Source organism: Bacillus sp. JZ105, from assembly GCF_053903125.1.
On record NZ_CP096387.1, the window covers coordinates 3,107,638 to 3,165,152 of the forward strand.

60 protein-coding genes, 1 tRNA gene and 1 other RNA gene (1 of these 62 running past the window's edge) are annotated in these 57,515 nt (G+C 43.0%); 12 read left to right on the forward strand and 50 right to left on the reverse strand.

Annotated features, from left to right (window positions below):
• Positions 1-86: 86 nt before the first annotated feature.
• From ssrA to M1D81_RS16100, 7 genes are all read right to left on the reverse strand, one after another.
• Positions 87-449: a transfer-messenger RNA gene (gene ssrA, locus M1D81_RS16070) on the reverse strand.
• Between the two features lie 174 nt (positions 450-623).
• A complete protein-coding gene (gene smpB / locus M1D81_RS16075; RefSeq protein WP_012011279.1) occupies positions 624-1,094 on the reverse strand; it encodes an SsrA-binding protein SmpB in 471 nt (156 codons plus the stop codon).
• A 139-nt stretch (positions 1,095-1,233) separates the two neighbouring features.
• The gene (rnr, locus tag M1D81_RS16080) at positions 1,234-3,576 is read right to left on the reverse strand and encodes a ribonuclease R (RefSeq protein WP_456266371.1); all 2,343 of its coding nucleotides are present in this window, start codon (positions 3,574-3,576) and stop codon (positions 1,234-1,236) included.
• Between the two features lie 19 nt (positions 3,577-3,595).
• Positions 3,596-4,342: an alpha/beta hydrolase gene (locus M1D81_RS16085; protein ID WP_024423480.1), complete on the reverse strand. Its 747-nt coding sequence runs from the start codon at positions 4,340-4,342 to the stop codon at positions 3,596-3,598.
• Between the two features lie 124 nt (positions 4,343-4,466).
• Entirely contained in the window at positions 4,467-4,700 is a 234-nt protein-coding gene (gene secG, locus M1D81_RS16090) for a preprotein translocase subunit SecG (RefSeq protein ID WP_456266370.1), read from the reverse strand.
• Between the two features lie 185 nt (positions 4,701-4,885).
• Entirely contained in the window at positions 4,886-5,176 is a 291-nt protein-coding gene (locus M1D81_RS16095) for an AbrB/MazE/SpoVT family DNA-binding domain-containing protein (protein WP_456266369.1), read from the reverse strand.
• Between the two features lie 29 nt (positions 5,177-5,205).
• Complete coding sequence (locus tag M1D81_RS16100) at positions 5,206-5,439, reverse strand: helix-turn-helix domain-containing protein (protein WP_024426059.1); 234 nt, start codon at positions 5,437-5,439, stop codon at positions 5,206-5,208.
• 154 nt (positions 5,440-5,593) lie between these two features.
• On the opposite strand from M1D81_RS16100, the gene M1D81_RS16105 reads away from it, so the two are divergent.
• The 3 genes from M1D81_RS16105 to M1D81_RS16115 all read left to right on the forward strand — a co-directional run bounded on the left by M1D81_RS16105 (position 5,594) and on the right by M1D81_RS16115 (position 6,932).
• Positions 5,594-5,998, forward strand: a complete 405-nt coding sequence (locus M1D81_RS16105; RefSeq protein ID WP_456266368.1) for a helix-turn-helix domain-containing protein — start codon at positions 5,594-5,596, stop codon at positions 5,996-5,998.
• A 130-nt stretch (positions 5,999-6,128) separates the two neighbouring features.
• A complete protein-coding gene (locus tag M1D81_RS16110; RefSeq protein ID WP_456267099.1) occupies positions 6,129-6,530 on the forward strand; it encodes a helix-turn-helix domain-containing protein in 402 nt (133 codons plus the stop codon).
• Between the two features lie 81 nt (positions 6,531-6,611).
• Positions 6,612-6,932 carry a winged helix-turn-helix transcriptional regulator gene (locus M1D81_RS16115; RefSeq protein WP_024423485.1) on the forward strand — a complete coding sequence of 107 codons (321 nt, stop codon included), beginning with the start codon at positions 6,612-6,614 and terminating at the stop codon, positions 6,930-6,932.
• An 83-nt stretch (positions 6,933-7,015) separates the two neighbouring features.
• Here M1D81_RS16115 and M1D81_RS16120 read toward each other — a convergent pair whose 3' ends face one another.
• Genes M1D81_RS16120 through M1D81_RS16135 form a run of 4 tightly spaced genes read right to left on the reverse strand, consistent with a single transcriptional unit; the run spans position 7,016 to position 10,473 of the window.
• Positions 7,016-7,705, reverse strand: a complete 690-nt coding sequence (locus tag M1D81_RS16120) for an ABC transporter permease (protein WP_024423486.1) — start codon at positions 7,703-7,705, stop codon at positions 7,016-7,018.
• A gap of 21 nt (positions 7,706-7,726) precedes the next feature.
• Entirely contained in the window at positions 7,727-8,644 is a 918-nt protein-coding gene (locus M1D81_RS16125) for an osmoprotectant ABC transporter substrate-binding protein (RefSeq protein WP_034621488.1), read from the reverse strand.
• A 13-nt stretch (positions 8,645-8,657) separates the two neighbouring features.
• Positions 8,658-9,311, reverse strand: coding sequence for an ABC transporter permease (locus M1D81_RS16130; protein WP_025094045.1), 654 nt, complete (start codon positions 9,309-9,311; stop codon positions 8,658-8,660).
• 13 nt (positions 9,312-9,324) lie between these two features.
• Positions 9,325-10,473, reverse strand: a complete 1,149-nt coding sequence (locus M1D81_RS16135; RefSeq protein ID WP_076840049.1) for a betaine/proline/choline family ABC transporter ATP-binding protein — start codon at positions 10,471-10,473, stop codon at positions 9,325-9,327.
• A 268-nt stretch (positions 10,474-10,741) separates the two neighbouring features.
• Here M1D81_RS16135 and M1D81_RS16140 point away from each other — a divergent pair, with 268 nt between their 5' ends.
• Entirely contained in the window at positions 10,742-11,278 is a 537-nt protein-coding gene (locus M1D81_RS16140) for a GbsR/MarR family transcriptional regulator (protein ID WP_024423490.1), read from the forward strand.
• A gap of 54 nt (positions 11,279-11,332) precedes the next feature.
• Here the strand turns inward: M1D81_RS16140 and M1D81_RS16145 are convergent, their stop codons facing one another.
• On the reverse strand, positions 11,333-11,965 hold the full coding sequence (locus M1D81_RS16145; protein WP_024426066.1) for a MarC family protein: 633 nt from the start codon (positions 11,963-11,965) through the stop codon (positions 11,333-11,335).
• A gap of 118 nt (positions 11,966-12,083) precedes the next feature.
• Between M1D81_RS16145 and M1D81_RS16150 the strand changes: the two genes are divergently transcribed.
• Together M1D81_RS16150 and M1D81_RS16155 are read left to right on the forward strand one after the other, a co-directional pair.
• Positions 12,084-12,548 (forward strand): hypothetical protein, encoded by a 465-nt coding sequence (locus M1D81_RS16150; RefSeq protein ID WP_456266367.1) that lies wholly within the window; start codon positions 12,084-12,086, stop codon positions 12,546-12,548.
• 15 nt (positions 12,549-12,563) lie between these two features.
• Positions 12,564-13,028, forward strand: coding sequence for a GNAT family N-acetyltransferase (locus M1D81_RS16155; protein ID WP_456266366.1), 465 nt, complete (start codon positions 12,564-12,566; stop codon positions 13,026-13,028).
• A 25-nt stretch (positions 13,029-13,053) separates the two neighbouring features.
• Here M1D81_RS16155 and M1D81_RS16160 read toward each other — a convergent pair whose 3' ends face one another.
• The 13 genes from M1D81_RS16160 to M1D81_RS16220 all read right to left on the reverse strand — a co-directional run bounded on the left by M1D81_RS16160 (position 13,054) and on the right by M1D81_RS16220 (position 26,552).
• Positions 13,054-13,335, reverse strand: coding sequence for a hypothetical protein (locus tag M1D81_RS16160; protein WP_456266365.1), 282 nt, complete (start codon positions 13,333-13,335; stop codon positions 13,054-13,056).
• A complete protein-coding gene (locus tag M1D81_RS16165; protein WP_456266363.1) occupies positions 13,335-13,700 on the reverse strand; it encodes a hypothetical protein in 366 nt (121 codons plus the stop codon). Before M1D81_RS16165 ends, M1D81_RS16160 begins: the two co-directional genes overlap by 1 nt.
• Complete coding sequence (locus tag M1D81_RS16170; RefSeq protein ID WP_456266362.1) at positions 13,697-15,094, reverse strand: hypothetical protein; 1,398 nt, start codon at positions 15,092-15,094, stop codon at positions 13,697-13,699. The genes M1D81_RS16165 and M1D81_RS16170 overlap by 4 nt, the downstream gene beginning before the upstream one ends.
• Entirely contained in the window at positions 15,066-15,833 is a 768-nt protein-coding gene (locus tag M1D81_RS16175; protein WP_456266361.1) for an ATP-binding cassette domain-containing protein, read from the reverse strand. The genes M1D81_RS16170 and M1D81_RS16175 overlap by 29 nt, the downstream gene beginning before the upstream one ends.
• Positions 15,834-15,891: 58 nt before the next feature.
• Positions 15,892-16,161 carry a hypothetical protein gene (locus M1D81_RS16180; RefSeq protein WP_024423498.1) on the reverse strand — a complete coding sequence of 90 codons (270 nt, stop codon included), beginning with the start codon at positions 16,159-16,161 and terminating at the stop codon, positions 15,892-15,894.
• Between the two features lie 257 nt (positions 16,162-16,418).
• Positions 16,419-17,711, reverse strand: a complete 1,293-nt coding sequence (eno, locus tag M1D81_RS16185; protein WP_003212752.1) for a phosphopyruvate hydratase — start codon at positions 17,709-17,711, stop codon at positions 16,419-16,421.
• 30 nt (positions 17,712-17,741) lie between these two features.
• On the reverse strand, positions 17,742-19,277 hold the full coding sequence (gene gpmI / locus M1D81_RS16190) for a 2,3-bisphosphoglycerate-independent phosphoglycerate mutase (RefSeq protein WP_456266360.1): 1,536 nt from the start codon (positions 19,275-19,277) through the stop codon (positions 17,742-17,744).
• Entirely contained in the window at positions 19,270-20,031 is a 762-nt protein-coding gene (gene tpiA, locus M1D81_RS16195; protein ID WP_017359213.1) for a triose-phosphate isomerase, read from the reverse strand. Before tpiA ends, gpmI begins: the two co-directional genes overlap by 8 nt.
• Before the next feature lie 30 nt (positions 20,032-20,061).
• Positions 20,062-21,246, reverse strand: a complete 1,185-nt coding sequence (locus M1D81_RS16200; protein ID WP_024426073.1) for a phosphoglycerate kinase — start codon at positions 21,244-21,246, stop codon at positions 20,062-20,064.
• Between the two features lie 213 nt (positions 21,247-21,459).
• Positions 21,460-22,467: a type I glyceraldehyde-3-phosphate dehydrogenase gene (gap, locus tag M1D81_RS16205; RefSeq protein ID WP_007500174.1), complete on the reverse strand. Its 1,008-nt coding sequence runs from the start codon at positions 22,465-22,467 to the stop codon at positions 21,460-21,462.
• 31 nt (positions 22,468-22,498) lie between these two features.
• Positions 22,499-23,536, reverse strand: a complete 1,038-nt coding sequence (locus M1D81_RS16210; RefSeq protein WP_456266359.1) for a sugar-binding transcriptional regulator — start codon at positions 23,534-23,536, stop codon at positions 22,499-22,501.
• A 309-nt stretch (positions 23,537-23,845) separates the two neighbouring features.
• A complete protein-coding gene (locus M1D81_RS16215; protein ID WP_456267098.1) occupies positions 23,846-25,219 on the reverse strand; it encodes an amino acid permease in 1,374 nt (457 codons plus the stop codon).
• A 139-nt stretch (positions 25,220-25,358) separates the two neighbouring features.
• Positions 25,359-26,552: an ornithine--oxo-acid transaminase gene (locus tag M1D81_RS16220; protein ID WP_456266358.1), complete on the reverse strand. Its 1,194-nt coding sequence runs from the start codon at positions 26,550-26,552 to the stop codon at positions 25,359-25,361.
• A gap of 198 nt (positions 26,553-26,750) precedes the next feature.
• Between M1D81_RS16220 and M1D81_RS16225 the strand changes: the two genes are divergently transcribed.
• Complete coding sequence (locus tag M1D81_RS16225; protein WP_456266357.1) at positions 26,751-28,193, forward strand: sigma-54 interaction domain-containing protein; 1,443 nt, start codon at positions 26,751-26,753, stop codon at positions 28,191-28,193.
• A 27-nt stretch (positions 28,194-28,220) separates the two neighbouring features.
• Here M1D81_RS16225 and M1D81_RS16230 read toward each other — a convergent pair whose 3' ends face one another.
• The gene (locus tag M1D81_RS16230) at positions 28,221-28,958 is read right to left on the reverse strand and encodes a FadR/GntR family transcriptional regulator (protein ID WP_456266356.1); all 738 of its coding nucleotides are present in this window, start codon (positions 28,956-28,958) and stop codon (positions 28,221-28,223) included.
• 171 nt (positions 28,959-29,129) lie between these two features.
• Positions 29,130-30,428, reverse strand: a complete 1,299-nt coding sequence (rpoN, locus tag M1D81_RS16235) for an RNA polymerase factor sigma-54 (RefSeq protein WP_456266355.1) — start codon at positions 30,426-30,428, stop codon at positions 29,130-29,132.
• 70 nt (positions 30,429-30,498) lie between these two features.
• On the opposite strand from rpoN, the gene yvfG reads away from it, so the two are divergent.
• A complete protein-coding gene (gene yvfG / locus M1D81_RS16240) occupies positions 30,499-30,714 on the forward strand; it encodes a protein YvfG (protein WP_024423509.1) in 216 nt (71 codons plus the stop codon).
• A gap of 164 nt (positions 30,715-30,878) precedes the next feature.
• Here yvfG and M1D81_RS16245 read toward each other — a convergent pair whose 3' ends face one another.
• The 13 genes from M1D81_RS16245 to M1D81_RS16305 form a co-directional block, all read right to left on the reverse strand.
• Positions 30,879-32,057 carry a DegT/DnrJ/EryC1/StrS family aminotransferase gene (locus tag M1D81_RS16245; RefSeq protein WP_456266354.1) on the reverse strand — a complete coding sequence of 393 codons (1,179 nt, stop codon included), beginning with the start codon at positions 32,055-32,057 and terminating at the stop codon, positions 30,879-30,881.
• Complete coding sequence (locus M1D81_RS16250; protein ID WP_456266353.1) at positions 32,057-32,743, reverse strand: acetyltransferase; 687 nt, start codon at positions 32,741-32,743, stop codon at positions 32,057-32,059. Before M1D81_RS16250 ends, M1D81_RS16245 begins: the two co-directional genes overlap by 1 nt.
• Positions 32,706-33,299, reverse strand: a complete 594-nt coding sequence (locus tag M1D81_RS16255; RefSeq protein WP_456266352.1) for a sugar transferase — start codon at positions 33,297-33,299, stop codon at positions 32,706-32,708. The genes M1D81_RS16250 and M1D81_RS16255 overlap by 38 nt, the downstream gene beginning before the upstream one ends.
• Positions 33,300-33,319: 20 nt before the next feature.
• Positions 33,320-34,834: an MATE family efflux transporter gene (locus M1D81_RS16260; protein ID WP_456266351.1), complete on the reverse strand. Its 1,515-nt coding sequence runs from the start codon at positions 34,832-34,834 to the stop codon at positions 33,320-33,322.
• 28 nt (positions 34,835-34,862) lie between these two features.
• Complete coding sequence (locus M1D81_RS16265; protein WP_456266350.1) at positions 34,863-35,891, reverse strand: polysaccharide pyruvyl transferase family protein; 1,029 nt, start codon at positions 35,889-35,891, stop codon at positions 34,863-34,865.
• A gap of 5 nt (positions 35,892-35,896) precedes the next feature.
• Positions 35,897-36,919, reverse strand: coding sequence for a glycosyltransferase family 2 protein (locus tag M1D81_RS16270; RefSeq protein WP_197202598.1), 1,023 nt, complete (start codon positions 36,917-36,919; stop codon positions 35,897-35,899).
• Between the two features lie 27 nt (positions 36,920-36,946).
• A complete protein-coding gene (locus tag M1D81_RS16275; RefSeq protein WP_456266349.1) occupies positions 36,947-38,050 on the reverse strand; it encodes an EpsG family protein in 1,104 nt (367 codons plus the stop codon).
• A gap of 14 nt (positions 38,051-38,064) precedes the next feature.
• On the reverse strand, positions 38,065-39,195 hold the full coding sequence (locus M1D81_RS16280; RefSeq protein WP_456266348.1) for a glycosyltransferase family 1 protein: 1,131 nt from the start codon (positions 39,193-39,195) through the stop codon (positions 38,065-38,067).
• Positions 39,188-40,027 carry a glycosyltransferase family 2 protein gene (locus M1D81_RS16285; RefSeq protein WP_456266347.1) on the reverse strand — a complete coding sequence of 280 codons (840 nt, stop codon included), beginning with the start codon at positions 40,025-40,027 and terminating at the stop codon, positions 39,188-39,190. Before M1D81_RS16285 ends, M1D81_RS16280 begins: the two co-directional genes overlap by 8 nt.
• Entirely contained in the window at positions 40,020-41,165 is a 1,146-nt protein-coding gene (locus tag M1D81_RS16290) for a glycosyltransferase family 4 protein (RefSeq protein ID WP_456266346.1), read from the reverse strand. Before M1D81_RS16290 ends, M1D81_RS16285 begins: the two co-directional genes overlap by 8 nt.
• On the reverse strand, positions 41,131-43,005 hold the full coding sequence (locus M1D81_RS16295) for a polysaccharide biosynthesis protein (protein ID WP_456266345.1): 1,875 nt from the start codon (positions 43,003-43,005) through the stop codon (positions 41,131-41,133). The genes M1D81_RS16290 and M1D81_RS16295 overlap by 35 nt, the downstream gene beginning before the upstream one ends.
• A 165-nt stretch (positions 43,006-43,170) precedes the next feature.
• On the reverse strand, positions 43,171-43,854 hold the full coding sequence (locus M1D81_RS16300) for a CpsD/CapB family tyrosine-protein kinase (protein WP_456266344.1): 684 nt from the start codon (positions 43,852-43,854) through the stop codon (positions 43,171-43,173).
• Positions 43,844-44,575: a YveK family protein gene (locus M1D81_RS16305; protein WP_024423528.1), complete on the reverse strand. Its 732-nt coding sequence runs from the start codon at positions 44,573-44,575 to the stop codon at positions 43,844-43,846. The genes M1D81_RS16300 and M1D81_RS16305 overlap by 11 nt, the downstream gene beginning before the upstream one ends.
• Before the next feature lie 257 nt (positions 44,576-44,832).
• On the opposite strand from M1D81_RS16305, the gene slrR reads away from it, so the two are divergent.
• Positions 44,833-45,303 carry an HTH-type transcriptional regulator SlrR gene (slrR, locus tag M1D81_RS16310; protein WP_024426096.1) on the forward strand — a complete coding sequence of 157 codons (471 nt, stop codon included), beginning with the start codon at positions 44,833-44,835 and terminating at the stop codon, positions 45,301-45,303.
• A 292-nt stretch (positions 45,304-45,595) separates the two neighbouring features.
• Here slrR and M1D81_RS16315 read toward each other — a convergent pair whose 3' ends face one another.
• The 4 genes from M1D81_RS16315 to M1D81_RS16330 all read right to left on the reverse strand — a co-directional run bounded on the left by M1D81_RS16315 (position 45,596) and on the right by M1D81_RS16330 (position 48,932).
• Positions 45,596-45,820, reverse strand: a complete 225-nt coding sequence (locus M1D81_RS16315; RefSeq protein WP_024423530.1) for a phage holin — start codon at positions 45,818-45,820, stop codon at positions 45,596-45,598.
• Between the two features lie 144 nt (positions 45,821-45,964).
• Positions 45,965-46,864, reverse strand: coding sequence for an iron-hydroxamate ABC transporter substrate-binding protein (locus M1D81_RS16320; protein ID WP_372713610.1), 900 nt, complete (start codon positions 46,862-46,864; stop codon positions 45,965-45,967).
• A gap of 17 nt (positions 46,865-46,881) precedes the next feature.
• Complete coding sequence (locus tag M1D81_RS16325) at positions 46,882-47,883, reverse strand: FecCD family ABC transporter permease (RefSeq protein WP_456266343.1); 1,002 nt, start codon at positions 47,881-47,883, stop codon at positions 46,882-46,884.
• Positions 47,880-48,932 (reverse strand): FecCD family ABC transporter permease, encoded by a 1,053-nt coding sequence (locus tag M1D81_RS16330; RefSeq protein WP_456266342.1) that lies wholly within the window; start codon positions 48,930-48,932, stop codon positions 47,880-47,882. The genes M1D81_RS16325 and M1D81_RS16330 overlap by 4 nt, the downstream gene beginning before the upstream one ends.
• Positions 48,933-49,229: 297 nt before the next feature.
• Between M1D81_RS16330 and M1D81_RS16335 the strand changes: the two genes are divergently transcribed.
• Positions 49,230-50,639 (forward strand): polysaccharide deacetylase family protein, encoded by a 1,410-nt coding sequence (locus M1D81_RS16335; protein WP_456266341.1) that lies wholly within the window; start codon positions 49,230-49,232, stop codon positions 50,637-50,639.
• 216 nt (positions 50,640-50,855) lie between these two features.
• Here M1D81_RS16335 and abc-f read toward each other — a convergent pair whose 3' ends face one another.
• The 4 genes from abc-f to M1D81_RS16355 all read right to left on the reverse strand — a co-directional run bounded on the left by abc-f (position 50,856) and on the right by M1D81_RS16355 (position 55,341).
• Complete coding sequence (abc-f, locus tag M1D81_RS16340) at positions 50,856-52,415, reverse strand: ribosomal protection-like ABC-F family protein (RefSeq protein ID WP_456267097.1); 1,560 nt, start codon at positions 52,413-52,415, stop codon at positions 50,856-50,858.
• A gap of 390 nt (positions 52,416-52,805) precedes the next feature.
• Positions 52,806-53,972, reverse strand: coding sequence for a macrolide family glycosyltransferase (locus M1D81_RS16345; RefSeq protein WP_456266340.1), 1,167 nt, complete (start codon positions 53,970-53,972; stop codon positions 52,806-52,808).
• 242 nt (positions 53,973-54,214) lie between these two features.
• On the reverse strand, positions 54,215-54,766 hold the full coding sequence (locus M1D81_RS16350; protein ID WP_456266339.1) for a hypothetical protein: 552 nt from the start codon (positions 54,764-54,766) through the stop codon (positions 54,215-54,217).
• Positions 54,767-55,265: 499 nt separating this feature from the next.
• A tRNA-Arg gene (locus M1D81_RS16355) sits at positions 55,266-55,341 on the reverse strand.
• 253 nt (positions 55,342-55,594) lie between these two features.
• Between M1D81_RS16355 and clpP the strand changes: the two genes are divergently transcribed.
• Positions 55,595-56,191 carry an ATP-dependent Clp endopeptidase proteolytic subunit ClpP gene (gene clpP, locus M1D81_RS16360; RefSeq protein WP_024427684.1) on the forward strand — a complete coding sequence of 199 codons (597 nt, stop codon included), beginning with the start codon at positions 55,595-55,597 and terminating at the stop codon, positions 56,189-56,191.
• 60 nt (positions 56,192-56,251) lie between these two features.
• On the opposite strand, the gene M1D81_RS16365 is transcribed toward clpP, so the two are convergent.
• On the reverse strand, positions 56,252-56,830 hold the full coding sequence (locus M1D81_RS16365) for an LOG family protein (protein ID WP_024427683.1): 579 nt from the start codon (positions 56,828-56,830) through the stop codon (positions 56,252-56,254).
• A gap of 137 nt (positions 56,831-56,967) precedes the next feature.
• Between M1D81_RS16365 and M1D81_RS16370 the strand changes: the two genes are divergently transcribed.
• Positions 56,968-57,309 carry a MazG nucleotide pyrophosphohydrolase domain-containing protein gene (locus M1D81_RS16370; RefSeq protein WP_024427682.1) on the forward strand — a complete coding sequence of 114 codons (342 nt, stop codon included), beginning with the start codon at positions 56,968-56,970 and terminating at the stop codon, positions 57,307-57,309.
• 26 nt (positions 57,310-57,335) lie between these two features.
• On the opposite strand, the gene M1D81_RS16375 is transcribed toward M1D81_RS16370, so the two are convergent.
• Positions 57,336-57,515 carry the final stretch of a SulP family inorganic anion transporter gene (locus M1D81_RS16375; protein WP_103131650.1) on the reverse strand. The gene runs 1,443 nt beyond the window's last position, so only the last 180 of its 1,623 coding nucleotides appear in the window; its start codon lies off the right edge, out of view; it ends in the stop codon at positions 57,336-57,338.

Genomic DNA, 57,515 nt, shown 5'->3' on the forward strand with positions numbered 1-57,515 from the left:
TTCTTTTATTTAATCTAAATATTTCATGTTGCCAGACCCGCATCAAGGGCTTTAAAACCCTTGATGCGACTGCATTCTAAAAGTTTTGATGGAGACGGTGGGAGTCGAACCCACGTCCAGAGACATCGATTACTTAAGCGTCTACGAGCGTAGTCAACATATTTCGTGTTCACTCATCCGCATGCCTGCTGACGGGCGCTTGGAGAGCTAGTCTGATGGATCTCTTCTTACGTCCTCAGACGGAAACGTAAGCGTAGCCTACTTCATTGGGCTCCTCACAGACACATAGGCGATGTCAGGAAGAGCTCGCTGCGCTTATTAGGCAGCTAGTGCTAAGTTTTGGTTAAAACTTTTAGTTTTGCCAGTTACATTTAAGTGCGTGTTAACGAGATCGCCTCTCGGCTCGCAGCCTAAGCTCGAACCATCCCTGTCGAATCCGTAACGTCCCCTTGTAAAAGGGATATACGGGATGGAAGTTCAGCTTCACTGCTTCCGTATATAACTATTATAACAATCTCACTGCTCGAAACAACTGGTGGTTTCTGTCAAAACAGCGTTGATTGTTTACTGCATAACATATTGTAGCATAATGCTTCCGCTCTCAGCAAGCTATCAGCATCAGGCTAGAATTGCTTTTGACGATCGCGGAAGGCACGTTCGATTTCACGTTTTGCATCTTTTTTCTTCAAATCTTCACGCTTATCGTATTTCTTCTTCCCTTTTCCGATTCCAATCAGCACTTTGGCAAAGCCATTTTTCAAATAGAGTTTCAGAGGCACAAGTGAATAGCCTTCTTCCTTCGTCGCACCAATCAATTTGCTGATTTGCTTGCGATGAAGAAGCAGCTTTCTCGTTCTCAGCGGATCATGGTTATAACGGTTCCCCTGCTCGTATGGGCTCACATGCATGTTATGAAGGAACACTTCTCCTCGCTCGATTTTGGCAAAGGAATCTTTTAAATTCACTTTTCCAGCACGAATCGATTTGATTTCAGTTCCTTGCAACACAAGACCAGCTTCATACGTTTCTTCTATAAAGTAATCATGATTTGCTTTTTTGTTTTGGGAAACAACCTTTCCCTCTCCCTTTGGCATTGGCGTACACCCTCCTTTTGACACAAACACGGTCCAAATCGTACGGATTATTTTATCAAACAATCCAGCATTAGACAATGCTGACGCCATGTGGTCAAAAAGCAAATAGAGCGTGATGCCCTATTTGCTTTTTGGCACGTTACTTTTTCTTTTTGCGTTTTTGTTTCGGTGCGTTTTCAAATACGCGTTTTTTCTTTTTCTTCTTTTTACGGCTTGTGAACCAGTCACTTCCGCTTTTATCCTCTTTGCCTTTTTCCCCAGAGGCTTTTTGACCTCCACGCCCTCTTTTCGCTGGTGGATCTGTCCGTTTTTTGAACTTGAAATCTTTTGGTGATTTACGGCGAGTACCCTTCATCCCGACGATTTCAAAATCAATTGAGTGCTCATCTTTATTGACATTCACGACTTTGACAGTGATTTCATCACCGATATGGTAGACATTTCCTGTACGTTCACCGATCATAGCAAAGTGCTGTTCATCAAAACGATAGTAGTCGTCAGTCATGTAGCTGACATGGACAAGACCTTCTATTGTATTCGGCAGTTCAACGAATAGTCCGAAGTTCGTCACAGAACTAATCATGCCATCAAACTCTTCACCGATTTTATCAAGCATAAACTCGGCCTTTTTCAGGTCATCTGTTTCACGCTCTGCATCGACTGAGCGGCGCTCCATTGTAGATGCATGATCTGCGATTTCAGGCAGCAGCTGGCCCCATTTTTCTAGGGTCGCTTCATCTGTCTTTTTCTGAATTAAATAGGTTCTAATTAGTCTATGCACGATTAAATCCGGGTAACGGCGGATCGGAGATGTGAAGTGTGTATAGAATTCCGTTGATAATCCAAAATGGCCAATGCTTTCTGGATCATACTTCGCCTGCTTCATAGAGCGAAGCATCACAGTTTGAATGACGACTTCTTCTGGTTGATCCCTGACAGCATCGAGGACACTTTGAAGTGCGCGCGGGTGAATGTTCGTTGACGTCCCTTTCACAATGTAACCAAACGTCGTCACGAACTCTAAAAAGCGCTGAAGTTTCTCAGGATTTGGTTCTTCGTGAATTCGGTAAATGAACGGAACATTCATCCAGTGGAAATGCTCTGCAACCGTTTCGTTTGCAACAAGCATGAATTCTTCAATTAATTTCTCTGCAACGGAACGCTCACGAATGACAACGTCTTTCGCAGCGCCTTCATCATCTACAAGTACTTTTGCTTCCTTGAAGTCAAAGTCTACAGCTCCGCGCTCCATTCGTTTGTCACGAAGAATCTCTGCAAGCTTCTCCATCTCTTGGAACATCGGCACGAGCGGCTCATATTTGTTTAGAAGCTCTTCATCTTGGTCGACTAAAATCTTATTCACATCGGAATAGGTCATTCTCTCTGTCGTTTTGATCACACTTTGGAAAATCTCATGTTTGACGACTTTCCCGTTACGATCAATAACCATTTCACAAGACAGGGTGAGACGATCGACCTTTGGATTTAATGAACAAATACCGTTTGACAAACGATGCGGAATCATCGGAATGACGCGGTCGACGAGATACACACTCGTTCCACGTTCATAAGCTTCCTGATCAATCGGAGAATTCTCTGTGACATAATGAGAAACGTCTGCAATGTGCACGCCAAGCTTATATTTGCCATCATCCAGCTTTTGCACGGTTACGGCATCATCTAAGTCCTTTGCATCTGCACCGTCAATCGTCACAATCGTTTCATTGCGCAAGTCGCGTCTGCCTTCAAGGTCTTTTTCATCAATCGTTTCAGGTGTGTCTGCTGCCTGCTGAAGTGCTTCTTCTGGGAACTCACCTGGCAGACCGTGTTTATGAATGATCGACAATATATCAATGCCAGGGTCATTTTTATGACCGAGGATTTCAGTCACTTCACCCTCTGCACTCATTCTTCCTTCAGGGTAGCTTGTCAGCGTCACAACGACTTTATGACCTTCGACCGCGCCGTTTTTAGCGGATTTCGGAATGAAGATATCGTTTGTGATTTTTTTATCATCAGGAATGACAAAGCCAAAACTTTTCGTTTCTGTATAGGTACCGACAACCGTCTGAGTATTACGCTCGAGAATGCGGATAACCGTTCCTTCTTTTTTCGTGCCGTTTGATTTGTGGCTGACACGCACCATGACGGTATCACCATTCATCGCTGTGCCTAACTCGTTTGGCGGAATGAAAATATCATCCTGTCCAAACTCTTCTGGCGTTACAAATGCAAATCCTTTTGCATGAGCAGACAGCTTTCCTTTTACCAAATTCATTTTTTCTGGTACACCGTAACGGTCGCTGCGCGTGCGAACGATGAGCCCTTGATCCTCCAGCGTCACAAGTGCTTTGACGAGTTCTTTATAATCATCAGGATTGGTAATCTCCATCATGACTTCCAGCTCTTGAACGGTTAACGGTTTATACGCCTCTTCTTTCATAAAAGCGAGTAATTCATCCATAAATTCTTCTTTTTGCACACTCTAACCCCCTATATATTTAAATTGACCAATCAAGTGATTCTAAGAATGCATAGACATCCTGGTGAACCTTCTCCCGCTCTTTATCAAGCGTGATGACATGGCCTGATTCTTCATACCATTTCAAATGCTTATCATCTGTCTCTACTTCGTTATAAATGATATTCGCACTGTCTGTATTAATCATATGATCGTGACGTGCCTGCACAACAAAAGTAGGTGAATAGATCATGTCGACATTGTTTCTAACATCTGCAATCAGTTCTTGCAGGCTCCTCAGTGTATCCATTGGTGTTTTCTTGAACGCTTCCATTTCTTGTTCAATTTGATCCTCTGACTTACCCTCAAATTTCTTATAGTTACGGGCATAATCTAGTACACCCTGGTACATGACTTCTTCACTTTTTATGTACATAGGTGCACACATAGGTACAATTCCCTTTACAGGTACAGTGTAACCTAATTTCAATGAAAAAACTCCTCCGAGGGATAGTCCGCAAACCGCAATCTCTTCATAACCCTCATCTTTTAAGAATTGATAGCCTTCTTCTACATCTTTCCACCAGTCAGCCGGGCCTGTATGGACAAGCTCTTCTGGCGGCACACCGTGTCCTTTATATTGAGGTGCATGGCATGTATATCCTCTTTCGTTCAAATAACGGCCAAGCATTCGAACATCGGCTGTATTCCCAGTAAAACCGTGAAGAAGAAGCACCGCCTTTTCTCCACCTTTAAACGTAAATGGTTTTGGTGTAACAACTTTCATGATGTGACTTCCTTTCCTTCTGATATGGTTTATATTTTCCACTTGTATGTATGAAACAAACACAAAAGAGTGCTGATAATAAAAAAAGGTCTGAAAAAAGATCAGACCTTCTGTTACTCGCGCTTTACACGCCTAAATATGCCAATGCAAGTGTTAAGATGAAGAAAAGCACTGACAAAATAACCGTTAACCGGTGAAGAATCAAGTCAAGGCCTCTCGCTTTTTGCTTACCGAAAAGCTGCTCGGCTCCACCTGAAATAGCGCCTGACAGTCCAGCACTTTTACTTGATTGTAGTAATACAATGATGATAAGTGCGATACTGACAATTACGAGTAATGTGATAACAAATGCGTGCATGAAAACACCTCCAGACAAACTGGTACACATAACTTTATTTTACATGAAAACAAGGTGCATGTCACGAAACATCAAAATAAAGATTTCCTATATATTGTCGACTTGGTTCGTTATTTTGATACAATTTTGTTCCAAAGTGCTGATTGCAGCATTTTTATATGCAATTTTCGGTTAAAAACTCAATTTTAATGATTTGCTTCTTCCTTCAATAGCTGTTTTAATTCTACTAACAAACGTTCAGCTCCTTCAGGACTCAGCATCACGTTCCCATTTCCATAGCTTTTGTTGTACTTCGTCACTTGTCCCGTCAGCAGGCAGCTCTTATCTGCATCATATTTTTTCAGCATAATGGTTTGATCTTCAATGAAAATTTCTAACAGCTGCTCTTCTTTAATATTGAGTACCTTGCGCATTTCTGAGGGCAGAACAATTCTGCCGAGAGAATCAATGTGTCTGACCATCCCAGTCCTTTTCAATGACATTTCCTCCTTGATGATGATATCATTTATTGACTTTTGTCAATATCTTCATAGTAAAATAGATCTTCAAATTTTTTATCAAAGTAATGAATCATTTTGCCAATGACAAGCTGTCCCGGTTTTCGGTGACCATTTAATACCCTGCTAAGTGTGGCAGGAGAGATGCCAATTTCATCAGCGAGCTGATTTAACGACATATCGTTCTCGATCATATACTGCATGACAAAAGCCCGCCTGATCTGAATCTTTTCGACCATCATTACAACCTCCTATGGAATCATTATGTACAACATGTAAGGCTCTCACATCAAGCAGATTCATTAACTTATGTCAACACTTTTCCCCCTCTGCTATTTCCTTTGGTCAATGATCATACTAAAATAAGTCATATACTGAAATGTGAGGTTCGATGTCATGAATCACTTTGGTGAACAATTACGCATTTTAAGAGAAAATAGAAAAATGTCGGTCAATCAGCTTGCCATGTATTCAGGTGTAAGCGCTGCTGGTATTTCTCGTATTGAAAATGGAAAGCGCGGTGTGCCAAAGCCTTTAACCATAAAAAAATTAGCACACGCCTTGAAGGTGCCTTATGAGGATTTAATGCTGCTTGCCGGTCATATTGAACAGGAACAAGTTCATGAAATGAAACCAAAATATGAGTCCATGTTAAAAATCTATCAAACGGCGCTTCAAAAGGATGTAGAACATCTCCCCATTTTTGACGGGGACAAATGGGAAAAGCTCTCCGCACAAGACATCAGCCAGCTGAATGAATACTTTCTCACGCTCATCAACCAAAAAAAGGCGAACAAATAGCGGGGCATAACCCTAATGTACATCCACCATTAACTAATGTCAATATTTTCATGGTGCACTTATTGCCAATAGTCAACAAATCAAGTAAAATAGACTTATCGAATCTATAACCATGTGAGGTTTTGCGTTGATGAACTTTGGTGCATATTTAAGAGCATTACGTGAAGAAAAGAAGCTGTCAGTGAACCAATTAGCGATGTATTCTGAGGTCAGCGCTGCCGGTATTTCTCGTATTGAAAACGGGAAACGCGGCATTCCGAAACCTCCTACGATTAAAAAACTAGCTGGTGCGTTAAAGGTACCTTATGAAGACATGATGCAGGCTGCGGGCTATATTGAGGAGGCCTCTTCTGTCCATCAGCACGAGAAAGATGATCTTTCTTTATCCAAAATAAAGGAAGCCGCAGCGCAATATGAACTTGATGATCTCGAAATATTTGATGGTGACATATGGTCGACCCTTTCGAAAAAAGAAATAGAGGACCTCAACCGCTATTTGTTATTTATGTTAAACAGCCGGTCGTCCTCATAAATGTTTTCATCATTGACAAGCTTTTTGCGCCGATTTATGACAGATTTACGGTATAATGGGTTCAGATTGGAGTGAAGAAAGATGAATCAATCTGACATGTGCCCGCGGTTTGAAAAAGCAGTTGAGTTATTGAGTAAACGCTGGGTGGCACTGATTGTTTTTCAGCTTCTCTCAGGTCAGCAGCGCTTTAGCGAAATTGAGGCGGCTCTGACAAATTTAAGTGGAAGAGTTTTATCTGAGAGATTAAAAGAGCTGGAGGCAGCAGGTATTGTAAAACGGGAGGTTTTTGCTGAAACACCCGTGCGCATTGAGTATTCTTTAACAGATATGGGGCGTTCACTTGCACCCGTTTTTGAGGAAATTGCGAAGTGGTCCTCTGAATGGATCACACTTGAATCATAAAATACCAGCATGCAAACCGCCTGATCATCATAAAACAACCTCCCTTACAGATGTAAGGGAGGTTTTGTCTTTTCAACCGCTTTTTATGCAGATGTGATGTTTTTTTCAGCTAACGCTTTTCTTTCTTTTTTCTTGTTTGTCGGGCTTAAATAGCGTTCGAGCCAGCCCATGACGAGGTCAGCCATAATAGCCATAAGCGCAGTTGGAATCGCACCTGCTAAAATGATAGCTGTTCCGTTTGTGGCGTTTGATCCTCTGATGATGATATCACCAAGACCTCCCGCGCCCACAAATGTTCCAATCGCTGTAATACCGATGGCAATGACCAGTGCGGTTCTTAAACCAGCCATAATGACTGATAAAGCAAGCGGTAATTCAACCATTCTCAGCACTTGCCATTTCGTCATGCCCATCGCTTTACCTGATTCTAAATAGGCATGTTCAATGCTGACAATGCCTGTGTATGTGTTTCGGATGATCGGCAGAAGCGAATATAGAAAGAGTGATAGAATGACTGTATTTGCGCCAAGTCCTAATACAAGCATCAACACAGAAAGCATCGCTAATGCCGGTATCGTTTGAATGACGTTGGTAACGGCGAAGATCCAATTGCTCAGCTTGCGGTAATGCGCCACAAAGATGCCTACTGGAATCCCGACAATTGCCGCAAACAACACCCCATACGCCGACATGAGAAAATGGCGATAAAATTCTTCTAACACATATGACCCGTTCTGCTGATAATACGTCCATAATTGCTGCAGTGTGTCCATCAGCCGTGACACCTCCCCATCTTACTCAAAGTAATTGTGTTTTTTCAGGAAATTCTTCGCAACGGTTGCTGGTTCTTGAAGCTCCCCGTCGACTTGATAGTTCAGCTCTTGCATTTGTTCTGTATCGATTTTTCCGATCAGCCTGTTGATCACCTTATCAAGCCCTGGATTTTCTTTTAAGACTTTCTCCGGGACTACTGGTGATGCATCATACGGCGGGAAGAACCGTTTATCATCTTTTAAGATTTTGAGGTTATAGGCTTTGATGCGTCCATCTGTTGAATAGGCAAGCACAATATCCATTTTTTCATTTTTTAATGCATCATAGACTAAACCAATCTGCATCGGATATGTGCTGCCAAATTTGATTCCGTATGTTTTCACAAATCCGTCATAGCCGTCGCCTTTCTTTTTGAGCCAAATATTATCGACACCAAATCGGTAATTGTTCGCATTCTTTTTCAAATCAGAGACCGTTTCTAACTTGTTTTCCTTCGCCATCTTCTGCGTCACAGCAAAGGCATACGTATTATCAAATCCATAAGAATCAAACCATTTATAATCATAGCGTTTTTTAAATTCTTTTTGGACGATCTCCATCGCACGCTCCGGGTCTTTTTCCGCATCCATTCCAAGCGTGCTTGTTAAATCCGTGCCTGAATATCTTGTCGCAGAAATGTCGACATCTCCGTTTTCCATTGCTTTCTGCTGCACAGTGTTGGAACCTAGGTTTTTCACAATGGTCGTCTTTTTATCTGTGTAATGTTCGATCATATCGCCAACCATATAGGCCATAATTTCTGATTCGGTAAAGTTTTGTGCTCCAATTCGCAGCGTGCCCCCTGAGGAGCCGGCTAGTCCAGGAAGTGAACAGCCGCTTATCAATAGCAAACATCCGGCAAGCAGTGCACTGATCCATGTTGTTTTTCGATTCTTCACATAAGCCAACTCCTTATGAAACTTCCTTCAATCCTTTTAAGCCTTCTGGTGTTACTTTTTTCTCCAGCTTCATTAATGATAGGTCGATGATGACTGCTAAAATTGTGACTGGTATCGCACCCGCAATAATAAATTCAGGCTGATACAGCTGAAGTCCAATTAAAATGTAGTCACCTAGACCGCCTCCACCGATAAAGGCTGCAAGTGTTGTCCAGCCAATCAAATATATCGTTGACGTTCTGACACCTGCCATAATGACCGGTACAGCAAGCGGGAGTTCAACAAGACGAATTTGTTCCCATGTTGTCATCCCGATTCCTTTACCGGATTCAAGCAAGTTTTTGTTCACACCTTGGACCCCGGCATACGTATTTCTTAAAATAGGTAAAACCGAATAGAAAAAGAGAGCAACGATTGCAGGTATTTTCCCAACCCCCAAAATAGGAATAAAAAAGGCAAGAATCGCTAAACTAGGGAGTGTTTGAAAGATATTCACGATACCGATGATAAAACCTGCGCCTCGCTTCATTCGTGTGAGTACCACACCTAAAGGAACAGCAACGATAATACCAAGCACAACAGCAATTAAGGAAATATATAAATGTTCCCACATTTTTGTGAGGAGTTCCCCACCATTTTTCTCTAGAAAGTCGATGATTTGATCCATGTGTACACCTCCCTTACTTCATTTCAGTGACAGCCGCCGGCGTATCGTCTCCCCAAATGGAGTCGTACACAACATCTACAAGACTTGCACGTGTCACAATGCCTTTTAAATGCCCTTCTGCATCCACAACCGGTACATATTTAATGCCGCGTATTAAGATTTTCCGGACAGTGTCTCTTAGAAGTGCGCCTTCTTGTACGGTATAGAACTCTGTATTTAAAATATCACCAACGAAAGCTGCTTTTCTGCGGTTCGCATCGATTGTTTCAATATCGATATAGCCTTTTAGCACATGATGTTCATCTACTACAAGCAAGGAATCGACCCGCTTTTCTCTCATGATGTAGATGGCATCTGTTAATGTTTTTTCAACTGTAACGGTGACTGGTGACGTGTTCATCATTTGTTCTACACGTTCCATATTCGGATTTGATTGAAGCAGACGTTCTTTGCCGATGAATTCTTCTACGAATTCATTGGCTGGGTTCCGCAGAATATCGTCAGGCGTACCTACTTGAACAATCTCTCCATCTTTTAAAATCACAATTCGATCAGCTAGTTTAATAGCTTCGTCCATGTCATGTGTGACGAATACGATGGTTTTATTTAATGTTTTTTGCAGTTTCTTAAATTCTTCCTGCAATGAATCTCGTGTGATGGGATCAAGTGCGCCAAACGGTTCATCCATGAGGATCAGAGGGGGTTCCGCTGCTAGTGCGCGAAGAACACCGATGCGCTGCTGCTGTCCTCCGCTGAGTTCATGAGGGTAGCGCTCTAAATATTCCGGTCCCATGTCGACAAGCTTCAGCAGTTCACGTGCCCGTTCTTTTCGTTTTTCTTCCGGCCATTTTAACAGCTTCGGAACAAGTGAAATGTTTTGTGCGATGGTCATATGGGGGAACAGTCCAATTTGCTGAATCACATAGCCAATTTCTCTTCTTAATTGAACTGGGTCTTTTTTCATAATGTTTTCTCCCTCGATGAAGATGTTTCCTGAGGAAGGTTCGATGAGTCGGTTGATCATCTTCATGGTTGTTGTCTTACCACAGCCACTCGGTCCAATAAAACAAATAAATTCTCCTTTTGCTATTTCTAAATCAATATTTTTGACAGCTTTTTTTCCGCCTTTATACGTCTTAGATACATTCTCTAGTTTCAGCAAATGAGACACCTCCATTAGTCGGATCAATATTTTCAGAAAATTTACACCTTATTTATTATAGTGCAAACTTTATAAAATAAAAAGTTTATGATGTGTTTGTATTGCATAACATTTATTTAAAATTTTCAGTTAACGGCCTGATAGATAGAGATCTCTCCTTTTTCCTCCAAATTACGAGCAAATACTCAATATTTATTGTTTTCATCAACAAACAGGTATATGATATATTGTGTTACAAATTGTCAGTCGTGAAGGGATGAATCGGGGAGTGGACAAGCAAGCGTTAGGCGCCATTCAAAAAGCACAGGATCATTATATTGAAAAAGCTGCCGAGAACATGAATGCCTTTGGTCTTTCTTCTACAGTGGGTAGAGTGCTTGGTATCATTCACATGAACCGTAAACCAATGACGCTTGGAGAGCTATCAGAGGCGACAGGCATGAGCAAAACGAGAATGAGTCAAGTCGTTCGAGAAATGCTTGATTTGAATATTGCGGAAAAGGTTTATGAAAAAGGAATACGTAAAGATCTATATGACGTTGAGCAAGATCAATACCAAACGTTTATTTCCTTGTTTGCAGCCAATTGGTCCCGAGTTGTCAGCAAAAACCGCAAGGCACATAAGAAAACGTGCAAGGAATTGCTGGAGCTGCTTGAACAGGACGACCTGCCAGAAGAGACAGAGAATAAAATCAATCTGCTTCTTTCAGAAATCAAGGAAAGTCTTGATTACTATGATTGGATTAGCCGCTTAATTGAATTCTTTGAAAGTGAAGAAGTGTTTAAGCATGTGCCGAAACCTTAAAAAAAGCTGTTTTATTTTACATCTTGTAGAAAAAAACAGCTTTTTTATATACACTTATTGCATAAACATTGGAAACATCCCTTTTAAGCCTGCGCCGATCATCTCAACTGCCACTACAGCAAGAATTAATCCCATTAACCGCGTCACGACATTCATCTCTGTTTTCCCCATTTTCCGCATAATGAAACTTGAATAATGAAAGGCATAAAAGGTCATTGCCAGAACGATGACAATGCCGATTAAAATCGTAAACATGTGAAGCATCCCTTGACTTCCCGGGGTTAAACTCATCACTGTAGCGATTGTACCGGGACCAGCGATGATCGGAATCGCCAGCGGCGTAACGGAAACATCCGCCTTTTCTTTGCTTTCTGCCTTTTCTTCAGAATGAGGATTTTGGACATGTGACTCCTTTGCATTCAGCAAATTGTAAGCGATACCAAAAATAAAAATACCTCCGGCGATACGGAGTGCATGAATATCGATCCCAAACAATTTGAAAATGAGCCTCCCTGCCAATAGAAAGGCAACCAAAATAATGAAAGAGACCACAATGGCTTTTTTGGCTGTCTGAGAGCGTTCTTTCTCTGTATATCCTTCAGTTAAGGTGATGAAAAGAGGCACGTTTCCAATAGGGTTTGATACAGCAAATAATGAGACCACGACATGAATCATAAAGGAAATCAACAGACACCCTCCTTTTTTCATAGTGTCTGCCAATCTGATGTGAATATTCCCTTGTGATGTTAAAACCTGTATATATTTAACCGATGATAATAAAGGTTTAAAGAAAGGGGAATGACACATGAAGAAAACGATCACCATCATCCTTCTATCTGTTGCGGTTTTAGGAGCAGCCGGCTGGATGGTTTGGCAGCAGCAGACCATCAAAGCAGCTGAGGAAAAACATCAGCAAGAAAGCAAAACGAACAATGAGCAGCTTTCGAAGTTAAAATCAGATCAAGCGGATATGAAGCATGAAAACGAAGATCAAAAAAAGAAACTGTCTACCATCACCAAAAAGCTCAAAAACGAAAAGAAAGCCTATCAAAAAGAAGTCAAGCAGCGTAAAGCACTTGAGGCAAAAATTGACCAGCTTCAAAAAGAGCTGACAGCAGCGAAAGCCACTGCTCAAGCGAATAAGCAGACTTCACAGGCTGCAAGGAAACCAACTGTTAAAAAAGACCCAAATGTCACCCACAATCCTCCCTCACAATGGGTACAGGATCAATATGATTGGGGTGTGAAACAAGGATATATTAAAGAATAGAAAGGATGAAAAAGCATGATACACATTCAGCCATTGTCAGGTGATCAATCCGTCCCTATGGATCTTTTACTCTTAGCTGATCCTTCCAAGGAAAAGGTTCTTACTTATGTGCAATCCGGCTCTTGTTATGCCGCGTATCATGAACAGGACGTGATTGGTGTCTATGTGCTTTTATCTCTGTCTCAGCAGACAGTTGAAATCATCAATGTCGCCGTGAAGGAATCATGGCAAGGAAAAGGAATTGGGAAGCAGCTGATCCGCCATGCCATTGCTGAAGCGAAAGCCGCCGGTTTTCAGACGGTTGAAATCGGCACAGGCAACTCGAGCATTCAGCAGCTCGCACTTTATCAGAAATGCGGCTTCCGCATGATTTCTATTGACCACGATTTCTTTCTTAAGCATTATGATGAACCGATTTTTGAAAATGGCATTCAGTGTATGGATATGGTACGGCTGTCACTCACTTTGCAAGCAGACTGATGTTTTGTTCCGTCCGTCTGCTTTTTTATGTTCTGCGTTTTTTTACCACATGCTTCACATATTGAATGAAGAAATAAAGCACGGCGCCAGCTAAAAAGCAGACCACACATCCAAAGAGCGTCGCCTCTGAGCTGAATTGATACTCTTCAATTTTCATGATATAAAATGGCATGCCAAACAATGTTGGGCTTGATTCAACATGATTGACCTCTAGCAGCAGTAAAAAAACAGGGGTCATAAACACAGCAAATACATACAGCATCGCAAGTGTTAAGCCGCTGGAAAACGAATGAAATACTTTGATCATCACTTTCTCTCCTTCATCTCTTTTAAACTGGCTGTGATATTTTTTCCGTCAGGACAAGCTGGATGCAGCATCACCGTATTCAGTAAAGAAAAAAACAACAGCTGATGACTGAACGGATGCTTCCATATCAAAAAAAGCACAAGCGAACAAAGCACCGGAAAGAGCGGCCCTGCCAGTGCCACCATCATATTGAAGCTCGGCCGGGCAAATGTTTCATGGACGACCGCCACATGCTTCCAATCAATCGTGACCACAAAATCAAAGGGCGGCCTTTTTTCGATTTTGTTACACACCATGATCATCAGCATATGACCGAGTTCATGTATCAGCACAACCATTAGGAAACTACACACAAGCTCTATCATCGCAAGACAGGCCTCTTTAACATGAACGTAGATATACAGATAAAAAATGCAAGTGAACCTAGCAGATAGGCGGTGGCAAGAAGATACACATCTGATGAAAGCCACTTCAATAAAAGCATATCGATAAAGCTGAATACAGCAATCATCATCACGATGACAAACAGTTTATTAAACTCACTGATCTTCACGATAAACCCTGTACAGGCCGCCATGGCAGTGATCAACAAAATGGACAAACTTGCGAGGCCATGCCCTTCACTTTCAATGCCTATCACCATAGATGCAAACCAAATAAACACAAAATATGTCAACAAATTAATGACGTAATAAAATAAAATTCTCGACAATAAATAAGTACTCTTTGATGTATTTAACATAAAGATGGCCCTTTGATTCATATGATATTCTCTGCCAATCATCAGCGGAAGCATGATCAATATTTCTTTTAATGCATACTGCACAATAAAGGCATACATCCAGCCGGTTTCTACTGGTGTAAAAACAAAAGGCAGCCCCGCCGTCAAACAAACGAGAAATAGAAACAAAATGCCCTGTTCTTTAAAAACAGCTGACCGGCTGAAATAGACCAATTCCTGCCGCAGGTGCGTCAGAAAGGAAGATTGAGTTCTGATTTTCTTGAAAGAAAACGACTTTACCTCTGTTTTCAGCTGCAAAAACATCCGATGGACATAAGAAGCCGCTAACCCCTTCAGCCATAGCCAGCCAGCGCTTAGAAGGATCACCAGAAATATGAGATAGACAGATGGCCATACGCGAATCATCTCCATTGCTTTTTTCAAAAGGAGAAACACCAATAGATTCAGCACCGCAAAGCCGAGCGTTTGCAGCAGCAAATGCTCTTTTGTTTTTGATACGAAATGGCTCACAGCAATCCGCATCACCATCCAAGAAGCAAGCGCAAGCAGCGCCAGTACACAGCAAGTCATGCATACAGCCGTTATCCAATACAGAGATGGCGTAACACCGCTGATCAAAAGGCCTAAGACAATCGGTAAAAAAAGCAGTCCTATCAGGAGAAAACAAAAGAGCATCGGAAAGAAATACACACAAAGGACAAATGGCACACTTTGTATCGCACTATTTAAAAAGTAGAATTGATATTCCTGGCGCTTTAATTTATTGCGGGATAACACAATACCTGCGCCTAAAAGTAAAAGTGTCATTTTCATCAATTGGAGGTATAGAGCATCCGGCTCACTTTCTCCCGCCTGCATGAAAAAGCGCAGGCTGATAACGACATATATCGCGTACATGAGCAAGAAAAAAGCCGCGGCTGCGAGAAGCTGTATAGGGTACTTTTTTGCGAGCTGCTTTCCTTTCGTTGTCAGCATTCCCCATTCTATTTTATGAAGAACGTGTCGTGTCCAGATCATTGAGCAACCTCTCCACCTGCATATAGTAATCTCGATTCACTTCTTTATAAATCTCTTCAAGTGCCTGATGAGGAAATGTCTGATTCGTTTCTTGGCGGGACATATCCAGCTTGACGTCCCCATTTCTTAAGATTATGAGATGATCATAAAGCGTATCACCAAAGCTCAAATGATGGGTTGAAATGAGAATGCCAGCGCCTTGATCTCTCAGCTTCATGAGCACCTTTTTTAAGATGATCATCATATCTGGATCAAGTCCGTTCGTTGGCTCGTCGAACACATAATAATCACATGGCCTGAGGAGCTGGGAAATGATCTGCGTTTTCTTTTGATTGCCATGAGACAGCTGAGCGATAGGCTGATCCATATACGAACCCAGCTCAAACAGATCAATGAACGTCTCCTCCCGAGTGACATCTTGCTCATTTGGCAGCTGAAGTAATTGAAAGTATTCCCTCGGTGATAAATAATCGAACAACGAATGCTCGTCAGGAATATAGGACACATGTTTTTTCAACAAGGAGATATGTTCTGAGGATTGAAGGTTCAGCTGTTTACCATGTAAAGTGACGCATCCTTTAAATGGCGTCAGCCCAAACATGGATTGGATTATCGTCGTCTTTCCCGCACCATTATGCCCCAAAAGCAGCAGCATCTGCCCTTTCTCGACATTCATTTGAATATTGCGGAGAGAGAAGGTGCGGCTATATGTTTTTTCTTTTAATCGTAATGTCAGCATCATATCCCTCCGTTTGTTTCAGATAGAACAGATGCCCTTGCATCTGTTCTCATCCCTGTTAAAAACCGCACTGGATTTTAACGTACATGCCTAATAATTTGAACTCACCTAAAAATTTGGAGCCTCGTCCAAAGGTCTTGCATGCCCAAATCAATGCTCCAAGTGAAATAATGCCCAATATAGCGGCAAGGACATAAATCCAAAATGCGTTTTTCTGTACATTCTTAGAAGTTAGAATTCGTTGCTTCCTTTCATCGTATGCCGCCAATAGGTGAAGAACATACATATATACACCTACTGGAAAACGAAGGCTAAAAGGATTCAGCATCTCATCACCCCCTAATATATGTAAAATGATACCACCCCCTTACAGAAAGCATAAGTTCATTTTAGATCATATTTTTAGACGATTTTTCATGATTTAGTGCTTATAAATAGAGAGGATTTTGCTTTCTTCTCTAACTGAAGGAGGATTTTTTACAGAAATAGGATAAGTCAAATGAATTAGCCAGCGGATTTCGCTTAACACAAAAAAACGCTGCGCCCCGCTCTCATGAAAGAGCGGAACGCAGCGCATAGCTGACATTATTTATTCAAGTTATAGAATGTTGCAATGCCGTGATATTGTGCTGTTTCAGCCAATTGATCTTCGATGCGAAGTAATTGGTTGTATTTCGCCACACGGTCCGTACGAGACGGAGCACCTGTTTTGATTTGTCCAGCGTTTGTTGCAACAGCGATATCTGCTATCGTGCTGTCTTCAGTTTCACCAGAACGGTGAGAGATAACAGCTGTGTATCCTGCGCGTTTTGCCATTTCGATTGCATCAAATGTTTCAGTTAATGTACCGATTTGGTTTACTTTGATCAGGATTGAGTTACCAACGCCGTTTTTAATTCCTTCAGATAGCTTCTTCGTATTTGTAACGAACAAGTCATCTCCTACTAGCTGAACCTTGCTGCCAAGGCGCTCAGTTAATAGTTTGTGGCCTTCCCAGTCGTTTTCATCAAGGCCGTCTTCGATAGAGATGATTGGGTATTTCGATACCATATCTTCATACCAGTCAACCATTTCTGCTGATGTTTTCACAACACCTTCGCCTGATAAATGATATTTACCGTCTTCTTTGTTGTAGAACTCAGAAGATGCAGCATCCATTGCAAGCTTCACTTCTTCACCTGGTTTGAAGCCAGCTTTTTCGATCGCTTCAACGATTGTTTGAAGTGCTTCTTCGTTAGAACCAAGGTTTGGAGCGAATCCACCTTCGTCACCTACAGCTGTGTTTAAGCCTTTTGCGCTTAATACAGATTTCAGGCTATGGAAGATTTGAGCGCCCATGCGAAGTGCTTCACGGAAGTTCGGTGCACCTACAGGCATAATCATGAATTCTTGAATGTCTACGTTGTTATCCGCATGCTCTCCACCGTTGACGATGTTCATCATCGGTACTGGAAGCGTTTTGGAGTTGAATCCACCAAGGTATTGATAAAGTGGAATTTGTAAGAAATCAGCAGCCGCACGTGCTACAGCGATAGATACGCCAAGGATTGCGTTTGCGCCTAATTTCCCTTTGTTTTCTGTTCCGTCAAGTTCGATTAACATTTTGTCAATCGCTACTTGTTCTGTTACATCAAAACCTAAAAGCTCTGGTGCAATGATTTCGTTTACGTTGTTTACAGCTGTCAGAACACCTTTTCCAAGGTAACGGTCTTTGTCTCCGTCACGTAGTTCTACTGCTTCATATTCACCAGTAGAAGCACCACTTGGAACAAGCGCACGGCCAAAGCCGCCAGATTCTGTGTAAACTTCTACTTCAACTGTTGGGTTACCGCGAGAGTCTAATACTTCGCGTGCATATACGTCAACAATGTATGGCATCGTTATTTCTCTCCTTTTGAATCAATTTTTTTATTTCTGAATTAATGATGTTCCTGTCATCTCTTTTGGTTTTTCAAGACCAAGTAAGTCTAAAAGCGTTGGAGATAGATCGGCTAAAATGCCGCCTTCTCTAAGCGTCACACCTTTTTTCGTCACGATGACTGGAACAGGATTCGTTGTATGTGCAGTATGCGGCTTTCCTTCTTCGGTAATCAGCACGTCTGCGTTACCGTGGTCTGCCGTGATGATGGCATGTCCGCCTTTTGCCAGGATTGCGTCGACTACAGCTCCTAAGCACTCATCTACTGCTTCAATGGCTTTGATTGTTGGCTCGAGCATACCTGAATGACCAACCATATCCGGGTTAGCAAAGTTCAGAATGATCGCATCATGCTTGTCAGCATTGATGTCTGCAACAAGTGCATCCTTTACCTCGTAAGCGCTCATTTCCGGCTTGAGGTCATAGGTTGCTACATCTGGTGAATTGATTAAGATGCGGTCTTCACCAGGAAATTCTTCTTCACGTCCACCGCTCATAAAGAACGTGACATGAGGATATTTCTCTGTTTCAGCAATCCGCAGCTGTTTCAATCCGTTTTGAGAAAGCACTTCTCCTACTGTGTTATCCAAATTCACTGGTTTGAAGGCAACATAACCATCAACCGTTTCACTAAAGTGTGTGAAACAGACGAAGTGTAAATTCTTCGGATGAGCTTCTCCGCGGTCAAACGAGCGGAAATCTGCATTTGTGAAAGTGTTCGAGATTTGGATGGCACGGTCTGGACGGAAGTTATAGAAAATCACAGAGTCGCCGTCGCTTACTTTGGCAACCGGCTCACCATTTTCTCTCGTAATGACAGATGGAATAACGAATTCATCGTAGATTCCATTTTCATAGGAGTCATCAACGACATCATAGATGTTTTGATAGCTTGGCCCTTCACCATATGCCATCGCGCGGTACGCTTTCTCCACACGATCCCAGCGTTTGTCACGGTCCATTGAGTAATAGCGTCCTGAAAGTGTTGCCACTTCACCGACACCGATTTCTTTGATTTGTTCTTCCAGCTGTTTCAAGTACACTTTGGCTGTCTTCTGACCAACATCACGTCCGTCCAAGAAGCCATGAATATATACCTTTGTTAACCCTTCTTTTTTCGCCAGCTTCAGCAGGGCAAAAAGATGCTGGATGTGACTGTGCACACCGCCGTCTGACAAGAGTCCAAATAAATGAAGCGCCTTGTCATTCTCTTTTGCATACGTCATTGCATCTAGGAACGTTTCGTTTTTCTCAAATTCCCCTTCACGAATGGCAACATTCACCCTTGTTAAGCTTTGATACACAATGCGTCCTGCACCGATGTTCAAATGCCCCACTTCAGAGTTCCCCATTTGACCTTCCGGGAGACCTACTGCCTCACCTGAAGCCGTTAAGGTTTGATGCGGAAATTCATTCCAGTAGCGGTCAAAGTTCGGTTTTTTTGCTTGTGCGACAGCGTTACCGACTGTTTCGCCTCTTAAACCGAACCCGTCTAAGATGATTAATGCAGCTGGTTTCTTACTCATATTGACCTTCCTCCAATAATTGAACGAAAGACTGAGGTTCTAAGCTTGCGCCGCCTACCAAAGCACCGTCAATATCGGATTCTGCCATATATTCTTTAATATTTGCCGGCTTCACGCTTCCGCCATATTGAATGCGAAGGCTGTCTGCCGCTTCTTGACCAAATTCGCTTGCAACGGTTTGGCGGATGTGTGCACAAACGTCGTTTGCATCTTTCGCTGTAGAAGATTTTCCTGTACCGATAGCCCAGATTGGCTCGTATGCAATCACAGATTCAGCAACTTGCTGTTTCGTTAAACCAGCTAGTGCTTTCTTCACTTGATCAGCGACAAGTTCATTTGTTTTGCCAGCTTCACGCTCTTCAAGCGTTTCACCTACACAAATGATTGGAACGATGCCATGCTTGAATGCAGCATGTGCTTTTTTGTTCACTGTTTCATCTGTTTCAGCAAAGAATTCACGGCGCTCTGAATGCCCAATCACTGAATAGCCGATGCCTAGATCTTTTAGAGCAGCAGGGCTGATTTCCCCAGTGAATGCACCATTTTCTTCAAAGTGCATGTTTTGTGCACCAATTTTAAGGTCTGTTCCGTTTGATAGGCTGTTTAGCTTTTCAAGGAAAAGAGCTGGCGCACAGACAATGGATTCCACTTTGTCAGGAGATGGAATAGATGACTTGACTTCTTCAACGAAGCTGACTGCTTCGCCAAGTGTTTTGTTCATTTTCCAGTTCCCAGCTATAATTGGTTTTCTCATGATTGACACTTCCTTATAGCAGTTTTGGTCTTATTTATCGTTTAATGCAGTAACACCAGGAAGTTCTTTGCCTTCCATAAATTCAAGTGAAGCGCCGCCGCCTGTAGAAATATGGCTCATCTGATCGGCAAGACCAAATTTCTCAACAGCTGCTGCTGAATCTCCACCGCCAATGACAGAATATGTATCTTTTGCTTCTGCCAGTGCTTCTGCGATAGCTTTTGTTCCTTTAGCGAATGCATCGATTTCAAATACACCCATTGGTCCGTTCCAGACAACAAGTTTGCTGTTTTTAATAACATCAGCATACTTTTCTCTTGTCTCTGTTCCAATATCAAGCGCTTCTAGATCACTTGGAATTTCAGAGATTGGCACAATGCTTGTATTCGCATCATTTGAAAAGTCGTCGGCTACCAGAACATCTGTTGGAATCAGGAAGTTCACGCCTTTTTCTTTTGCACGGTCCATAAAGGATTTCGCTAAATCGACTTTATCTTCTTCTAATAGAGATTTCCCTACCTCGTGGCCAAGTGCTTTCACAAATGTGTAAGCAAGTCCGCCGCCGATGATGAGGTTGTCCACTTTATCAAGAAGACTTTCAATCACACCAATTTTATCCTTTACCTTTGCGCCGCCGATAATCGCTGTAAATGGGCGATCAGGATTTGAAATGGCTTTCCCTAGAACCTCAAGCTCTTTTTGCATGAGGAAGCCTGAAACAGCCGGAAGATAAGCTGCAATACCAGCTGTCGATGCATGTGCACGGTGTGCAGCACCGAACGCATCATTGACATACACATCGGCTAAATCAGCAAATGCTTTTGATAATTCAGGATCGTTCTTTTCTTCACCAGGATAGAAACGAACGTTTTCAAGCACTAGCACATCTCCTTCTTTTAAGTCAGAGATTTGCTTTTTCACGTTGTCGCCGTAAGCTTCATCTGCTTTTTTCACTTCTTTTCCAAGAAGCTCTTGCAGACGTTTTGCCACAGGTGTCAGACGCAGTTCTTCAGTAACTTGACCCTTCGGACGACCCAAATGACTAGCTAGCAGTACCTTTGCGCCTTGTCCTGTTAAATACTCAATTGTTGGTAATGCTGCGCGGATACGAGTATCATCCGTCACTTCTCCGTCCTTCATCGGAACGTTAAAATCTACGCGGCAGAACACAACTTTACCTTTTACGTCAATGTCTTTTACTGATTTCTTATTCATGCTCGTCAGGAGATCCTCCTTTATTCTGGTTTCCTTACGCATTGGACAAGACTCTCTTTATCCTTTTCCCATTTTGCCCTCATCAAAACGAGAAATCGTGCAGAACGGATAAAAACAGAGAAAAAGGGAAAGGGATGCTTCCCCTTCCCTTGTCCGTCTTCATTATATCGTGTCTCTACGAAAGAACCAAGTGAGTTCCTTCAGTGTGAGAAATTAAAGACCTTGTTTTGCAATGTAAGCTGCAAGGTCAACAACGCGGTGAGAATATCCGCTCTCGTTATCGTACCAAGAGATTACTTTCACCATGCTGCCTTCCATCACCATTGTAGAAAGAGCATCGATTGTTGAAGAGTTTGCATTACCATTGTAGTCACCAGATACTAATGGCTCTTCGCTGTAGCCAAGGATTCCTTTAAGTTCTCCTTCAGCTGCTTCTTTAAGTGCTGCATTTACGTCTTCAGCTGTTACATCTTGGTTTAATTCAGCAACAAGGTCAACTAAAGAAACGTTCGGTGTTGGAACCCGCATAGCGCCACCGTTTAATTTACCTTTAAGTTCAGGCAATACAAGTGAAACAGCTTTCGCAGCACCTGTAGAAGTTGGGATGATGTTTTCCGCAGCTGCACGAGCACGACGGTAGTCTTTGTGCGGAAGATCAAGAATTTGCTGGTCATTTGTGTATGAGTGAACAGTTGTCATCATACCGCGTTTGATACCAAATTTATCGTTAAGTACTTTTGCAAATGGAGCTAAGCAGTTTGTCGTACAAGATGCATTAGAGATGACATCGTGGCTAGCTGCATCGTATTTGTCTTCGTTTACACCCATAACGATTGTGATATCTTCTTCGTTAGCAGGAGCAGAGATGATGACTTTTTTAGCGCCAGCTTCTAAGTGTTTCGCAGCGTCTGCACGTTTTGTGAAGAATCCAGTAGATTCAACAACGATTTCTACGCCTTGTTTACCCCAGCTTAATTTCGCAGGGTCACGCTCAGCTGATACTTCGATTGTTTTACCGTTCACTACTAAGTTTGTACCGTCTACAGAAACCTCTGCATCTAGTTTTCCGTGAACAGAGTCATATTGTAAAAGGTGTGCAAGCATGTTAGCATCTGTTAGATCGTTAACCGCTACTACCTCAACTTCAGGATTATTTAATGCTGCACGAAATACGTTACGTCCAATACGTCCAAATCCGTTAATACCGACTTTTACTGCCATGATGTTTCCTCCTTTTATAGGTCACAATGTTTTATATTGAGGGATCAATTGACTCCCTTAATAACTCTTTTGCGGCTCCTTCGTCTGTGACGAGAACCGTTCGGCGCGGTTTTTTGAAATAAGCTTCAATCGCCCCCGCCTTTGATGATCCACCTGCAACAGCAATGATGTGTGGAATGCTTTCTAGATCATCTAGCTGCATGCCGACGGAGTGCACTTTGTGTACGACCTCACCATCACGATTAAAGTAATAGCCAAAGGCCTCTGTCACTGCGTCATGCTCATCAATCTTTTTTAAATCTTCAGCTGGTGTATTTCGTCTCATCGCCATTGTTTTTGCTTCACCAATACCATGAATGAGCATCGTGGACGATTTAATCGTTTGAAGCACTTCTTTGACGGACGGCTCTTCAATAATGGAAGAGTAAGCACCTTCTGACAGCTGCCCTGGAACAAACAGCAGTTTGTAAGTACCGGAAGCTTTTTCAGCCATGTGGGCACAAATGGTGTTTGCCTGATTTTTTACATTCTCCCCAAGACCGCCTCTCGCAGGGACAAACATCGTATCGCGGTTTTTGGCATCAGGGGTCATCATTTCGGCAACGGCTTCCATCGTCGTTCCGCCAGTGACGGCGACGATATTATTTCCAGTAAACCTTTTTTTCATGCATTGGACAGCAGCTCTTCCCATTTCTTGCTTCACCCACGGGGATTCGTCACTGTCACCAGAAACGATTATGACTTCTTCCAGGCCTAACTTTCTCTTTAATGTATTTTCCAAAAAGGTTAAACCTAAAACGTCCTTCATCATTCCTTCAAGCATTTCAAGCAAAGCGTGACCCTCACTCGTCAGCATCATACCGCTCGTTTTCACATCCAGCAGATTTTGTTCTTTTAAAAACTGAACTTCAGCACGTAAGATGCGCTCACTGAGACCAAGACTTGTCGCAAGACTTCTGCGGCCAATCGGTTCAGCTAATCTGATGTACTGCAAAATGTCGTAGCGTTTTTGCATAACAATGAGAAGATCTGGCAATAATTTTTTTTGAGCTTCCAATAAACGATTCATGGCTAACGACCCTTCCTTTTCACGTTGGACTAAAAACGTCCCACTGTGACAAAAAACGTCCCGCCACAGCCAAAAAAAATCAATCCCTGCTTTCTTTAATTATTTTAACAGGATAATCTTGCATTTTCAACTCTTACAAACACATTTAGACAAAAAATAGACACATTTTCACCGATAGCCTGCTTGTCATCAAGGTTCTTGCGATGATATTTCTTTTCAAAATATTTATTTTCTTTTATATAGAATGTATTCACGATGGAAAATGTGCATGCTGGTGATATGAGCATGCACATTTTTTTCAGGACCTGCTTATGTTTTTGTGATGGTTCCAAACTGTTTTGCCTCTTCCTTCGGTTTGATTTTGAGATAATAAATAATGTAGCAGGCAGCCATGAACGGGATTCCGCAATAAAGACCGATCCGCTGATCCTCTATAAAAAATAAGCTGATGAGGACAATGCCAAATGCGATAAAGCCTGCTAGTGGAACAAATGGATAGAGCGGTGTTCGAAAGACAAGATCCTTTACATCTCCGCCCGCCTTTATGAATTGTTTTCTAAAGAAATACTGAGACAAGCAAATAGACATCCACACCACAACAAGAACCATACCAGAAATAGAAATGAGCCACACATACACCGTTTTTGGTGCCACAACACTTGTCAGCAGAGATAGTGCAGATACACCCATTGTCACCAATAGTGCATTGATCGGAATTTTACGCTTGGACAGCTTTTTCGTAAAGTCAGGTCCTTTCCCGTCTTTCGACAGCGCCCAAAGCATACGCGATGATGCATATAATCCAGAGTTTGCTACAGATAAGACGGCTGTGATGATGATAAAATTCATGATATCTGCCGCATATGGTATACCGACCTTGTCCAGCACGACGACAAACGGGCTGTCGACAGTGCCTGCTGTCTGCCACGGAAGAAGTGCGGCCAGAACCGCAATAGATAAAACGAAAAAGACCATCGTTCTCCAAATAATATTTCGTATAGAACGAGGCAATGTTTTTTCAGGGTTTTCACTCTCTCCTGCTGCAATCCCTACAAGTTCTGTTCCTTGAAAGGAGAAATTGACCGTGACCATGGTTAATAAAATAGCAAAAATGCCGTTAGGAAATAGTCCGCCATGATCCGTCAAATGACGAAATAGAGGGGCTGGTTCTCCATCTTTCAGATGAATCATTCCGAAAATTGCGCCAATTCCAATGATAATAAATAATAGGATGGCAGCGACCTTAATGGCTGAAAACCAAAACTCGGTTTCAGCGAAGCTGCGAGCTGAGATGGCATTCACGGCAAATAAAATGACGCTAAATGCAAGACACCAAAGCCAAACAGGGATATCTGGGAACCACCTTTGGAGCAAAATGCCTGCTGACGTAAACTCCAGTCCAATTGTACATGCCCAGCTAAACCAATAAAGCCAGCCGATCATAAAGCCTGTGGACGGACCTATATATTTTGTTGCATACTCCTGAAAGGAACCCGCTGTCGGCATCGCCACTGCTAATTCTCCAAGACAGAGCATCACCAAATACATTAACAATCCGCCAATGATAAAGGATAGAATGGCTCCCCCGGGTCCAGCCTGATGGATAATGAGTCCTGACCCAAGGAAAAGACCAGTACCAATGACGCCGCCTAAGGCAATCATAAAGAGATGCCTGCTTTTCATGGAACGTTCTAGTTCATTATGCTGTTCTTGGTTCAAATCCGCTTCCCCACTTTCACTTTTCTATTCATCATCCTTTGACAAAATTCGCTGTTCGTTGAAAGAGAAAGGGAGAAAGTGAAGGTTTCTCCCCCTTTGACATTTATGCTTGAAATAATGCTTCAATATGACCAATCGCCCAGTCTAAATCTTCTTTAGATATCGTGAGAGGCGGTGCAAAGCGGATGACGGTCTCATGGGTTTCCTTACATAACAGTCCTGCTTGTTTCAGCTTCTCACAATAAGGTCTCGCTGCCTCTGTCAGCTCCATGCCGATAAATAATCCGCGGCCGCGCACTTCTTTGATGACAGGACTTTGAATGCGCGTGAGTTTGTCTTTTAAGTATTCGCCAAGCTCCATAGAACGCGCTGCAAGGTTTTCATCGATTAAGACATCCAGTGCAGCCAGCGACACCGCACACGCAAGAGGATTTCCGCCGAAGGTAGAGCCGTGAGATCCAGGGTTAAACACACCTAATATATCGCGGTTTGCGACCACACACGAGATTGGGAATACACCGCCGCCTAAAGCTTTCCCAAGAATCAGCATATCTGGCTCAATGTCTTCCCAGTCACATGCAAACATCTTGCCTGTTCGTGCTAATCCGACCTGAATTTCATCCGCAATGAATAGCACATGTTCCTTTTCACAAAGCGACTTCGCTTCCTTCAAGAAGCCTTCTGGCGGCATGACAATTCCCGCTTCTCCTTGAATAGGTTCGATCAGAAAAGCCGCTGTTTGTGGTGTGATGGCTTCACGTAACGCTTCAATATCTCCGTAAGGAATCAGTTTAATGCCTGAAAGCATTGGACCGAAACCTCTTTGATATTCTGCTTCAGAAGAAAGGGAAACAGCCGTCATCGTTCTGCCATGGAAGTTACCGACGCACGCAATGATTTCTGCGCGATTATCTTCGATTCCCTTGACGTCATAGCCCCAGCGTCTTGCTGCTTTTACGGCTGTTTCTACAGCCTCAGCGCCAGTGTTCATCGGGAGTGCCATCTCTTTATTCGTCAGTTGACAAATTTTCTCATACCAAGGGCCAAGCTGATCATTGTGAAAAGCTCTTGAAGTCAGTGTCACACGGTCTGCCTGTTTTTTGAGCGCCTCAATAATGCGGGGATGGCGATGCCCTTGGTTCACTGCGGAATACGCACTCAGCATATCCATATATCGATTGCCTTCAGGGTCTGTCACCCAAACTCCTTCAGCCTCTGAAATCACAATTGGCAGCGGATGATAGTTTGCCGCACCGTATTGTTCCGTTTGTTGTATCAATTCATTTGTCTGTGTCATCGTCTATTCCTCCTTCTATAAACTACCCTCTTTTATCTTCACACATATGATATGCAAGGATCGTGCCAACTTTCTGCCCGCATTATGGCGGTGATTGATCTGGTTCTTTACGCAAAATATTTTTGCATATGCCAAATTTTTTAGAGGAAACCGCAAAATTTTTCATGTAAAATAGAGGTAACGTCTGGAGGTGCTTCAATGAAAGAAGATCAGTATACTGCAAAGCTGGAAAATGAGATTGATCTGTATAAACAAATGCTTGATTTAATAGATGTCGGGGTTCATGCAATTGACGAGAATGGCAATACTGTTGTTTATAATAAAAAAATGATGGAGATTGAGTCTTTGAAACGCTCTGATGTTCTCCATAAAAATGTATTAGATCTCTTCGTCTTCCAAGACGAAATGCACAGTACGCTTGTCCAAGCGCTGCGTACCGGGAAACAAACCGTTCATGCAAAGCAGACGTATCATAATTACAATGGAAAAGAAATCACAACGATTAATCATACATACCCGCTCGTTCGAGACGGCCTCATCCAAGGAGCGGTTGAAATTTCGAATGATGTGACCAAGCTGGAACGGCTGATTCATCACAATATGAAGAAAAAAGGAAGCACGCGCTTTACCTTTGATTCCATTATTGGACAAAGCCCTGCGTTTTTAGAGGTGATTGAGCATGCAAAACGAGCGACACGCACCTCTTCCTATGTGCTCATTGTTGGAGAAACAGGGACGGGAAAAGAACTATTTGCGCAAAGTATTCATAACGGCAGCAGCCGGTCATCTGGACCATTTATTACCCAGAATTGCGCGGCACTGCCTGATAATCTTATTGAAAGTCTGCTTTTTGGTACACAAAAAGGGGCTTTTACAGGCGCAACTGATCAGCCCGGCTTATTTGAACAGGCGCAGGGAGGTACACTGCTGCTTGATGAGATCAACTCATTAAATCCTAGTCTTCAAGCAAAACTGCTGCGTGTATTACAGGAGAAACGTGTGAGAAGACTTGGCAGCACAAAAGAAATCGCTGTTGATGTAAGAGTCATTGCCAATATGAATGAGGATCCTGTAGATGCAATCGCAGGCGGACGCATGCGCAAGGATTTATTTTATCGACTGGGTATTGTCACCTTATTTATTCCGCCGCTTTCTGAGCGAAAAGAAGACATTCCTACATTTGTCAGTCATTTTATTCAAAAATATAATGAGCTGTTTCAAATGAAGGTGAAGGCGGCTGATGAAGAGGTACTAGACCTTTTTCAAGCGTATGATTGGCCGGGTAATGTACGAGAACTGGAGCATGTGATTGAAGCGGGGATGAATATGATGATGGATGAGGATTACTTATGCATGCATCACCTTCCATATCATTTTAGATTTAAACATAGGGAAGGCCGTCCTGCAGCGCAATTACAGACGAATCCTTTGCAGCATACCGCAGCAGCTGACACGTTTATTTATACAAGCCCAGAACATACGACTGATTTTCAAACCCAAATGGAACGATTCGAAAAACAATACATCGTCCATTACTTAGAAAAAATGGACGATAATATTTCACAGACTGCAAAGTTATTGGGCATGAGCAGGCAAAGTCTGCAATATCGCATGAAAAAACTGCATATTTCTCGTTCATAATAGAGCTGTGCCCTCATTCGGCACAGCTTACTGTGGTTCTGACTGTCCTGCCGGTTCTTGACTCACATCACTCAGCAGTTTTTCTACATTTTTTAAATGCGTGAGCATCGCTCTTTCTGCTTCTTCTGGCTGTCTTGCCATGACGGCTTTGTAAATGTGTTCATGTTCTTTGTAAAGCTGCCGAATGGAGCCTTTCCTTGAAAATAAGACGACTTTTCTCGTTTCCCGCATTGTTTCTACCAGCAAGGTGGAGACCTGATTCATTAACGCTTTTAATAAATCATTCTTTGAGGCTTTGGCTAAAGCGAGATGAAATGCGAGGTCTGCCTCTTCACCAGTTTCTTTATGTGCTTCTGCGAGTTTCATTTGTTCGAGTGCCTCACGCAGCTGATGAAGGTCATCGTCCGTTCGCAAGAGCGCTGCCTTTTTGACAGCACCCGTCTCAATAATGGATCTTAATTCAAGGAGCTGTGTGAGATCATGCTGCTTCATCAAAAATGCAGGAGATAAACTAAATGTGAGCTGCTCAGGATCGAACTGCTTCACATACGTGCCTTCCCCTTGCTTCATCTCTATTAATCCGATCGCTTTGAGAGCAGACAGTGCCTCTCTTACAGCGGAACGGCTGACTTGAAAGCTTTCTGAAAGCGCTTGAACCGAATCTAATTTTTCCCCTGGAAGAAGCTCACCTGTACGAATGGATTCTATTAATGCATCCGCAATTTCTTCATATATTTTTTTCGTTTTGATTTGTTTATATTTCAATTGGTCTCACCTCATCACTGTTGTCTATCCCTATCGGCTCATGCCCTATCTTATACTTTACCCCAAAATTTCCGATCACACGTCCCCCCTCTTTAATTTTCAAGAAATCTTCGAGCTGCCTTGCTTTCAACAAAAAAGAAGCACGTGCCATGTTCTGGCAAGTACTTCTTTTTAATCATATCGCTTCCGCAGCGTAGAGGCCGGAAGATTCATTTGTTCGCGATATTTTGCAATGGTTCTGCGCGACGCACGGATACCAAATGTTTGTTGAAGCAGTGTCATGATTTGCTGATCTGAATACGGTTTTTTCTTGTTTTCCGTTTGGATGAGCTCTGCAATGTGCGTTTTGACTGTGTAGCTGGACGCCTCTTCTAGCGAATGCCCTTCTAATTTCGCTTGGAAAAATTGTTTCATTTCCATAAGACCATAAGGGGTTTGCACCATTTTCCCTTTTACAGTCCGGCTGACTGTTGACTCATGGACTTGCAGTATATCTGCAATCCGCTTCATTGTAAGCGGTTTCATTTTATGTTTCCCTGTTAGAAAAAAATCGGTCTGATGTGAGATAATCTCACGAACGACATGAGTCATCGTTTGCTTTCTTTGCTTCAGCGCTTGGACAAGCCAATTGTACTGCTGCTCTTTTTCCTTTAAATACGCATATGCTTCGTGCCGCTTTTGGTCTTGAATCATGGCGAAGTAGCCTTCATTCATTTCTACGTCTGGAAAAGCGCGCTGATTCAGCTCAAAAGTGATGTGATCCTGCACCACAATAATCGTCACATCAGGCTCTATATACACATGCTCTTCATCAAATGAGAAATGAAAACCTGGTCTTGGTTCAAGCTGAGACACTTCATCTTGTACCGCCTGGAGTGTTTTCATTGAAACACCTGTTTTGGCCGCAATTTCCTTCCAAGCCTTTCTAGCAAAAAGAAAGAAATGCTCTTTGATGATCAGCTCGGCTTCATACCAGCGCTTCTTTTTCCTTCTCAGCTGAAGGAGGATGCATTCCTGTAATGATCTTGCGCCAATCCCGGCAGGCTCCAGCGATTGCAGCTGATGAAGGACAGCTTCTACTTCTTCAGCTGGCACCTCTAAAACAGCTGCCATTGCGTCAATCGGTTCATTTAGATAGCCATTGGAATCAATGGAGTCAATCATAAAGTGAAAGATTCTTTGATTCTTTTCACTTAAATTCAAATCAATCGCCTGTCTTTTTAAAAACATTTGCAGGCTTTCTTTTTGATGCGTTCGATACGGCTCTGTCATTCGATCTTGTGATTTTTTATGATAAACTGGTTGATAGCTGTCCGTGTCTTTCCGCTCAATCAGAGGGTTCTCAAGCGCTAACTGGTCAAGATACTCGCCGAGCTCTGCGCAATTCAGCTGCAGCAGCGTAATGGCCTGCCTAAGTTCTTGTGTGAGCACCTGCTTTAATACCTGTTCTTGTTGCAGTTTAAGGCTCATTGTCTCCCCTCCCTCTCATCATTTTACATGAAGATTGACGGACCGTATATACGAAATAGGAGTGATTTCTATGTCTGAACTTTTTTCCGTTCCATACTTTGTCGACAACTTGAAGCAGCACATCGCCATGAACCAAAATGAAGACAAGGTTCATGCGATGAATGCCTATTACCGCTCAGTGGTGTCAACGCTTGTTCAAGACCAGCTGACCAAAAATGCGGTTGTATTGAAGCGAATTCAGCATCTTGATGAAGCCTATCAAAAAGTGAAAAAAGAAAGCGAATGAACGAAAAAGAACACCCTTTTGTCAAGATGACAAAGGGTGTTTATCATATGCAAAAAGCTTCTGATCCAGCCTCGATTTATACATCATCAAGAAATCAGAATATTTAAAACGAAATGACAACACTCCATAAATTGAGGAATTTGATAGTAAGAGAGGCAGGCTGCTTACGAATGAGCAGCCTGTGAAGAGGTAAATGTTTTTTCTCGCAGCATGTCATGGAGTATATGGATGATACGCTCCTGATCTGCATCTGTCATGCTCGTTCCAGACGGAAGACAAAGCCCCCGCTCAAATAACAGCTCAGATACAGGAGTGCCTTTTTCCGCAGTATAAAAAGGGCAGTGACGAAAGAGCGGCTGCTGGTGCAGCGGCTTCCATACATGCCTTGCTTCGATTTGTTCTTTTTCTAAAGCACCAATGATATCTGCTGGAGACAATTGTGTGTCACGATCAATGGTCAATGCCGTCAGCCAGCGGTTGGATTTGGTTTCTTGATATTCTGGCATCAAATGAAGACCCTCTGCTTCTGATAAAGCGTCCTGATAACGCTGAAAAATGCGGCGCTTTTGTTCAACACGCTCGTCCAGCACTTCCATTTGAGCAATCCCGACCCCTGCTAAGAGGTTGCTCATGCGATAGTTGTATCCCATCTCTTGATGCTCATAGTGCATCGCTTGCTCTCTGGCCTGTGAAGCAAGAAAGCGGCATCGTTCAATCGCAGCTTCATCATCACTCACAAGCATTCCGCCCCCTGATGTTGTAATGATTTTATTTCCATTAAAAGAATAGATACCGAACTTGCCCATTGAGCCGCTTTTTCTTCCTTTATAAAGCGCACCTAACGATTCAGCCGCATCCTCAATGACTGGTACATCATATGCTTCACACAGAGCCATGATCTCGTCCATTTTTGCACTTTGTCCATATAAATGGACAACGATAACCGCGCGAGGTTTTTTCCCAAGACGTTTTGATTCAAGTAAGGCTTTCTCTAAAGCAAGCGGGCACATATTCCATGTCTCCCTTTCAGAATCAATAAAAACAGGCTCCGCTTGTTCATATAAAATCGGATTTGCCGTTGCAACAAACGTGAGGGTGGAACAAAAGACAATGTCTCCTTTTTGCACACCTATCAGCTTTAAAGCAAGGTGAATCGCTGCTGTTCCTGAAGATAAAGCCGCTCCTGTCTTCACTCCTGCATAGTCCGCCACTGCCTGTTCAAATTCATTCACAAGCGGTCCAAGCGGCGCAATCCAGTTGCTCTTGAAAGCTTCCTCTATTTTGAAAGACTCTTTTCCGCTCATATGCGGAGGAGATAAGTAAATTCGCTTCCTTTCTTTCATCACTTTCCACCTTCTTTCCGATCTTTGATTTCCATTGCAGGAATTCCTACAGCGACCTTATGATCATGTATATCTCTTGTCACTGCCGCTCCAGCACCAATGACAGACCAGCTTCCAATCGTTGTACCGGGTGTCACCACGGCACCAGCCCCAATATGGGCACCTTCCCGCACGGATACACCGCCAGTCAGCACCGCGCCTGGTGACAGGTGCACAAACGATTCGAGTATACAGTCATGCTCGGCGATAGACCCTGTATTTATAATCGTATGCTCACCGATGGCTGCATCTGCTTGAACCACTGCCCTTGCCATCACAACAGTCCCCCTTCCAATGACAGCTGACGGACTCATGACCGCCTCTGGGTGAATGAGTGTGGCATATTCTGTGTCTTCAAATGAGAGGCGTTCCTTCATGAGCTGTCTGATCTCATTTTGTCCGATCGCAATCAGCCATTTCATATGAGGCATTGTCTCTCTCAGCTGCTCACTCATGGAGATCGGTCCATACAAAATCCCGCTTTGAGTGACCGCCTCTTCAAAATGATCATCTAATACCGCATATAATGAGAAATCGGCATGTGCAAAAATGAGATCTTGAATGACTTTGCTATGTCCTCCGGCCCCAATTAAACCAATGGTTTGCTTCTTACATATCGGTTCCTTTAAATTTTTCAGCTGTGGCATGATCTGGCTGCTGCACCCCCTCTGTTTTCATGACTTTCAGCAAGGTCATCCATAAAATTTTCATATCGAGCCAAAACGATTGATGCTCGACATACCAAAGGTCATAGGTGAATTTCTCTTCCCATGAAAGCGTGTTTCGGCCGTTCACCTGTGCCCATCCTGTTATGCCGGGCTTCACAAGATGACGCCTTGCTTGTTCTTCTGTATACATAGGCAAATACTCCATTAAAAGCGGCCTTGGCCCGACGAGACTGAGCTCTCCTTTGAGTACATTGACAAGCTGCGGCAATTCATCAAGACTAAGCTTTCGAATCAAGGCGCCGGTTTTTGTTAATCGCAGATGATCTGGCAGCAGCACCCCATGTTCGTCGCGTTCATCGGTCATCGTCCGAAATTTATATAGCATAAAAGGCCGGCCATATAGACCAGGCCGCTTCTGCCGAAACACCACAGGCGTTCCAATTTTCCATCTAATCAATCCATAGATGAGAAGAAAAAGAAGACTGCCTGCGATGAGCAGCGTCAATGACACCGTCACATCTATCATTCTTTTCATCATTGCATCTCCTTTTCATATTAGCGGGAGACCGCATGTTTTACCTTACGCATCAGCTGCATCCGCTCTCGTTTCGTTCCTGCAAACAGATACAAGTAGCCCATATAGAGAATGAAACAAAGCCCTCCAATACAAAACAGCTCCCACCATGAAGTCACGTTATATACCGCCTGAATCCCCGCACAGATGCCCCAAATAAATAGCCCTCCAGCAAGTGGAACCAGTGTATGTTTATAAAAGATAGTGCGTTTCTGATTCGTGATCCTGGCCGTATAAAATGGCAGAAACACAATATTTTTAATCAATAAAACCGTTGCCCCCGCTGATGCAATGCCATATAAACCAAGCTGCAGCAGATGAGTCAATCCATAGGCAAAAAGCACATTAGACACACCTAATATAAGGGTGACAACTGCAGGAACTTTCAATCGATTAAACACGGTCGGCACATATGTGAGCGGTAAAAACATCAAGGTCAAACATAAATAAGCCGCATGAATCATAAGGAGCCATTTCAGCTCCTCAAAAGCAGGCCCAAGCCATAAAAGCATGAGCGGACCAGCGAGGCCTCCTAGAAGTGCGGCTGGGAACGCCACAAATAAGCCGCTCCACTTGATGGCGTTTGCAGCATATTGAATGAGTCCCTCTTTGTCCTGATTCGAATAAAATTTCGTGATCGTGGGTGCAAACACAACGGCCAGTGTTCCTGCCAGTGTGCGTAATAATAATGGAAACTGTAAAATTGCCGCATACTGGCCCGTCGCTTCAGCTCCAATGAGCAAGTTGGTCATCAATAAATCAATTTGTAAAAACAACAAAATCCCCATTTGCTCAAATGAATGCCAGACCCCTGATCGAACAAGAGTGAGACTAGACGATAATGAGACGTGCCTCCACTTAAACGAAAACCAAGGGATGAGTTTCTTAAAATAATAGATACCGATTCCCATAGCCGCTAAGCTTCCTATGACGGCCGCAAGCGGGATATGCCAAATGGCTGGTGTCGTCCATGTAAACAGGATGACAATCATCAGCGACCTCAAAAACATTTGAATCGCCTGTCCAACACTTGATACATAGAGCTTATTCGCATAAAACGGGGCAGCCCCAATGCCAGACATGACAAAATTGAGCATAAATAAAAGACCCCCTAAAATAAAGGCGGTCTGTGTGTCTTTCACGAGATGAACAGGCACATGAAGCCACTCAATCAGCTGTTGAGACATGAAAAGACAAAGCAAAAAGAGACAAATAGATAGTAAAAACGAACTGACGAAATAGGAAGTGAGATAGCGCTGCGCCTTCTCCATCTCCCCTTTATGAGCCGCCACAGAAAAAAAACGCACAACAACCGCACTTAACGAAGCCGTAATGACCGATAAATAGTTGATCATATTTTGTGTCAGATGGATTAAGCCGAATGCTTCCACTCCAAGCGTATGAACAATATAAGGTGTTAAACAAACAGACATAAGCATCATCAGGACAAACGTGATTAAGTTCGCACTGGCATTATAAAGAAACGCTCGATTCATTGTGCTTTCACGCAGCGTTTAAGAGCCCTCATCCCGCTTCCTCTCCCTTTTGACCGCTTGTTTTCATCAGCTGATGAACGGCCTCTTTCACAGCGGCCTCATTTGGTTCTTTTAAAAGGGTCATAAACGGAAGGTGAGCCACCCACTCAAATCCCTCCATCACCTTATGATCAAACGATCTCAGGACAACACACGGTGTATGAGTGATCGCACAAAAGATCATGCCATGCAGACGATCTGTCACGACGACCTGTGCTTGTTTTAACTCCGTCCACAAAGCCGTTAACTCCTCTAAGCGAGTTGTTCGATCGACTCGTCTGCCAATTGTCGTTGTGATCAAACCGACTTGATCATATGTCTCTTGAATATGCTGCTGCAGCTGCTGGCGCTCCTCCTTTGTGAGATATGCTTCTTGATCCTCACGCAGACAAAGCAGAACCCCTTCACGTGTTTCATCCTTTGATGATTCATCTAATGACAGCACCATATCAGGCTGTTTCCACACATTTTGATCAGGAAAATGCTGCTTCATCCATTCATAGGTTGTTTGATCTCTTGCCATGAGGAGCAGTCTTGGATGCTGACTATACGTGTGAATGGCACGGCGTTCCTCTCGTTTCCCTCTCTTTGTTTCTGTAAAATGTACAGTAGCAGGCAGCTGGATCATGGGATAGGACTTGAAGGTCTTGATGATAAATTGTCTCGTCCATTCTTCGTACCGGTATAAATCCCCCATATTGCCCCCACCGATCATACAGACGATGTCTTCTGGATGCCGGCTGCGCTTTAGCGGACGGGCAAGGCGGTAGATCTCTTTCATGTCCACTTCTATGATGTCATAGGCTGGAAAGTGTTTCTTTAAAAAACAAAAACTCGCATAGGCAATCGCATGATCCCCTAAATTATCATGGCCCGGCAGCAGCGTGAGAATGATTTTCTTCTGATGACTCAGCTCTGGCAGCCTTTGGCGGCTCAGTTTATACTCAAGCGGATATTTGACCTTTAAGAGCAGCCACTCTGCGGTTTTTGCCTTCAATTGCTGCACTGTCAATCCCATCACCCCTATTTCCTTGTCTGATATTCGATCCATTTTTGATAGCTAGAAGCCGCGGCAGAAAGCGGATAAACCAATCGGCACTTAGCAAGAAATAAAATCATTCGCTTTCGTACTGTGAGCTTCGATGGTTCCACTTGTTTGACGGCATGCTGAAAAGCATCATGTGTGACCATTTCACGCATGTGATCAAGCTTTTCCTTAATAGAGAGATCATTTTGGCTCTTCCATTCGTTGAGCATACAATGAAGCGTATGATTGACGATAAAAAAGTCTAATGCCTTCTCATACAGAGAGATGTCATCATGCTCTTTTAAAAACGAGCGCTGTGCATGATAAAAGGTCAGTCCATGATGAAAATACTGCTTCTGATATCGCTGTACAATAGATGACAGATGAACCCTGTAATAATAAAGAGGCTCATGAACAAAAGCGATACTGCGTGCTAAAGAAAAACAGCGCAGCGTCACATATTGATCTTCAATGTTCTCTAGCTCACCCCGCAGCGGAAATCGAATGTGGTGATTTTCCATAAAGGCACGCCGATACAGCTTATTCCATGAGAATCCAGTCAAGTCTCCGTGTAATAACGCTTTGATTACATCCGTTTTTTCGGCTGAGCGCTTGTCTAACAGCGTCGTTGCTATCGTTCGCTTTGACTGTTCAAATTGAATCCAATACTCGCTCACAACAAGATCTGCCCCGGTCATTTCGGCTTTTTCATACATAGCTTCACAGTAATGAGGAGCGAGAATATCATCTGAATCCACAAAGGCGAGATACGTCCCTTTCGCTTCCTCGATGCCCCGGTTTCTCACAGCGCCTAACCCTTGATTGGATTGATGGATTACCCGGAAACGCTCATCACGCTCAGCAAATGCTTCAAGCCATTCACCGCTGCGGTCGGTCGATCCATCATTGATCAGAATGACTTCTATATCAGAAAAGCTTTGATCTGCAATTGATTGAAGACATTGCTCCACATATTGACTCGTATTGTAAACTGCGACCAATAGACTGATAGCTGGCATTACAGCATGCCCCACCTTTCTTCAAATCTACTTATTAAATATCGTTCTATACGGCAAAACCGAAGAATCGAACGGCATCAGCATGATGCTGTACAGAATATAGCAAACAGCAATCCCTACATACATAAACACATTAGACCGCTGATCAAAAATGCGTGTGAAATATGGCAGTAAAATGAGCTGATACAAGCCAAAATAAATATGAAACCTTGCATAAATGACATCCTTCGTTGCAAGAATGCCAAACAAGAAACCAAGCAAACAAAAATTCACAATGTAATCACTCTCAGGCGTCAGCTCACGAAGTCGTTTTCGATAAAAGAAAGCAAGGAGAAGCGGCAAAATCAAGACACCGATTTTTGTCACATTCATTCCGTTCGTATTCGTTGTGAGCCATTCCTCGTAATGACCATATGAACTGCCTTGCAGCATCACGACAAACACTGAGACAAAACGGTCATAAAGAGCGGTTAAGCCTAAGAACACCAAGCATAAGACCAGCATCATCCAAGACCAAGCCTTTGTTCTCACAATAAAATACACAGGAATCATGATGAGAGCGGATGAATGAAACAATGAACATACAAGGACGAGCGGAAAATATAATTTCCACTGGCCATTGATCACCAACCGAATGGCGTAAAAGAGGATCGCTGCCACCATATACTGACGCATGCCATTAAACGACGCATAATAATGAAAGGTCCCAAGAAAAAGCAGCATACTCAGTTCAAATGGACGGCCATATTGAACAAGCGTCTTGATGATAAAAAAATAAGTAATGGCTCCGACTGAGATATACATGATTTGCGGATCATGAGACAGTTGATTAAGCATCCATAAAATAAATGTAAACCCCGGATCCGTTGCAGCCTTATCCACACCGAATCCGAATATATGCCAAGGCTTTTCGTAGTTGATGGAGAACTCATACATCTGGCCATATGTGACAAAATCGGTTCCTACTTTATACCGAATACCAGCTACGATACAAAGAAACAGAAACGGAAAAAACACCAGAAGCTGATTAGGCCGCCATCCGCTTTGAATGGTATCATCACGCCTGCCGTAAAATGCGGCAAAGCTCGACCATAAATAGACCATGATCATGTTCACCAAATAAACCGCCATCTGCCTTTCCTTCCTTACAGTCCATATAGATTCATCACACGTGTAATATTCTGTTTCACATCAAACCCTCTTTGTTCAAGCTGAGAGGTAATGGTCTCTTGAAGAGGAGGTTCTGCATGATATGCTTCAAGCACCGCCTTCATCCATTCATGCGCGGAATTTCGCAGGGACATCCTTTTCACAAGCCCGCAGCCTAAATCTACTTCCTCTGTAATATGATCTGAAATCACACAAGGCAGACCAGACGCCTGTGCTTCCACTAATACAAGCGGAAGACCTTCAAACAAGGAAGGCATCACAAATACATCAAATGCTTTCATATATTGTGGAACGTCTGATACGACGCCTGTAAAGACAATGTCCTCCATCAAGCCTGCCTTCTCTGCATACGATTCGACTACTTGCTTCAACGGTCCATCTCCTGCGAGGACAAGCTGAAATGAAACCCCTTGCTTCTTTAAGGTCTGTGCCAGCTCCATAAAAAAAACATGATTTTTTTGCTCATGGAACCGCCCAATATGACCGATGACCATGTTTTTTTCGCGAAGATGGAGCTGCTTTTTCATCTCTGCCTTTTCGTCTGGTTCAGGCTGTGAAAAAAGGGTTAAATCAATCCCATTTGGCAGCACCTCAACTTGCCCGTTCTGCATTTTTTTCTGTCCAAATAAAAAGACACCGGCATCCTCGCCGCATGCAACAAGCTGTGTAGAGAATGCAAAGATCAGCTGGCGAAACCCTTTGAGCATCATATGATCCAGCCAGTTTGGCGACTGCTTCCACGCTGTATTATGTGAATGGCAAATGCGCACCTTTACACCCGCTAGTTTGGCAGCAAGTGCGGAAAAACCCGTCTGAAAATCCGTATGTGCATGCACTGCCTGATAGGGCCCTGTTTGCCTAATTGTCTTGGTCAATGTTTTCACAAAAGCAACCGGAGAGGACGCCCCAATACTTGGGACGTAAAAGATGCGTCCCCCAAGCCGGCGAATTTCCTCATCATAATCACAGACGTCCTGCCGATGAGTAATGAAATCAAATTGAAGGACATTCCTGTCGAGTGCACGATAGATGTTCATAATCATCGTTTCAGCTCCGCCGCGGTTCATTCCGCCCACAATATGAAGCACGCGCTTTGGCTCACTCATCTTGAACTGCCCTCCTCTTCAGCATAGACGACGCCAGCTTCCGGCGATGATAAAGTTTCATGATCTTCGGTGACAAGCAGGCACGGACCACCGGCTTTAGAGCAAATACATAGTCAAGCGGCGACAGTTTTAATAGCCAGCATGCTTTCAAAACGAGCCAGGCATTGTCCATCGAATATCGAAACTTCCGCCGCTGAAAGGCCGCTTCATCCTCTCTCACAAGATATAACGGCTCTTGTAAATTAAAGCCTTTCCTCCCAGCAGCAAAAAAGCGGATCCAAAGATCGATATCTTCCATCCGCCTTGTTGTTTTTACAGAACGATAGCCTTGTAAAGCCTTGTAAGCAGAAGCCCTCATCATAATGGTCCCATGACAAAAAGGAGCCCCTCTTGCCAACACCTTCCGATCAGGCTCTGACACAAGTGCCCGCACACCCTTTGTTCCCGTTTCATCAAAAACCGTCATTGCCGTACCGACCACATCATATTCAGGATATGTATCGAGGAAATGAACCTGTTTTTCTAAACGAACAGGCACTGATAGATCGTCGCCATCCTGTCTTGCAATCAACTCTCCCCTCGCTTCAGCCAGGCAGCGATTGAGACTGGCAGCGAGTCTTTGATTTTGTTGATTGCGGATCAGGCGAATTCTTTCAGGATGTCGTTTTGTATAAGACAGCACTTTCTCATAAGTGCCATCTGTTGATGCGTCATCACATATGATGAGCTCCCAGTTTTCATATGTTTGATGAAGAATAGATTCAATGCTTTCTTCTACTGTCTCTTGGCAATTGTAGACGCCCATGATCATAGACACCTTTGGTTTATGCATGCTGTATCACCTTCTCTGCTTGATCCATATAGATTGTATAAATTTCTTCCATTTCCCTGACCGTCTGCTCCTGTGCAAATGCATGAGCCATAGAACGTCCCGCTTTTCCCATGAGGGGCAGCTGATCTTTTTTGCCGTAGAGCTGCTGCAAGTAATCAGCTAAACTATTCACATCTTGCGGTTTAACTAAAAAACCATTGACGCCATGTTTGACAAGCTCACAATGTCCTCTATTCTCCGTTGCAACCACAGGTTTTTCTGCCGACATCGCTTCAAGCAGGTTCATGCCGAGCCCTTCTCTCAAGCTGGTGGAAACACATACATCGCACATATGCATCCATTCCTCCATTTGTTTGCAAAACCCAGCAAAGTGGACATGATTTTCAAGATGGAGCTGGCGTGTAAGCTTTTCATAGTTCGGCCTCATTGTCCCTTCCCCGGCAAACACGATCTTTATATTTGGTATTTTCCTAGACAGCTGTGCACATGCTTTGATGAGCATCCCTTGATTTTTATTCGTATTTAATTCACCAGCACACAGCACGATAAAATCTTCCGAGGAAAAGCCATAGGCTGCGCGAAGGCTCTGCTTCTTTTTTTCATCGACAGGTGCGAACCGCTTCATATCCACACCCATACCGGGCACATAATATACAGATGCCCGCTTTGATAGACGGTCGGCTCTTTTAAAATCTTCTCCATTAATGGTGATCAGAGCGTCTGTATAGCGGGCTAAAAATCTCTCTATTGGATAATAGAGCAGCCAGTTTTGAAGCGGCGCCCCCTGCCAAAAGTGAAAGCCATGTGCCGTGTAAAGAACCTTCGTTCCTTTTTTGCGCGTACCTTTGGCTGCGAGCCTGCCGATGACACTTCCCATTGGTGTGTGGCAATGGATGAAATCATAGTGCTCTTTTGCTAACAGCTTCTTCAGTTCTACATACGCAAGCCGGTTGCGTACATGAAAAGGAGAACGCTGAATCGGAATCGAGTGGGCATGATTCACATAGGGCAGCTCCAGCTGGCCGTTTGCCGCTGTATGCACTTCCCATCCTTGTTCCTGAAACCACCGGAAATACGGAAGATGAAAGGCCTTAAAGTGATAATCAACCGTTGCGCAAAACAAGACTTTTTTCTTCATTGGCAAGTGCTTCCTCCTCTCGTTTCATCTGATCGGACAACATATCATGCGACTCAATGGCAGCAAATAAGGCTTGTCTCATTTGTTCTTCACTCATCATGTCAAATTCATGGATAAAGCGGTTCAGCACATATGGGTCACCATCCAGCGCATGGCCGATGTGAATTTTCGGGAAGATTTGCTCCTGTGCTTTTTCATGCTGATTGAGTAATTCCTCGTACATTTTCTCTCCAGGACGAATGCCTGTGAAAGTGATTGGAATCTGGTCTGTGGTGTAGCCTGAGAGGTGAATGAGGTTTTCTGCGAGGTCCACGATTTTCACTGGCTCCCCCATATCTAAAACAAAAATCTGTCTTCCTTCTGCCAGTGCACCTGCCTGAATCACCAGCCTTGATGCTTCTGGGATGGTCATAAAATATCTTGTCATGGCTGGGTGCGTAACCGTCACCGGCCCGCCTTGCTCGATTTGTTTCTTAAAAATAGGGATGACGCTCCCTCTGCTTCCGAGTACATTTCCAAATCGAACGGCGACAAACTTTGTTTCGCTGCTTGCCCCCATTTGCATGATCAGCATTTCAGCAAACCGCTTTGTGGCTCCCATCACATTGGCAGGGTTGACCGCTTTGTCAGATGAGATGAGGACGAATGTTTCAATGCCGTGCTCGTGTGCGGCTTCTGCGACATTTTTTGTCCCGATAATATTGTTTTTCACTGCTTCTTTCGGACTGATCTCCATGAGCGGAACATGCTTATGTGCCGCAGCATGATAAATCATATCCGGCTGAAACTGACCAACGATTTCACTCATTTTCTGTTTATCTTGAATATCCGCAATTTGTGGATAGAGTCTGATGCTGCCTCCATATAATTCTTTCAGCTCTAGTAAAATAGAATGAATGCTAAATTCTCCATGTCCCACAAGTACAATCGCTTGAGGAGCAAACACACAAATTTGACGGCAGATCTCTGACCCAATCGATCCGCCTGCCCCTGTGACCATGATCGTTTTTCCCTTTAAATGAGCAGATAGACGGCTCGTATCTAATTGAATCGGTTCTCTCCCTAGTAAATCCTCTGGCTGTACATCCCGTAATTGATTCAGCGCATGGGTTCCTTTTAAAATCTGCTCCATTTCCGGCATGATCTGTGTTTTGACTCCGGTCGCGACACATTCCTTATACAGCCCTTTTAAGGTGTGGCTGCTTTTGGACGGAATGGCGATGATGATCTTCTGAATATCCATCATCACGACAGCTGTTTGAATTTGTTCTTTTCCTCCTATAACAGGCAGACCCATAATTTCAAGCCGATGTTTCGTCTTGTCATCATCGATGAAGGCGACTGGCTCAATATGTACATCACTCGATTGCTGAAGCTGACGAACGAGCATGGTTCCTGCTGATCCGGCACCAATAATTAAGGCCCGCTCTTTTTCTGCCTGAAGCCGTTTGGCCCCGTCATGAAATAACCTAGAAGCCATACGAGATGCACCGATGAATAAGATATGAAAAAGCCACACGATGAATAAAAACCGAAATGGCCATGTCTGCACGAAAAGATACAGCATCGTCATCGAAAATAAAAAAGAACACACAAAGGTTTTCATTAAAGAAAATAACTCTCTTACTCCTGTATAAGCCCATACTTGCTTGTACACATGAAATATGCAGGCAAATATATGGTGCCCAATGAGCAGACTGAGCGAAGAAATGGCGAGCATTTCAAATGAATAAACGGTTAAAGCCGCCTCTTGGACAAATTGAAAACCAAAAAAGACGGCAACTAAGATGAGATATGAATCTAGTGCTACGATAATTGATAATCTTTGGGCGTAAGTCAACGCTCCTCCCCCTTTTTAAAGCATCACTATTCTTACGTAACATGGGCATCAAACCCGTCCTCACATCCCACTACTGATGACGAGCATCTAAGGCACCGGTTATGCCCACAGCAGGATCGAGTGCCTCCATTGTTAAAGATTAGGAGACATCACCTATCAATCTTTTTAATACATATACAGCCTGCCCTTTTTCTCTTTCTTGCCATTTAGCATAGCTCCAAGCAGTTTACTTGTTGTTCCTTCTAATACTTCTTTTGATTTCTTCACAGCAGCAATCTTTGTTTTGCCGCTTAAGACAACGAGAATGCTCCCATCTGTCCGGTTCGCCAAGATCTTTGCATCTGCAACTGGCAGAAGCGGAGTGGAATCAACAATCACCATGTCATATTGCTGTTCAATCTCATAAAATAGCTGCTTCATCACAGAAGATGAGAGCAGCTCTGCTGGATTCGGCGGAATGGTTCCGCTCGGAAGCAGCTCTAAATGCTCAATCGGTGTCGGTAAAATGGCTTCTTCCAAGCTGCAATTATTTAATAGCACATTCGTCAAACCGGTGTGATGACTCAGGTCAAAATATTCATGGACGGCCGGTTTTCGCAAATCAGCGTCCATGAGCAGCACCCGCTTGTTCTGCTGTGCGAAAACAGCTGCTAAGTTTGCAGCCGTAAATGATTTCCCTTCCTTCGGTAAGGAGGAGGTCACTAATATCGATTTCAGCCTTGTTTGGATCGATGTGAATTCGATGTTTGTTCGGATCGTACGGAATTGTTCCGCAATGACAGAGTGAGGATTTAATACAGAAATACAGGATAAACCTCTCTTTTCTCTTTTCTTCCTCTTAAAGATCAATGTTCTGTCCTCCCGTTATGACGGACTGCTTGTCTTTTTTGGCCCTCCTGTCTGCCTGCATCTGATAGACACTGCCAAGCGACGGCAATCCGATCTCTTCTCTTATTTGATGTGTTCGTTTTACAGTATCATCGAGTAAATTCATTAAGAAAATGAGTGTCATACCCCCTAATAAAGAGGCGCCTAGTGCCAGAACGATATGAACGAATTTCCTTGAATTCATCAGAATCGTGTTGGACAGCTTGGCTTCAGACAAAACATTAATGCGATCCATATTCATTGTTTTTTTGATTTCTTCTTGCAGCACCTCTGTTGCAGTATTCGCAATGGCGACTGCCTTCGCGCGATCCTCATCTTGTACAGAAATATTGATGACCTCAGACTCATTTTCTGTACTTGTGGCAATTTTGTGTTTTAGTCCTTCTGCTGATTCTGTGAGATGGAGTGTTTCTTTTACTTTTTCAATGACAATTGGGCTTTTTAATAAAACTTGAAAGGTACGTGTATATTGAAGGTTCATCTGAATATCGTTTAAATCTGCTTGTGCGTCATTGCTGCGTTTATGAACAAGAATTTGAGTGGTTGCCTGATATACAGGAGTCGAGACATAGAACTGATAATAGGCTGAAATGCCCGTTACGATCAGGACAATCAGGATCAGAAGGGCCATTTTCTCTTTAATGACAGAAAACAGCTGCTTAAAACCTATATTCTCATTCATAGATACCTCCCGATTTCATCATAAAAAGGTTATATATGGTTTCTTTTTGTTAATGATTGGATTATAAAAGATAATACCCGCAAAGAAAAATGTCATAATAGGTCTTATAGTTCTTTTTAAAGAACGAAATCGTTCGTTTTCTTTTGTTTACTTCCTGATTCTTACGTTTTTGAATTTTATAAAGAACAATTTATTTCTTATAATGAACGAAAAGGTCGCAGAACTATTCGCCGGGGAGAAGGGAGATCATTGATCGAATGATAGGCAAGGTGATACGCATTTACCGAAAGAGAAAAGGATACTCGATTCAGCAGCTGGCTGAGGATGCTCATGTCTCTAAGTCATATTTGAGCAAAATTGAGCGCGGGGTCCACAGGAATCCATCTGTCCAGTTCTTAAAAAAGGTATCCTCTTCACTAGAGATTGATTTACAAGAACTGTTTGATGCAGAGACGATGATGTTTCATTACGCTGAGGGTGGTGAACACGAATGGCGGGAGCATATCGTAAGTGCCGTCCAATCAGGCATGCCTAAAGAAGAGCTCTATCAGCTGCTCCAAACGTACCGAAAGGAGCAGGAAGAAAAGTCGTTACATGTCACCCATAGAAAGCTGACTGATTCAAATATCGCAGAGTGGAAGCGTCTAATGAGTGAAGCAAAGGCAATTGGTTTAAGCATTGAGGAAGTAAAAGCTTTCCTCAACAACATGGGAGAACGCCGGGCGTAAGCCTTTCAGGAAGAATGATTGCGGGGAGAGGCGTTTGACGCTTCGATGAAAAAGAGCCTTTGATTCATGAAAGGCTCTTTCAGACTGTTGACAAAGGGCTAAAATGATTTTTATTTTAGCCCTTTGTCTTCTTTTCAGCGTGATAGAAAACCTTTGCAGTCTAGGAAGGGCGAGTACCGGAGCGGAGCGAATTGAAACATTCGTGAGCACCGGAGCGCAGACCTGCGGGCGAATGCGAGGGTTTGTCTACACGCTGAAAGAGCCTTTGATTCATGAAAGGCTCATTTTTCTGTTATTCTTCTTTTTTTGTTCGTGCTTTTTTCGTTATATCGTTGTTTTTCCAATAGGCCCATAGTGATGTAATCCCCAGAAAGGCCAGTGTGATGAATTGTTGAACGCCTTCTTCATCAATAGGAATTGGGCTTTTTCCCGCAGCAGTTAGCGCACTGTTAACAAGCGCCAGTAAAAGCAGCACAAGCCTTGCAATTGTACCTGCACTAATTTTTTGAACCTCCAACTGTAACCCCTCCCTTTCTTCTTCTCATGGGCGGTAATGCTCGTTCTCTCTCATATGTATGCATCAGCCGAATGAATAGAAGAACGAAACAAAAAAAGAGACATCATTCCTATATACGGAATGATGCCTGATTTCATTTGCTATTTATTTAGAAAACATCTCTTTTGCTTCATCCAATGCCATTTTATTGCCTAGAGCTGAGTAATCGAGCCAAGGCTGATCGGCAATCGGATAGACTTGGTTTTTCTTCACTGCTTTTAGACCCTTCCAAATCGGAGTCTTTTCTAATTGCTTGAATGCCTGCTGCGCTTTATCATCACGGTTGACAACGACAAAGATCGCATCAGCATCATAATCAGGAAGAACCTCTTGAGAAATCACTTCAAATGGGCGCTTGCTGTCCAGCTTTTTCACACCATCGACAGGTGTCAGGCCTAAATCCTCGTATAAAATAGGACCCATTGGGCGCTTCATGCTAAATACGCGAAGCTCCTTTGCTGTCACACGGATCGCCATGACTTTTCCGTTTCCAATCTTTTTCTTAATGAGCGATTTGACCTCTTTTGCTTCTTGATTGTAATTCTTAATATATTGATCCGCTTCTTTTTCTTTATTGACGTGTTTGGCGATTTTTTTCAAATGATCCCGCCATGTGCCATCATTTAAATTAAACACTTCTGTTTTGGCGATCTTTTTATATTTCGATAAGTCTTGTCCGGCTAATTCTTCATCAACATAAATGACATCTGGTTTTAACGCAAGCAGTGATTCCATATCTGGATCAGCTGCAATGCCGAGCTTCTTCGTCTGACTCAGCTGCTTTTTCGCATGTGGAAGGAAATCTTTTAAGTCTCCACCTACAACAGAGCCCGCCGGTTTGATACCGAGTGCTAACAAGTCATTTGTTAAATGAATAGACAAGGAAGCAATCTTTGGTGTGCCATTGGTCTTTTCATTTGTTGTATTCTTTGTTTCCTGTTGTCCGCAAGCGGCAAGAAGCAAGAAACAGAGCGTTAATCCAAACACTAGTAATTTTTTCATGATGAGTTCCTCTTTCGTGTTTATTTCGTTTTAGTTAATAAATAAAGAAAATACGGCGCACCGATAAAGGCCACGACCACACCCGCCGGTATGGCATTTGGAGCAAAGATGGAACGTCCGATTGTATCGGCACTGACCAAAATCAACAAGCCAAGCAGCGCACTAACTGGTAAAAAATACTGATGCAGTGAACCGACAAGCCGCCTGGCCAAATGCGGAGCGACGAGGCCTATAAAGCCAATACTGCCTGTCATCGAAACACTTGCACTCGCGAGGCCTACCGCTAAGGTCAGCAAAAGGAGACGTTTACGCTGGACACGTACACCTACACTTGAGGCGACAGCATCTCCTAATGTCAATGCATTGAGCGTGTTTGACTGCATCAGCGTAAACGGCACAAGGCATACAATCCAAGGCAGAAGTGCCAGCACATGAATCCAGTCTCTCCCCCATACATTGCCCACAAGCCACCTTGAAGCAAACGTGTATGTATCTTCATCCAGCTTCAAAGACAAATATAAGGTGAGTGCACTAAATCCCGCAGCAACCGCAATGCCAACTAAGATCAGCCGAATAGGAACAAGCCCTTCATGCCGGTCATATGCAAGAAGCACGATGACCGCTGCCGCAAGCAGTCCGCCGCCAAACGTAAAGAGCGGAATAAGAAGAGACGGATTGCCTTCAAGTGCGTGAAAATAAGTCACAAACACAATTAAGCCAAACGCTGCCCCTGCATTCAGTCCAATTATTCCAGGATCGGCCAGCGGGTTACGGGATAAGCTCTGCAAAATGCCTCCAGCAATGCCAAGACCAATACCAGCTAACATCGTCACCACGATTCGAGGCAGACGATAGTCAAACAGCACCGTTTCACTTTGGAAATCTCCAAAGCCAAATAATGTCTTGACGACCATGACAGGGCTTAGTTTCAGCGTACCGGTATTTAAACTATACAGCACAGCAGCCGCACTCAGGCAAAGCAAAACGACTGTCACGACAAGAGCACGCTGTTTCTCTCTCATGACAGGTTCCTCCCTTCTTTTCTGGCAATGTATAAGAAGAAAGGTACACCAACAAGTGCTACCATCACGCCAATGGCAAGCTCTCTTGGCGGATTGACTGTACGGCTGGCAAGGTCTGCAAAGACAAGCAGCATTGCGCCTAATATCGCTGACATCGGAATGACGAAACGATAGTCTACACCAACAAACTTTCGTGCAATATGCGGGATGACGAGACCGACAAACCCAATCGATCCGACTGCTGATACAGAAACCCCTGCTAATAACACAGCAGCAGTCATTCCTAGTATTCGCACCTGCCGTGTTTTCACCCCTAAATTTGCCGCTGTATCTTCACCGAGCGATAGTAAGGAAAGTGACCGTCCTAATAGCATTGCCCATACGATCACAATCAGAATGACCGGGGCAAGAATCGTCAGCTGCGGCCATTTCACTCCAGCTACGCCGCCTGCATACCAAAAAGCCAGGTCCTGACTCAGGTCAAAATAAATCGCGATCCCAGAGCTGAGCGCATGAAGCAATGCGGCTACAACCGATCCTGCCACAGTGAGGCGCACCGGTGTCAATATGCCGCCAGCCGCCCCAATTGCAAAGATCAGCAGCGTACTGAGCACAGCACCAATGAAGGAAAAAAACATCAGTGCCGAATAAGGTATTCCTGGAAAAAAAGCAAAACAGAGTGCGACCACAAACATCGCACCTCCATTAATACCCAAAATCCCCGCATCTGCCAGTGGATTTCTTGTGATGCCCTGCATAAGAGCACCCGCTGCGGCAAACGCCGCTCCCACTAGAGCTGCCCCTAACACACGAGGAAGTCTTAATTCATGGATGATCTGCTGCTCTGTGACATTTGACTGGTAGTCAAATACAGCTGTCCAAACCGTTTGCAGAGACAATGTTTTTGCACCGTATGACACAGCAAAAAACATGGCAGCCGCTAAACCAATGACGGCGAAAAAAAATATCAAAAAGAACAGAATATGTGATGATCGTGTTTGTTGATGTTTTCGCTTATCCTGCAAAATCGGTGTCATCCTTTTCTTCATTAAAAGTCAGTTTGAAAATGAGAATCATAATCAACAAAATTATAGCCGCCAGCTCCTAAAAAATCAATGTACACCTATTTTTTAATTAATGAAGGTATGTGCGGAGCAGAGAGAGGGGAGATTTCTTTTTGCCGATTAGAACGGTCTTTCATTTTTTCATAGTTTAATAGGAAAATAGTTGACTTTTCACATGAATATCCACTAAAATTACAAAAGTAAGTCAAATGTTATAAAAATATTACAAATAGATGTCATACTAATAAGGAATGACCCGTCATGAGAGGAGATCTGAAAGTTGTGTCAGTAAAGGGAAAATGGAGTATCGTCCTATTTGCGCTTGCAGTCGTCATTGGAGCAGTTGCTTTCTTTCAAAATCAACAAGCAAGCGGTACAGAGAAGAAAAATGTAAAGCAGGATACGAACTATAAAAACGTAGAAATTGTCACTCTCGTAAATGACGGGAAATTTATGAGATATGCAGTCAACTATCCTCTTTTTCATCAAAAAGAGCTAGATGACAAGATTCAAAGCTATGTCAATTCAGCATTAGAGCATTTCAAAAAAACATTCAGTGAAGCAAAGGATATCGATGAAAATAAACGCTATGAATTGAATATTGATTATGAAATGGTGCATTATGCGAAGCAGTCTGCTGCCATTCGCTTTACGACCTATACGTATACCGGCCAGCAAAAAGGAACCACCAATCATCTCACGATTAACTTTGATTTTCAGAAAAAAACCTTTCTTGACACAAAAGATTTATTTCTGCCTAAAACCAATTATTTAAAGAAATTATCCTATATTACATATACAGAGCTTCGAAAGGACAAAACCTTATCTAAGGATCAGCCTCTCCTTCAGAAAGGAACAGCCCCTGATGCTCAAAACTTCAGTCAATTTGCCTTGAAAGACAAATATGTAGAATTTTATTTCCCTGCATCTCAAGTAGCCGCAGAGGATCTTGGTCCGCAAACGCTCGCGATCAAAAAGACATTGCTGAAGGACATATTAAAGCCAGAATATATGGATAAAATCAAAAATAAAAATGAAATAAAAGAACCGAATCCAAAAAGAAAAGCCGTCAAGCTGCCGCAAAAATCAAAGCTTGACCCGAATAAAAAAGCCATCGCCCTCACATTTGATGATGGACCGAATCCAGCGACAACCACAAAAATTTTAGACGCGCTGAAGGCAAATAAAGGACATGCTACCTTTTTCGTATTAGGCAGCAGGGTGCAATATTATCCTGGAATGCTTGCCGATATTTTAAAAGGCGGGAATGAGATCGGAAACCATTCCTACAATCACCCTTTATTAACAAGACTGCCTTTAGAAGAAGCCGTAAAACAAGTGAAGGACACCCAGAAGCTGATTGAGAAAGCAAGCGGATATACACCTACGCACTTTAGACCGCCATATGGCGGTACAAATCAAGACATCAATCAGGCGGTTGGGATGAAGGTCACTTTGTGGGATGTTGATCCTGAGGATTGGAAAATCCGCAACAGCCAGCAGATCACAAACCGCGTTCTCTCACATGCAGCCGATGGCAGAACAGTGTTAATGCACGATATTTATGAAAGCTCAGCCCAAGCAGCAGTAAAGATCATCCGTGAACTCACCAAACAAGGCTACCAGCTCGTCACAGTGAGTGAACTTGAACAATTAAAAAAAGAACGACATGAACAAACCCCTGTAGAGTAAACAGGGGCTTTAGATTGTTGACAAAGGGCTAAAATGATCTTTATTTTAGCTCTTTGTCTTCTTTTCAGCGTGATAGAAAACCTTTGCAGTCTAGAAAGGACGAGTACCGGAGCGGAGCGAATTGTACATTCGTGAGCACCGGCACGCAGGACTGACAAAGAATGCGAGGGTTTGTCTACACGCTGAAACCCCTGTAGAGTAAACAGGGGTTTTCTTTTATGACTCCAAAGACTTTTTTTGTTTCAATAATGCTTGAAATGTCTCTTCAAGCTCTTGCGACGGCTCAATACTTAAACGGCTGAGCACTTCAGACAGCTGCATATCAATTAACAGAAGCTCCTCTTCTCTATTTGTCACAGCTGGTTTTTCTTCCTTTTGTTTATAGGCTTCATATGTGCCGTCAAATCCTTCAATACGTTTCTCATGAATATGGAAAATACGAGTGGCAACCTCCTCAATCAGCCTGCGATCGTGGGAAACAAACACAACGGTACCTGGGTAATCCTTCAATAGACCTTCAAGTGCTTCAACTGCCGCCAGATCTAAAAAGTTCGTCGGTTCATCCAGCATGAGAACATTGGCATCACTGACGAGTAAGGACGCAAGCATCGTCTTCACCCGTTCTCCCCCGCTTAAAACCTCAACAGGCTTATGCACATCATCCCCTCTAAATCCTAGTCTCGCCAAAACCGTTCGAACCACTGTCTCGTCTTGAACTGCCTCTTTCAGCGCATTTTGTAAAATCGATTCAGCTACCTTCAGTCCTGACAGATTCTGACGAAAATAGGCTAGCTTGACAGCCTCTGAACGAGTAACTCCGGGGTGTCCATTTACTAACATACGGAGAAATGTCGTTTTGCCGCTCCCGTTCTTTCCGATAATGGCCACTTTGTCTCCGCCCCTCACTTCCACATTCGCCTTCTTCCAGAGCACTTTATCGCCCGCCTTGCCATCTACATTTTCCACTCGCAAAATGGTACGGCTTGCTGTTTCCTTCATCGTATGCTGAGTCATTTGAATGGGCTGAATGTCCTTTACCTTCTCCACCTTTTCTAATTTCTCCATCCTTGTTTCAATGGATTTGGCTGTTTTTTGCAGCTTTTTTTGCTTATTTGCATAGTAGGGCTTTGCAATTTTAGGCCCTGAGGATTTCACCTTTTGGGAGGGCTTTGTCGCTTTGTCCGCCTTTTTCTTTTTCTTTTCCAGTGCATGCTCTAACTGTTTTTTCTTTTGTGTATAAGCTTCATACGCTTCCACCTGCTGACGATGCGCCAGCTCTTTTTGCTGTGCAAAATGTGTGTAATTGCCTTTGTAATGATGAAGCTTCCCATGATCCAGCTCCCAAATCTCCGTACATATTGCATCTAAAAAAGCACGATCATGTGAAACAACAATGAGAGCTCCTTGATAATGACGCAGCTTATCTTCCAGCCACTCAATATGCTCCGTATCCAAATGAGTGGTCGGTTCATCTGCTAATAAAAGGGCAGACGGCCGGCTTAATGCTCTTTCAATATAAGTCTGAGTCATTTCACCGCCACTCTGTCTGCCGTCTCCTTGTTTCAATTGAGGAAGCAGCGTACAGACCGCTGTGGCGGCAACCGTGCCGCTGTCTGGTGTTTCCTGTCCTGCCAGCACATGCAATAAAGTCGTTTTTCCGCTGCCATTTGTCCCTACAAGACCAATGCGGTCCCCTTGATGGATGGCGAGCTCCTCAATATCAAATAACAAGCGATCTTTTCGAAATACCTTTAACTGATTGGCTTTTAATAACATCCAATCCTCTCCTTTCATATCAGGAGACATGAAAAAGCCTCCCATTCTCAGAATAGGAGGCAAAATGGTGTACAAAAATAAGCGGATTGATCCAGTATGGAGTGCTGTTCCTATTTGAACACACACATCCCACGTATCCATCACTTCATTTTTTGATCCCAAGCTGTACCATCCTATTCCGAAGCTAAAAAATGAAAACGCAGCAAACATGGCAAACTGATCGTTTGCTCACTGCCTTCGTTTGTTCATTTTGCTTACAGGTCATAGGATTAGTACTTCATTGCATTGGGTCACCCTTCCGTCGTTTGTTACGTATACGATAAAAGATTGGTTATTTTTTGTCAAGCGGGCTCCATTTGAATAGAGCACCCACCTTTGAAAATAAGTTATCTATTGAGTTTGTTTCGCTTGTATGAATTGGTCGATCACCTTTAATGCTTTTTCTGTTCCACCTGCTGTTTGGAAGCTTTCTTCAATTTTCTCAATCCCCGCACGGTACGTGTCACTGCCTAAAACCGTCTCAACCGTTTCTCTTAGCTGCTTTGGTGTCAGCTGATCTTTATCAAGTGCACAGGCAGCAGATAATTCGGTCAGTCTTTGTGCCACCATCGGCTGATCTTTATCGACTGGAATGACGACCATCGGAACGTGGTAATGAATCCCTTCATTGACACTATTCATCCCGCCGTGCGTTAAAAACACATCTGTCAGTTCGAGCACTTCAAGCTGCGGCACATAAGGCTCGATCAGAAAATGAGCAGGCGCCTCTTTTAAGAGAGAACGATCTACTTTTTCACCTGTTGCGATAATCACTTTTCCGTCAAAGTCTTCGAAAGCATCTATACACATATTAAAAAATGCTTCTGTATCCCCAAGAACGGTGCCCATGGAAATAAAAACGACTTTTTCTCGCTCAAGTGCTTCCAGCGGGAAATCATGCTGGTCGGCTCTTTTTAAAAAGCTCGGTCCAACGAAAACAAACGAATCGTTTAATGAATCAACAGACGGCTGGAAATATTCACTTGTATAGACGATATTCAATTCTCCACGGTTTTTCATAAATTGCATCAAACGCGTTGGCTGAACGCCAAAACGCTCTTGTATTTTTTCTAACAGATGATCGGCTTTCTCATCCTTTCTGTATAGCGGTGTATCAAAATGCGCCTCTTGCAGCACAAAAGATGGGTTGGACCCAATGCTCGGAATGTGCAAGTAATCTCGAACAAGCTCCCCTGCCCCAAACATATCAAAGTAAACCAAATCAAATGAATGCTTCTCGGAAAGTGTTTCCACCACCTCTAAAATATCATAGGATGTTTGCAGTATGGCATGAAAGAACGGCTGCATAGAATCTAAATCTCCTTCTTCCACATGTAATGTCCGAATATAGTCTGGATGTATATGTACGTGAGCGCCTAAGCGTTTAATCCGTTCCTCATAATGTACAGTTGTGACCGCATGCACTTCATCGCCTCGATCCGCCCATGCTTTGATCATTCCTAACATAGGGTTCACATGTCCTTCAGCTGGAAACGTAATCAATAAAATCTTCGCCACAAGAAATTCCTCCTCATTGTCAATTCTCTTCCATGTTAATCATATACAGTGAACTGGCTCAACAAATACGCCTGAAGACGGAAGAAATGAGTCTTATGTCCAGTATTTCATGATAAAGTGGCAGAAAAAAAGACAAAGTCTCCTAATAAGCACTTTGTCTTTTTCACATTATGATTTGAGCAGCATTTTTTTAAATGCATCAGAATGTTTTTCAATGGAGATCGGATCTGATGTTTTGATATTTATTCAAAGCACGCTGAATACACATTTCCTATATTGAAAAATTCAAGCAGTGCTCTTTTTGCTTCAGGACTAGCATTTTTCGCTGCTTTATTTACAGCTGCTTTTACAGCATTCCACTTACTTTTTCCCGCCTGTCTGGCGGCTTTATACGCTGGAATCAATGTTTTAACAAATTTTGTCGCGCCTCCTGCAGCTTTTATTGCGGACTTGACTTTTGCGATTTTTGCTATTGGTATAACATTGGTTATAATGGCAGTGCCAACCGCAGAAATACAACCAACTACACCCATAGTAACAACCTCACCCTGTCGTTGAAGAGGGATATTAGAGTTCTCTTTCAACCATTTAACTACGGCTTCATCTCCTTTTGCAATAACGCTGTCAGGTAAAGCTTCAATCGCCAATAAAACCTCTAGCAACTCTTGATACTCTTCATCCACTTCTGAATTAGGACTAATTGCTGTTGCATTCGCAGTAAAAATCGTTGACAATAACATGAAAAGAGCTGTTATGAAGCATATAACACTCTTCTTATGAAAAATAGTTGTCATCCAATATACCCCTTTCTTGTTTATTTTTTGTATACGAGGTAAAAATATCATATTATAATAATTGTTTCAATTTTATAGATTCATATTGGAGGGATATTTTGTGAAAGTCTTGGAGAAATACAGTTATTTAATTATCATTCTTTGTCTGGCGGCAATGATCGTGACAAACTTCACTGTGAATGACAATACAATAAAAAATACTGTATCCGTGATTGGATTTATCATTGTTCTTCTTACAATTATACCTGCGGCTATTTACAGGAAAGGCCAGAAAGGCAGATAACTCCTTTATAGCAATAACCCCCACTCTATGTTAAGAATGGGGGTTATTTTATTATCCTCGGATAGATGTTGCTGTGTTGCAACAAGATCATTTTTTCACTTGCTTACCCTAGCTTTATTAGAAGAGAACGATCAATCCGATTGAACATACAAAAACCCCTCTTCAAATGAAGAGGGGTTCATGACAGACCTTTATCATCGTAAGCAAGGTCAGATACGCGCTCGGAGGGATTCGAACCCCCGACAGACGTGGTACCGGAAACCACCGCTCTATCCAACTGAGCTACGAGCGCACGATATGTTTTTTGAACGTCAGCATATCAAATTATAAGGGAAATGCTGCAAGAAAGCAATGATTAATCATTCGTCATGATGATGTATTTTCTTACTTTGGATTCATACACTAATATGATGGTTTGAAGTGGAATGATTTTGGGGAAAATGGATAGGGGTATTTGAATTTAGGTCAGCGTTTTGTTTGACCTTTATTGACCAAAAATGTATCATTGAATTACATACTTACCTAAAAGGTGAAGGAGGAACATTATGAATTTAATACCTACAGTCATTGAGCAAACAAATCGTGGGGAAAGAGCTTACGACATTTATTCTCGTCTTTTAAAAGACCGTATTATCATGCTTGGTTCTGCGATCGATGACAATGTTGCCAACTCCATCGTGTCACAGCTGCTTTTCTTAGAAGCTGAAGATCCAGAAAAAGATATTTCTATCTACATTAACAGCCCTGGCGGTTCAATCACAGCTGGTATGGCCATTTACGATACGATGCAATTTATTAAACCAAAGGTATCAACTATTTGTATTGGTATGGCTGCATCTATGGGTGCGTTCCTGCTTGCTGCTGGTGAAAAAGGTAAGCGTTATGCTCTTCCAAACAGTGAAGTCATGATTCACCAACCACTCGGTGGTGCCCAAGGTCAAGCAACAGAAATTGAAATTGCGGCAAAACGAATCCTTTCTTTACGCGATAAACTGAACCAAGTACTTGCTGAACGTACTGGTCAGCCAATTGAAGTCATTGAGCGCGATACAGATCGTGACAACTTCAAAACAGCGGAAGAAGCACTTCAATACGGACTCATTGACAAAGTCTTGACCCGTAATACAGAAGACCAAAAATAATGATCACAACACAAACCGTCTGTTCCTTGAACAGACGGTTTTTTGTGATTGACATATACTTTAAGACAGCTCCGTCCATTTCTGCTGAAGAGACGGTGTTTGATAAGAAGCCATCTGCGTGATTAATTCCTCCGGTTCACTCGAAGCATGTAACAATTGAAGGTGTGATTCATTCGAAAAACCTTCTTGTATACTAAATTTCACCATGTCTATGAGCGGGTTGAAGTAGTCATTCACTTGATACAATCCGATCGGCTTTTGATGGATGCCGATTTGTGCCCAGCACAGCACCTCAAATAATTCTTCATATGTACCAAAGCCGCCTGGCATGGCAATAAACCCATCGGCCAGCTCGCTCATTTTTGCTTTTCGTTCATGCATGCCTGTTACCTCAATTAGCTCTGTCAGCTCTTGATGCACGACTTCTCCTCTAAAAAGTCCCTTAGGCATGACCCCGATCACTTGCCCACCATGTCTCATGACCTCATCGGCAATCGCGCCCATTAACCCAATACGCGATCCGCCGTAAACAAGACGAATGCCCTGCTTCGCCATATAAGCACCCAGCTCTACAGCCTTTTGTTTATAGACATCATTTACACCTGGATTCGAACCAGCAAACACACAAATCGTTTTCATCAAAACAGCCCCATCTCTCTCTATGATTTCTTCACCCACTCATTCTACTATAATGATTTGTAAAGAAACAGCCGTTTTTTCTATATATAGTGTAAAATCAAAAGAGTGAACACCATATAAGGAGCTGTATAGAGAGAATGCAAACAACTGAGATGGAGAAGTGGATCAAGGATTTTTATCAAACGAGAAATTGGACAGAATACGGACCGTTTATCCGGTTAGGCTTCTTAATGGAAGAAACGGGAGAACTCGCTCGCGCTGTTAGAGCAATAGAAATCGGACGAGACCGGCCTGATGAGCAGAGACAGGAATCATCTGAGCTGAAGAAAGAACTCATTGAAGAAATGGGAGATGTTTTAGCAAATCTCCTCATTTTAGCGGATCAATATGATGTCACAGTAGAAGAGATCTTCAGCGCTCATCAACAAAAACTCACAAAGCGTTTTTCTGGAGAAAAAGAGCCAGTAAAAAACACGTGACCAAGCTGTCACGTGTTTTTTACGCCTTAAAGATGCTGTGGTGAAATGTCATCCGTTCGTTCAAAGAAATGCTGTTTTCCGATATGATGGAATAGTCCCGTTCGATGTAAAAGCTCCTTAGGCTGTGATTGAAGTCCAACGATCATCAGCTTTCCATTATGATGCTTTAACCGATTGGAGATATTCATTAGAACCGCTTCTGCCGA

What these genes read in the sequence shown, in the direction of transcription:
- smpB (WP_012011279.1), bottom strand. Translation starts at nt 1,094, where the DNA reads ATGCCAAAGGGAGAGGGAAAGGTTGTTTCCCAAAACAAAAAAGCAAAT.
- M1D81_RS16085 (WP_024423480.1), bottom strand. Translation starts at nt 4,342, where the DNA reads ATGAAAGTTGTTACACCAAAACCATTTACGTTTAAAGGTGGAGAAAAG.
- secG (WP_456266370.1), bottom strand. Translation starts at nt 4,700, where the DNA reads ATGCACGCATTTGTTATCACATTACTCGTAATTGTCAGTATCGCACTT.
- M1D81_RS16100 (WP_024426059.1), bottom strand. Translation starts at nt 5,439, where the DNA reads ATGATGGTCGAAAAGATTCAGATCAGGCGGGCTTTTGTCATGCAGTAT.
- M1D81_RS16105 (WP_456266368.1), top strand. Translation starts at nt 5,594, where the DNA reads ATGAATCACTTTGGTGAACAATTACGCATTTTAAGAGAAAATAGAAAA.
- M1D81_RS16110 (WP_456267099.1), top strand. Translation starts at nt 6,129, where the DNA reads ATGAACTTTGGTGCATATTTAAGAGCATTACGTGAAGAAAAGAAGCTG.
- M1D81_RS16115 (WP_024423485.1), top strand. Translation starts at nt 6,612, where the DNA reads ATGAATCAATCTGACATGTGCCCGCGGTTTGAAAAAGCAGTTGAGTTA.
- M1D81_RS16120 (WP_024423486.1), bottom strand. Translation starts at nt 7,705, where the DNA reads ATGGACACACTGCAGCAATTATGGACGTATTATCAGCAGAACGGGTCA.
- M1D81_RS16130 (WP_025094045.1), bottom strand. Translation starts at nt 9,311, where the DNA reads ATGGATCAAATCATCGACTTTCTAGAGAAAAATGGTGGGGAACTCCTC.
- M1D81_RS16150 (WP_456266367.1), top strand. Translation starts at nt 12,084, where the DNA reads ATGAAGAAAACGATCACCATCATCCTTCTATCTGTTGCGGTTTTAGGA.
- M1D81_RS16155 (WP_456266366.1), top strand. Translation starts at nt 12,564, where the DNA reads ATGATACACATTCAGCCATTGTCAGGTGATCAATCCGTCCCTATGGAT.
- M1D81_RS16160 (WP_456266365.1), bottom strand. Translation starts at nt 13,335, where the DNA reads ATGATCAAAGTATTTCATTCGTTTTCCAGCGGCTTAACACTTGCGATG.
- M1D81_RS16165 (WP_456266363.1), bottom strand. Translation starts at nt 13,700, where the DNA reads ATGATAGAGCTTGTGTGTAGTTTCCTAATGGTTGTGCTGATACATGAA.
- M1D81_RS16170 (WP_456266362.1), bottom strand. Translation starts at nt 15,094, where the DNA reads ATGATCTGGACACGACACGTTCTTCATAAAATAGAATGGGGAATGCTG.
- M1D81_RS16175 (WP_456266361.1), bottom strand. Translation starts at nt 15,833, where the DNA reads ATGCTGACATTACGATTAAAAGAAAAAACATATAGCCGCACCTTCTCT.
- M1D81_RS16180 (WP_024423498.1), bottom strand. Translation starts at nt 16,161, where the DNA reads ATGCTGAATCCTTTTAGCCTTCGTTTTCCAGTAGGTGTATATATGTAT.
- eno (WP_003212752.1), bottom strand. Translation starts at nt 17,711, where the DNA reads ATGCCATACATTGTTGACGTATATGCACGCGAAGTATTAGACTCTCGC.
- gpmI (WP_456266360.1), bottom strand. Translation starts at nt 19,277, where the DNA reads ATGAGTAAGAAACCAGCTGCATTAATCATCTTAGACGGGTTCGGTTTA.
- tpiA (WP_017359213.1), bottom strand. Translation starts at nt 20,031, where the DNA reads ATGAGAAAACCAATTATAGCTGGGAACTGGAAAATGAACAAAACACTT.
- M1D81_RS16200 (WP_024426073.1), bottom strand. Translation starts at nt 21,246, where the DNA reads ATGAATAAGAAATCAGTAAAAGACATTGACGTAAAAGGTAAAGTTGTG.
- gap (WP_007500174.1), bottom strand. Translation starts at nt 22,467, where the DNA reads ATGGCAGTAAAAGTCGGTATTAACGGATTTGGACGTATTGGACGTAAC.
- M1D81_RS16210 (WP_456266359.1), bottom strand. Translation starts at nt 23,536, where the DNA reads ATGAATCGTTTATTGGAAGCTCAAAAAAAATTATTGCCAGATCTTCTC.
- M1D81_RS16215 (WP_456267098.1), bottom strand. Translation starts at nt 25,219, where the DNA reads ATGAAAAGCAGGCATCTCTTTATGATTGCCTTAGGCGGCGTCATTGGT.
- M1D81_RS16220 (WP_456266358.1), bottom strand. Translation starts at nt 26,552, where the DNA reads ATGACACAGACAAATGAATTGATACAACAAACGGAACAATACGGTGCG.
- M1D81_RS16225 (WP_456266357.1), top strand. Translation starts at nt 26,751, where the DNA reads ATGAAAGAAGATCAGTATACTGCAAAGCTGGAAAATGAGATTGATCTG.
- rpoN (WP_456266355.1), bottom strand. Translation starts at nt 30,428, where the DNA reads ATGAGCCTTAAACTGCAACAAGAACAGGTATTAAAGCAGGTGCTCACA.
- yvfG (WP_024423509.1), top strand. Translation starts at nt 30,499, where the DNA reads ATGTCTGAACTTTTTTCCGTTCCATACTTTGTCGACAACTTGAAGCAG.
- M1D81_RS16245 (WP_456266354.1), bottom strand. Translation starts at nt 32,057, where the DNA reads ATGAAAGAAAGGAAGCGAATTTACTTATCTCCTCCGCATATGAGCGGA.
- M1D81_RS16250 (WP_456266353.1), bottom strand. Translation starts at nt 32,743, where the DNA reads ATGCCACAGCTGAAAAATTTAAAGGAACCGATATGTAAGAAGCAAACC.
- M1D81_RS16255 (WP_456266352.1), bottom strand. Translation starts at nt 33,299, where the DNA reads ATGAAAAGAATGATAGATGTGACGGTGTCATTGACGCTGCTCATCGCA.
- M1D81_RS16260 (WP_456266351.1), bottom strand. Translation starts at nt 34,834, where the DNA reads ATGAATCGAGCGTTTCTTTATAATGCCAGTGCGAACTTAATCACGTTT.
- M1D81_RS16265 (WP_456266350.1), bottom strand. Translation starts at nt 35,891, where the DNA reads ATGGGATTGACAGTGCAGCAATTGAAGGCAAAAACCGCAGAGTGGCTG.
- M1D81_RS16270 (WP_197202598.1), bottom strand. Translation starts at nt 36,919, where the DNA reads ATGCCAGCTATCAGTCTATTGGTCGCAGTTTACAATACGAGTCAATAT.
- M1D81_RS16275 (WP_456266349.1), bottom strand. Translation starts at nt 38,050, where the DNA reads ATGGCGGTTTATTTGGTGAACATGATCATGGTCTATTTATGGTCGAGC.
- M1D81_RS16280 (WP_456266348.1), bottom strand. Translation starts at nt 39,195, where the DNA reads ATGAGTGAGCCAAAGCGCGTGCTTCATATTGTGGGCGGAATGAACCGC.
- M1D81_RS16285 (WP_456266347.1), bottom strand. Translation starts at nt 40,027, where the DNA reads ATGCATAAACCAAAGGTGTCTATGATCATGGGCGTCTACAATTGCCAA.
- M1D81_RS16290 (WP_456266346.1), bottom strand. Translation starts at nt 41,165, where the DNA reads ATGAAGAAAAAAGTCTTGTTTTGCGCAACGGTTGATTATCACTTTAAG.
- M1D81_RS16305 (WP_024423528.1), bottom strand. Translation starts at nt 44,575, where the DNA reads ATGAATGAGAATATAGGTTTTAAGCAGCTGTTTTCTGTCATTAAAGAG.
- slrR (WP_024426096.1), top strand. Translation starts at nt 44,833, where the DNA reads ATGATAGGCAAGGTGATACGCATTTACCGAAAGAGAAAAGGATACTCG.
- M1D81_RS16325 (WP_456266343.1), bottom strand. Translation starts at nt 47,883, where the DNA reads ATGAGAGAGAAACAGCGTGCTCTTGTCGTGACAGTCGTTTTGCTTTGC.
- M1D81_RS16330 (WP_456266342.1), bottom strand. Translation starts at nt 48,932, where the DNA reads ATGAAGAAAAGGATGACACCGATTTTGCAGGATAAGCGAAAACATCAA.
- abc-f (WP_456267097.1), bottom strand. Translation starts at nt 52,415, where the DNA reads ATGTTATTAAAAGCCAATCAGTTAAAGGTATTTCGAAAAGATCGCTTG.
- M1D81_RS16350 (WP_456266339.1), bottom strand. Translation starts at nt 54,766, where the DNA reads ATGACAACTATTTTTCATAAGAAGAGTGTTATATGCTTCATAACAGCT.
- clpP (WP_024427684.1), top strand. Translation starts at nt 55,595, where the DNA reads ATGAATTTAATACCTACAGTCATTGAGCAAACAAATCGTGGGGAAAGA.
- M1D81_RS16365 (WP_024427683.1), bottom strand. Translation starts at nt 56,830, where the DNA reads ATGAAAACGATTTGTGTGTTTGCTGGTTCGAATCCAGGTGTAAATGAT.
- M1D81_RS16370 (WP_024427682.1), top strand. Translation starts at nt 56,968, where the DNA reads ATGCAAACAACTGAGATGGAGAAGTGGATCAAGGATTTTTATCAAACG.